The 57,322-nt window shown below is 59.3% G+C and carries 53 protein-coding genes and 1 riboswitch (2 of these 54 cut by a window edge); of the genes, 43 read left to right on the forward strand and 10 right to left on the reverse strand.

All coding sequences use genetic code 11. The features are described from left to right. The 9 genes from EKM85_RS03640 to EKM85_RS03680 form a co-directional block, all read left to right on the forward strand. Positions 1-897, forward strand: the 3' portion of a protein-coding gene (locus tag EKM85_RS03640; protein ID WP_125584909.1) for a glycosyltransferase. The gene continues 822 nt to the left of window position 1, outside the view; 897 of the gene's 1,719 nt are visible here — the last part of the coding sequence; its start codon lies off the left edge, out of view; it ends in the stop codon at positions 895-897. Between the two features lie 206 nt (positions 898-1,103). Next, positions 1,104-2,627, forward strand: a complete 1,524-nt coding sequence (locus tag EKM85_RS03645) for a glycosyltransferase (RefSeq protein ID WP_125584910.1) — start codon at positions 1,104-1,106, stop codon at positions 2,625-2,627. 59 nt (positions 2,628-2,686) lie between these two features. Next, entirely contained in the window at positions 2,687-4,210 is a 1,524-nt protein-coding gene (locus tag EKM85_RS03650) for a glycosyltransferase (protein ID WP_125584911.1), read from the forward strand. Positions 4,211-4,221: 11 nt separating this feature from the next. Next, positions 4,222-5,103, forward strand: coding sequence for an accessory Sec system glycosyltransferase Asp1 (gene asp1 / locus EKM85_RS03655; protein ID WP_164510646.1), 882 nt, complete (start codon positions 4,222-4,224; stop codon positions 5,101-5,103). A 49-nt stretch (positions 5,104-5,152) separates the two neighbouring features. Next, a complete protein-coding gene (locus EKM85_RS03660) occupies positions 5,153-5,698 on the forward strand; it encodes a methylated-DNA--[protein]-cysteine S-methyltransferase (protein WP_125584913.1) in 546 nt (181 codons plus the stop codon). 73 nt (positions 5,699-5,771) lie between these two features. Then, complete coding sequence (locus EKM85_RS03665; RefSeq protein ID WP_125584914.1) at positions 5,772-6,437, forward strand: histidine phosphatase family protein; 666 nt, start codon at positions 5,772-5,774, stop codon at positions 6,435-6,437. Between the two features lie 9 nt (positions 6,438-6,446). Beyond that, positions 6,447-7,112 carry a tetratricopeptide repeat protein gene (locus tag EKM85_RS03670; protein WP_125584915.1) on the forward strand — a complete coding sequence of 222 codons (666 nt, stop codon included), beginning with the start codon at positions 6,447-6,449 and terminating at the stop codon, positions 7,110-7,112. Beyond that, on the forward strand, positions 7,105-9,564 hold the full coding sequence (gene recD2, locus EKM85_RS03675; protein WP_125584916.1) for an SF1B family DNA helicase RecD2: 2,460 nt from the start codon (positions 7,105-7,107) through the stop codon (positions 9,562-9,564). Before EKM85_RS03670 ends, recD2 begins: the two co-directional genes overlap by 8 nt. 17 nt (positions 9,565-9,581) lie before the next feature. Beyond that, the gene (locus tag EKM85_RS03680; protein ID WP_125584917.1) at positions 9,582-10,799 is read left to right on the forward strand and encodes a GNAT family N-acetyltransferase; all 1,218 of its coding nucleotides are present in this window, start codon (positions 9,582-9,584) and stop codon (positions 10,797-10,799) included. 161 nt (positions 10,800-10,960) lie between these two features. Here EKM85_RS03680 and EKM85_RS03685 read toward each other — a convergent pair whose 3' ends face one another. After that, on the reverse strand, positions 10,961-11,917 hold the full coding sequence (locus tag EKM85_RS03685; RefSeq protein ID WP_125584918.1) for a diacylglycerol/lipid kinase family protein: 957 nt from the start codon (positions 11,915-11,917) through the stop codon (positions 10,961-10,963). A gap of 89 nt (positions 11,918-12,006) precedes the next feature. Here EKM85_RS03685 and EKM85_RS03690 point away from each other — a divergent pair, with 89 nt between their 5' ends. Then, positions 12,007-12,144 (forward strand): VanZ family protein, encoded by a 138-nt coding sequence (locus EKM85_RS03690; RefSeq protein WP_125584919.1) that lies wholly within the window; start codon positions 12,007-12,009, stop codon positions 12,142-12,144. A gap of 20 nt (positions 12,145-12,164) precedes the next feature. On the opposite strand, the gene rnjA is transcribed toward EKM85_RS03690, so the two are convergent. Then, positions 12,165-13,847 (reverse strand): ribonuclease J1, encoded by a 1,683-nt coding sequence (rnjA, locus tag EKM85_RS03695; RefSeq protein WP_125584920.1) that lies wholly within the window; start codon positions 13,845-13,847, stop codon positions 12,165-12,167. Position 13,848: 1 nt separating this feature from the next. Beyond that, a complete protein-coding gene (locus EKM85_RS03700; RefSeq protein ID WP_125584921.1) occupies positions 13,849-14,061 on the reverse strand; it encodes an RNA polymerase epsilon subunit in 213 nt (70 codons plus the stop codon). 183 nt (positions 14,062-14,244) lie between these two features. Here EKM85_RS03700 and EKM85_RS03705 point away from each other — a divergent pair, with 183 nt between their 5' ends. Together EKM85_RS03705 and EKM85_RS03710 are read left to right on the forward strand one after the other, a co-directional pair. Next, positions 14,245-14,691: a hypothetical protein gene (locus EKM85_RS03705; protein ID WP_125584922.1), complete on the forward strand. Its 447-nt coding sequence runs from the start codon at positions 14,245-14,247 to the stop codon at positions 14,689-14,691. Positions 14,692-15,178: 487 nt separating this feature from the next. Beyond that, the gene (locus EKM85_RS03710; protein WP_125584923.1) at positions 15,179-15,364 is read left to right on the forward strand and encodes a hypothetical protein; all 186 of its coding nucleotides are present in this window, start codon (positions 15,179-15,181) and stop codon (positions 15,362-15,364) included. 248 nt (positions 15,365-15,612) lie between these two features. Here EKM85_RS03710 and def read toward each other — a convergent pair whose 3' ends face one another. Next, positions 15,613-16,167 (reverse strand): peptide deformylase, encoded by a 555-nt coding sequence (gene def / locus EKM85_RS03715; RefSeq protein WP_125584924.1) that lies wholly within the window; start codon positions 16,165-16,167, stop codon positions 15,613-15,615. Positions 16,168-16,379: 212 nt separating this feature from the next. Next, positions 16,380-16,542: riboswitch (M-box (ykoK) riboswitch) on the forward strand. A 238-nt stretch (positions 16,543-16,780) separates the two neighbouring features. Here def and EKM85_RS03720 point away from each other — a divergent pair. From EKM85_RS03720 to EKM85_RS11425, 12 genes are all read left to right on the forward strand, one after another. Continuing rightward, a complete protein-coding gene (locus tag EKM85_RS03720; RefSeq protein WP_125584925.1) occupies positions 16,781-17,596 on the forward strand; it encodes a hypothetical protein in 816 nt (271 codons plus the stop codon). Between the two features lie 423 nt (positions 17,597-18,019). Next, complete coding sequence (locus EKM85_RS03725) at positions 18,020-18,907, forward strand: Rossmann-fold NAD(P)-binding domain-containing protein (RefSeq protein WP_125584926.1); 888 nt, start codon at positions 18,020-18,022, stop codon at positions 18,905-18,907. A 3-nt stretch (positions 18,908-18,910) separates the two neighbouring features. Then, positions 18,911-19,228, forward strand: coding sequence for a UPF0223 family protein (locus EKM85_RS03730; RefSeq protein ID WP_125584927.1), 318 nt, complete (start codon positions 18,911-18,913; stop codon positions 19,226-19,228). After that, positions 19,197-19,970 carry an inositol monophosphatase family protein gene (locus EKM85_RS03735; protein ID WP_225418927.1) on the forward strand — a complete coding sequence of 258 codons (774 nt, stop codon included), beginning with the start codon at positions 19,197-19,199 and terminating at the stop codon, positions 19,968-19,970. Before EKM85_RS03730 ends, EKM85_RS03735 begins: the two co-directional genes overlap by 32 nt. Before the next feature lie 177 nt (positions 19,971-20,147). Then, positions 20,148-21,998, forward strand: a complete 1,851-nt coding sequence (gene typA / locus EKM85_RS03740) for a translational GTPase TypA (protein ID WP_125584928.1) — start codon at positions 20,148-20,150, stop codon at positions 21,996-21,998. A gap of 190 nt (positions 21,999-22,188) precedes the next feature. Then, entirely contained in the window at positions 22,189-23,562 is a 1,374-nt protein-coding gene (locus EKM85_RS03745; RefSeq protein WP_125584929.1) for an Nramp family divalent metal transporter, read from the forward strand. 424 nt (positions 23,563-23,986) lie between these two features. After that, positions 23,987-24,355 carry a GntR family transcriptional regulator gene (locus tag EKM85_RS03750; protein ID WP_125584930.1) on the forward strand — a complete coding sequence of 123 codons (369 nt, stop codon included), beginning with the start codon at positions 23,987-23,989 and terminating at the stop codon, positions 24,353-24,355. Continuing rightward, positions 24,352-25,224 (forward strand): ATP-binding cassette domain-containing protein, encoded by an 873-nt coding sequence (locus tag EKM85_RS03755; RefSeq protein WP_125584931.1) that lies wholly within the window; start codon positions 24,352-24,354, stop codon positions 25,222-25,224. Before EKM85_RS03750 ends, EKM85_RS03755 begins: the two co-directional genes overlap by 4 nt. Then, on the forward strand, positions 25,214-25,945 hold the full coding sequence (locus tag EKM85_RS03760; protein ID WP_125584932.1) for a hypothetical protein: 732 nt from the start codon (positions 25,214-25,216) through the stop codon (positions 25,943-25,945). The genes EKM85_RS03755 and EKM85_RS03760 overlap by 11 nt, the downstream gene beginning before the upstream one ends. Positions 25,946-25,957: 12 nt before the next feature. Next, complete coding sequence (locus EKM85_RS03765; protein WP_125584933.1) at positions 25,958-26,707, forward strand: hypothetical protein; 750 nt, start codon at positions 25,958-25,960, stop codon at positions 26,705-26,707. 65 nt (positions 26,708-26,772) lie between these two features. Then, positions 26,773-27,120 (forward strand): hypothetical protein, encoded by a 348-nt coding sequence (locus EKM85_RS03770; protein WP_125584934.1) that lies wholly within the window; start codon positions 26,773-26,775, stop codon positions 27,118-27,120. A gap of 107 nt (positions 27,121-27,227) precedes the next feature. Next, on the forward strand, positions 27,228-27,404 hold the full coding sequence (locus EKM85_RS11425) for a ribbon-helix-helix domain-containing protein (protein WP_164510647.1): 177 nt from the start codon (positions 27,228-27,230) through the stop codon (positions 27,402-27,404). A 125-nt stretch (positions 27,405-27,529) separates the two neighbouring features. Here EKM85_RS11425 and EKM85_RS03775 read toward each other — a convergent pair whose 3' ends face one another. After that, positions 27,530-28,858 (reverse strand): C1 family peptidase, encoded by a 1,329-nt coding sequence (locus EKM85_RS03775; protein ID WP_164510648.1) that lies wholly within the window; start codon positions 28,856-28,858, stop codon positions 27,530-27,532. A 219-nt stretch (positions 28,859-29,077) separates the two neighbouring features. Between EKM85_RS03775 and EKM85_RS03780 the strand changes: the two genes are divergently transcribed. From EKM85_RS03780 to EKM85_RS03830, 11 genes are all read left to right on the forward strand, one after another. Beyond that, complete coding sequence (locus tag EKM85_RS03780; RefSeq protein WP_125584971.1) at positions 29,078-30,256, forward strand: FtsW/RodA/SpoVE family cell cycle protein; 1,179 nt, start codon at positions 29,078-29,080, stop codon at positions 30,254-30,256. A 14-nt stretch (positions 30,257-30,270) separates the two neighbouring features. After that, positions 30,271-33,705 (forward strand): pyruvate carboxylase, encoded by a 3,435-nt coding sequence (locus EKM85_RS03785; RefSeq protein WP_125584935.1) that lies wholly within the window; start codon positions 30,271-30,273, stop codon positions 33,703-33,705. 33 nt (positions 33,706-33,738) lie between these two features. After that, entirely contained in the window at positions 33,739-34,047 is a 309-nt protein-coding gene (locus EKM85_RS03790; RefSeq protein WP_125584936.1) for a YlbG family protein, read from the forward strand. Then, positions 34,034-34,594 carry a 16S rRNA (guanine(966)-N(2))-methyltransferase RsmD gene (rsmD, locus tag EKM85_RS03795; protein ID WP_125584937.1) on the forward strand — a complete coding sequence of 187 codons (561 nt, stop codon included), beginning with the start codon at positions 34,034-34,036 and terminating at the stop codon, positions 34,592-34,594. The genes EKM85_RS03790 and rsmD overlap by 14 nt, the downstream gene beginning before the upstream one ends. After that, on the forward strand, positions 34,595-35,104 hold the full coding sequence (coaD, locus tag EKM85_RS03800) for a pantetheine-phosphate adenylyltransferase (protein ID WP_125584938.1): 510 nt from the start codon (positions 34,595-34,597) through the stop codon (positions 35,102-35,104). Then, a complete protein-coding gene (locus EKM85_RS03805) occupies positions 35,079-36,143 on the forward strand; it encodes a SepM family pheromone-processing serine protease (RefSeq protein WP_125584939.1) in 1,065 nt (354 codons plus the stop codon). The genes coaD and EKM85_RS03805 overlap by 26 nt, the downstream gene beginning before the upstream one ends. Positions 36,144-36,259: 116 nt before the next feature. After that, entirely contained in the window at positions 36,260-38,170 is a 1,911-nt protein-coding gene (locus EKM85_RS03810) for a M13-type metalloendopeptidase (protein ID WP_125584940.1), read from the forward strand. Between the two features lie 173 nt (positions 38,171-38,343). After that, on the forward strand, positions 38,344-38,994 hold the full coding sequence (locus EKM85_RS03815; RefSeq protein WP_125584941.1) for a helix-hairpin-helix domain-containing protein: 651 nt from the start codon (positions 38,344-38,346) through the stop codon (positions 38,992-38,994). Further along, a complete protein-coding gene (locus tag EKM85_RS03820) occupies positions 38,991-41,165 on the forward strand; it encodes a DNA internalization-related competence protein ComEC/Rec2 (protein WP_125584942.1) in 2,175 nt (724 codons plus the stop codon). The genes EKM85_RS03815 and EKM85_RS03820 overlap by 4 nt, the downstream gene beginning before the upstream one ends. Next, positions 41,162-42,202: a DNA polymerase III subunit delta gene (gene holA, locus EKM85_RS03825; RefSeq protein WP_125584943.1), complete on the forward strand. Its 1,041-nt coding sequence runs from the start codon at positions 41,162-41,164 to the stop codon at positions 42,200-42,202. Before EKM85_RS03820 ends, holA begins: the two co-directional genes overlap by 4 nt. A gap of 105 nt (positions 42,203-42,307) precedes the next feature. Further along, positions 42,308-42,793 (forward strand): hypothetical protein, encoded by a 486-nt coding sequence (locus EKM85_RS03830; protein ID WP_125584944.1) that lies wholly within the window; start codon positions 42,308-42,310, stop codon positions 42,791-42,793. A 307-nt stretch (positions 42,794-43,100) separates the two neighbouring features. On the opposite strand, the gene rpsT is transcribed toward EKM85_RS03830, so the two are convergent. After that, complete coding sequence (gene rpsT, locus EKM85_RS03835) at positions 43,101-43,355, reverse strand: 30S ribosomal protein S20 (RefSeq protein ID WP_125584945.1); 255 nt, start codon at positions 43,353-43,355, stop codon at positions 43,101-43,103. A gap of 519 nt (positions 43,356-43,874) precedes the next feature. Between rpsT and rpsO the strand changes: the two genes are divergently transcribed. The 7 genes from rpsO to EKM85_RS03870 all read left to right on the forward strand — a co-directional run bounded on the left by rpsO (position 43,875) and on the right by EKM85_RS03870 (position 51,222). Continuing rightward, positions 43,875-44,144: a 30S ribosomal protein S15 gene (gene rpsO / locus EKM85_RS03840; protein WP_125584946.1), complete on the forward strand. Its 270-nt coding sequence runs from the start codon at positions 43,875-43,877 to the stop codon at positions 44,142-44,144. A 304-nt stretch (positions 44,145-44,448) separates the two neighbouring features. Next, complete coding sequence (locus EKM85_RS03845; protein ID WP_125584947.1) at positions 44,449-45,048, forward strand: sugar O-acetyltransferase; 600 nt, start codon at positions 44,449-44,451, stop codon at positions 45,046-45,048. Next, positions 45,045-45,677, forward strand: coding sequence for an HAD family hydrolase (locus tag EKM85_RS03850; protein WP_125584948.1), 633 nt, complete (start codon positions 45,045-45,047; stop codon positions 45,675-45,677). Before EKM85_RS03845 ends, EKM85_RS03850 begins: the two co-directional genes overlap by 4 nt. Positions 45,678-45,829: 152 nt before the next feature. Next, a complete protein-coding gene (locus EKM85_RS03855; RefSeq protein WP_125584949.1) occupies positions 45,830-47,509 on the forward strand; it encodes a ribonuclease J in 1,680 nt (559 codons plus the stop codon). A gap of 97 nt (positions 47,510-47,606) precedes the next feature. Then, positions 47,607-48,524, forward strand: coding sequence for a tetratricopeptide repeat protein (locus EKM85_RS03860; RefSeq protein ID WP_125584950.1), 918 nt, complete (start codon positions 47,607-47,609; stop codon positions 48,522-48,524). Between the two features lie 208 nt (positions 48,525-48,732). Beyond that, positions 48,733-49,923, forward strand: coding sequence for an elongation factor Tu (gene tuf, locus EKM85_RS03865; protein WP_125584951.1), 1,191 nt, complete (start codon positions 48,733-48,735; stop codon positions 49,921-49,923). A gap of 102 nt (positions 49,924-50,025) precedes the next feature. Continuing rightward, positions 50,026-51,222 carry an MFS transporter gene (locus EKM85_RS03870; RefSeq protein WP_164510649.1) on the forward strand — a complete coding sequence of 399 codons (1,197 nt, stop codon included), beginning with the start codon at positions 50,026-50,028 and terminating at the stop codon, positions 51,220-51,222. Between the two features lie 128 nt (positions 51,223-51,350). Here EKM85_RS03870 and EKM85_RS03875 read toward each other — a convergent pair whose 3' ends face one another. The 3 genes from EKM85_RS03875 to EKM85_RS03885 all read right to left on the reverse strand — a co-directional run bounded on the left by EKM85_RS03875 (position 51,351) and on the right by EKM85_RS03885 (position 54,729). Beyond that, the gene (locus EKM85_RS03875; protein WP_125584953.1) at positions 51,351-52,739 is read right to left on the reverse strand and encodes an MFS transporter; all 1,389 of its coding nucleotides are present in this window, start codon (positions 52,737-52,739) and stop codon (positions 51,351-51,353) included. Further along, positions 52,732-53,154 (reverse strand): MarR family winged helix-turn-helix transcriptional regulator, encoded by a 423-nt coding sequence (locus tag EKM85_RS03880; RefSeq protein ID WP_125584954.1) that lies wholly within the window; start codon positions 53,152-53,154, stop codon positions 52,732-52,734. The genes EKM85_RS03875 and EKM85_RS03880 overlap by 8 nt, the downstream gene beginning before the upstream one ends. 123 nt (positions 53,155-53,277) lie before the next feature. Further along, positions 53,278-54,729 carry an amino acid permease gene (locus EKM85_RS03885; RefSeq protein ID WP_125584955.1) on the reverse strand — a complete coding sequence of 484 codons (1,452 nt, stop codon included), beginning with the start codon at positions 54,727-54,729 and terminating at the stop codon, positions 53,278-53,280. A 252-nt stretch (positions 54,730-54,981) separates the two neighbouring features. Here EKM85_RS03885 and EKM85_RS03890 point away from each other — a divergent pair, with 252 nt between their 5' ends. Further along, a complete protein-coding gene (locus EKM85_RS03890; RefSeq protein ID WP_125584956.1) occupies positions 54,982-56,172 on the forward strand; it encodes an aminotransferase-like domain-containing protein in 1,191 nt (396 codons plus the stop codon). 72 nt (positions 56,173-56,244) lie between these two features. Here the strand turns inward: EKM85_RS03890 and EKM85_RS03895 are convergent, their stop codons facing one another. Continuing rightward, a protein-coding gene (locus tag EKM85_RS03895; RefSeq protein ID WP_125584957.1) for a 6-phospho-beta-glucosidase crosses the window boundary here: on the reverse strand, positions 56,245-57,322 show its 3' portion. 323 nt of this gene lie beyond the right edge of the window; the window shows 1,078 of its 1,401 coding nt (coding positions 324-1,401); its start codon lies off the right edge, out of view — the gene reads right to left on this strand; its stop codon occupies positions 56,245-56,247.

Raw genomic sequence — 57,322 nt, forward strand, 5'->3', positions numbered from 1 at the left:
GGCTATTTTTTGGATGAATTGGTCCGCCGCGACCCGGCTGCCGTGTTTATCGTGGACCGTGCGGCCGACGTTCAGCCGGCAATTCAACACATGACCCTAACCGCCCCATGTTTCGCCTTCATTCATGCAGTTGTGGCGAGCAAGGATCAGCAAGTGAGCGGCTACTATCGCCCCGTTGCTGACCATTTCGCGCTGTGGCGCGGCGTGATCACCAGCACGGCAGAGCAGGCCGAAGCGCTCCAGCGCCGCTGGCCGCAGGTTCAGGTCCTTCACGCCAACGTCAGCGTGCTGTCTGACGCGCAGCTAAAGGCGCGGGTGCCAGCCGTCGCGGCTCGCTCCAGGCACCAAATCGTGATGCTGGCACGGGTGGATCCGGCGAAAAATATCGAAGCCGCGATTGAGATCCTGCAGTTGGTGCAAGAAAATGTGCCTAATGCCACCCTGGAAATTTGGGGGCGTGGTCACATCGCGGCCTTTGGCGACTATCAAACTCAGCTAGAACGGCTGATTCGTTCTAAAGGGCTCACCGCAAGCGTCCACTTTAACGGGTATACGGATGATCCTGCGGCAGTGTTGGACCAAAGTCGGGTGCTGCTGATGACGAGCAAGGGGGAGGGGACCGGCCTGGTGATCAACGAAGCCTTGGCCCGCGGAGTGCCCGTGGTCAGTTACGCCTTCAAGTACGGCCCAAGTGAATTTATCAGAGATGGTGAAAACGGCTACCTAGTCGCGGCAGATGACCCGCAGCGGGCCGCGCGCTGCGTCGTTGAACTGCTGTTGAATGATCCAGTGTGGGTCAAGCGCAGTCGCGCTGCGCGGGTCCGCGCCCGCCGCTTTGACGCCGCGCACAGCTGGCAGCAATGGGCACGGGTGCTGACAAGGATCAAGAATGGATAGCAGGGCCTGGTTAAAGGTGGTCGTCGCATCTAATCCCCTGACTGGAGCAGCTGGCCCAACAGCGGCGCCAGCCGGTCTGCGTTTAGGCAGCGGCAGAGCGCTTCACCCGGCTGGCGTCGGCACGTCGGCGAACGGCCTGAGTAGTTAGCGGCGACGGCATTTGAAGACTGAGGGATCAGCGGACGAATCGATAGTGGAGGGTTAATGTGTTTTATTTTGTTGGTAACGTCTTTAGCAGTGAGATCACAGGCATCGAAAGCGCCCAGTTAAAGCGATTGAAGTTGTTTCAACTGTTTCATGAGCCGGCCAAAGTAGTGAGCACTGGCAGCGCCATGGCGCGTACGGTCAATGCGCGCAAGTATGGGTTGACTAAGGAGACGTACATCAATGAGTACGATTTTTTGTGTGAGGTGCCCTTTGACTTCCGTCAGCAGGTGACGCTGGCTTCCCTGGGACTGGCCGGGCATCACCGCGTCAGCCATCACGACCCCCACTTCACCCGCTACGCTGACGGGGATCAGCTGGTTGCCCAGGTGGCCACCACCGCTGACGGCCAGGTGACGAGCGTCCGCTACTTTGATGCCCACAATCGCAGCCGGGTCGAGGACCAATACGATCCGCGCGGTTTCTTGGCGGTGCGCTATTACTACGATGAAAGCCTCAATGTTGTCAGCAAGGTATTTTTTAATCCTCAAGGAAAAGCGCGGCTCCGCTTTCTCTACACGGATCAGCCAACGCCGCGCGTCGGCGCGATCCAGGTCCTGCGTCCGGACGGCCGGGTAATCATCCTTTCGAACATCGATGCCTTGCAGTCATACTTTTTCGACCGGCTGAATGAGTCAACGCCGCACAACGTCTTTATTGTCGACCGCACCCAGCGCAATGCCTGGGCGATCGAAAATATGAAAACCAAGGCTTTCCGTCTGTTTCACCTGCATAACGTGCACGCGTCTGGTCTGGCAGCCAATGCTGCCTCGCGGGACTTGAATTACAATTATCGCCAGCCCTTAAACAACCTGGACCGCTGGGAAGGCGCCATTGTGCTGACGGATCAGCAAATGGCCGACATCAGATTGACCTTTCCAGCAGCTAAGTTCATCAAGGTACCAGCGGTCGTGATCCCGCCGGCGCGTCTGGCTGCGCCGCGCGTCCCGGTTGCCGCGCGCACGCCGGGTAAGATCATCGCGGTGGCGCGCATCGATCGGCAAAAGCAGCTCAAGGAGCTTGTCCAAGTGGTCAAGCTGATCCATGACCAACAGGCCGACACCACCTTGGATATCTGGGGCCTCACGCAGGAGCAAAAGTACAAGGACGAGATCCTGGCGCTCATTGCGCAACTTCACCTCGAAGAAGTCGTCAAGCTCAAGGGTTTCAGCAAGGAGCTGAATGGGATTTATGACCACGCGCGGCTGATGATTCTGACCAGTCGAATTGAGGGTACCATTTTAGCGCTGGCAGAAGCCCAGTCTCACGGGGTGCCGGTAGTCTCGTACGATTTCAAATACGGCCCGCGGGAGTTTATCCTCCCCGGGCGAAACGGTGAAATCGTCCCCGTCGGCGCCCGGCAGGCGGCAGCCGCCCAGGCGCTGAAACTATTGGGTGATGATGAGACGTGGCAGCGCTATTCGACGGGGTGTTATGACGCGTCTGCGCGCTACAGTGCGGATCACGTCTTCGCGTCTTGGCGGGCAGTGAAAGCCCGGGCCGAAGCCTTTTACTGTCAGCAATGAAACTGCTCCCGTAAGCGCTAACGGCTTGTCCTTAACGGTCTGAGCATTGGAGGGGTTTAATGTTTTACTTTATCGGGAATGTCTTTAGAAGCGAGATCACCGGCATCGAAAGTGCCCAGCTCAAGCGCATGCACCTGTTCAACGAATTTAACGAGCCAGCCAAGATCGTCAGCACCGGCAGGACGGACGACCAAACCGCGAGTGCCCGCAAATTTGGCTTGAACGAGGAGAATTACATCAACGAGTTCGATTTTCTCTGTGAGGTGCCATTCGCCTACGCCAAGCGGGTGACCCTGGATTCGCTGGGGTTTGCGGCGCGTCACCGCATTAGTTATCACGACGACCACATCACGCGTTACGCTGATGGTCAGCAGCTCTTTGCGCAAGTGGCGGTTGACGATCGCGGCCAGGTCGAAAAGGTGCGCTACTACGACGATCACAATCGCTGCCGCATTGAAGAAGAGTACGATCCCCGCGGCTTCTTGGCCGTGCGCGCTTATCGCGATGCCGGCTTGAAGCTCACCAGCCAGGTCTACTTGACGCCCCAAGGCAAGGAGCGGCTGCGCTTTCTTTACACGCAGCAGCCCACTTTGCGCTTGGCCAGCGTTCAGGTGACCCGGCGCGATGGGCGAGCCATTGCCCTGCAAGGCATATATGACCTGCATCGCTACTTCTTCGATGAATTGAACAAAACCACGCCCCACAACGTCTTCATCGTTGACCGGACCCGGAGGAACGAGTGGGGCATCGAGAACATGAAAACGCGCGCGTTTCGCCTTTTCCACATGCACAGCGTGCATGCGGTCAACCTGGTGGCAGACCCGGCGTCTCGTGATTTGAACTTCAATTACCGCCAGCCCTTGAACAATCTGGACCAGTGGAATGGTGCCATCGTGCTGACGGATCAGCAAATGGCAGACGTTAAGCTGAATTTTCCGGCAGCCAAGCTGATCAAGGTCCCGGCCGTGGTGATCCCGCCAGAGCGGCTGAGTGCGCCGCGGGTGCCACTGGCAGCGCGGATCCCTGGCAAGATCATCGTCGTGGCGCGCATCGATCGGTTGAAGCGGCTGAAAGAACTGGTCCAGATCGTGAAGTTGATCCATGATCGGCAGTCCAACGTGACCCTGGACATTTGGGGCTTGACCCGGGACAAGCAATATCGTGAAGAGCTGTTGGCGCTTATCGCGCAGCTCCACCTGGAGGAAGTGGTCAAATTGCCCGGCTTTACCCGTGATCTAAGCGCAGCGTACGACCATGCCCAGTTATCGATCTTGACCAGCCGAATGGAAGGAACCATTTTGGCGCTGGCAGAGGCCCAGTCTCACGGGGTCCCGGTGGTCTCGTATGACTTCAAATACGGGCCGCGGGAATTCATCATTCCTGGGCAAAACGGGGAGATCGTGCCAATTGATGACCGGCGAGCAGCCGCCGCTCAGGCCTTGCGGATGCTCGGCAGCAAGCAGGTGTGGGAGCACTATTCAACCGGTTGCTACGCCGAGTCGCCACGCTACAGCGCCGATCAAGTCTTCACTTACTGGCAGACCGTAAAAGACAAAGCCGCGGCGTTTTACCAAGGCAAATGATGGGAGTCATTATGGATTATTTTATTGAGGGTACGCTTAACATCAACAATACGGTGATTGAAAAGGCTGCGATCAAGCGCCTCGAGGTATTTCAGAAGATCGGCCGGCCTGCCCGGCTGGTCCTGCTCGAATATTCACCGCAATGGGCACTGACGGTCAATCAAGACCAGCAAGATTCAGTTGTCGGTTTGTTTGATCATATTCAAAAGGCCGAGGGTTTCACTGGCCAGAAATTGACGTTGAATGGGTTGGATGCACGGCTTGGCTACTATGATCGCACTCCGCTGAGCAAAGCGCGGACTGTTGATTACACGGACGGGGACCGCCTGGTTGCCCGGGTGCACGTCATCCCGGGCGGCGCGGTCGACACCGTGACTTATGTCGGCGCCGCCGAGCAGACCCTTGAGACCGACCGCTACGATGCTCGTGGTTTTCTTTCCCGCCGGCAGTTTTGGTACGGCGGGCGGCGGACGCATGAAGAATATCTGTCGCCGGCGGGCACATTACAGATGGAGGTGTCCTTTAATGACGACGGCAAGGAAATCGGCCTGATCCGCTTGATTGAACCGGACCAGCACTTCTTCTCCATGCGCGCCTTGATCGAGGCCTACGTTCAGCAGGAACTCGGGGAGGCGAGCGCACTGGTTTGCGATCGCCGAAATTACGATTGGCTGCTGGCCAGCTGGCCGGCCCAGCAAAGGTTTCAGCGGCTTTATAATTCAGCGCCGACAGCGGCGGTGCCGGAAGCGGTCCCCCTGGCGCGCAAATCGATGCCGACACTGCCAGCCGCAGTCGTGATCGACGAATATCGCGGCGAGGCGCAGCGGGTAGTCGATGGCTGGCGACAGGTGCTAGTCAGTGAGGGCGAACGCGGGGATGGCCGCAACCGCTAGAGACAAACAAGCGTTCGTATGATAGACTAGAAGGAAATGGAGGGGTCAAATGTTAGCGCAGAGTACCTACGAGTCGCCACTTGGTGAGATGACGTTATTGGCTGATGATGACCATTTGCTGGGGGTCTGGTTTCAAGACCAGCAGTATTTTGGCGGGACGGTCGACCTGAGGCTGGTGCCGCGGCAGGAGACTCGGGTGCTAATCACGGCTGGCCGCTGGCTGGAGGCCTTTTTTGCCGGCGCGCAGCCCGAGCCGCGGCTGGTGCCGGTGCAGCTAAGCGGCACTGCCTACCGCCAGGCGGTCCTGTGCGCCTTGCTTGAGGTCCCGTACGGGGCGGTCACCACGTATGGCGAACTTGCTGCCGTTGTCAGTCGGCGCCTTGGCCGCCGCGCAGCACCGCGCGCGATCGGGGGCGCGGTCGCCCACAACCCGCTCAGCGTCATCGTGCCGTGTCACCGGGTGATCGGCCAGGCCGGTGCGCTGGTTGGCTACGCCGGGGGAATTGACCGGAAAATGATGCTTCTCGGAATGGAAGGACACACCGTCGACGTTGACCGTCAGTGCTTGGTCGCAGACCAGCCGGCCGCGGGATAATGGCGGCCCCCTTGAATTACAGCGCGTAAATCGCGATAATCAGTAGTTATAGAAGAATACTGGGGGAGTTTTAGTGACGCGGTTATATTTTGTAAGGCACGGGAAGACGGAATGGAACTTGGAAGGGCGCTACCAGGGCGCCAATGGCGATTCGCCACTACTCAAGGAGAGCTATGAGGAGATCGCCCAGCTTGCTAAGTATCTGACAGCCCACGGGGTGCAGTTTGCGCACGCCTACGTGAGTCCGCTGCCGCGCGCGCAGAAAACCGCGCAGTACCTGCTCAAGCAGCTCGGTCAAGCCATCCCGACGACGACCACCGTGGGGATGCGCGAGTTCGACCTCGGCCGGATGGAGGGGATGCGTTTTTCTGACGTGGAGAAGAAGTATCCGGCTGAGCTTCACGCTTTTCGTCATGCCCCAGGGGAGTACGATCCCACAAAGATCCAGGGCGAATCGTTTCCGGCGCTGATCGAGCGGATGCAGCCGGTGGTGCTGGACGCAGTGAAGAAGGCGCAACCAGCCGATAATCTGCTGTTTGTCAGCCACGGCGCCGCGCTGGTGGCCTTGATCCAAAGCCTGCTGGGCACGCCGATCAAGGACATGCGCAAGGACGGCGGTCTGACCAACTGCAGCGTCACGATCTTGGCCGCGCACGGCTCCCAGCTGCCCTTTGAGCTGGTCCGCTGGAATGACACGGATTACATCACCAAGCCGCTCGACCCCACTGACACGATTTAGGAGGCACTCATGGCGTCATTGATCGATCAATTCAATAAAGGCGACCACGACGCGGCAATTCAAGCGGCCGTTAAACAAATCGACGAAAAGCCGACGGATCCGAAGCGGTACGCGGTCCTGGCCACGATGCTGATTGGCATCCACGCGTTTGACGAGGCCAGTCAGCTGATCGTGAAGGCGCTTGGGCTGTTTCCGGGCGACGCCGAGTTGACGTACGATGCGGGACTGCTCGCGTTTAGTCAGGGCAACACCACGCTTGCAACCAAGTATTTTCAGCAGCTGGCAACCGCGAAGAAGGGCAGCCTGAAGCAGGACGCCCAGTACATGCTGGCGCTCAGCTACCAGCAGGGCGGCCAGGTGCAAAAGGCGCTGGCCTTTGCGCTGACGGCGCACGAGGCGGCCCCAGAGAAAGTAGACGCCGCGCTGCTTGCCGCCGAGCTGCTGTTGGGGCTGGGGGCGTTCAAAAACGCGGCTGATCTCCTCAAGCCATTTTTACAGATCAACAACGCCCAGGTCCTGTTTACTTACGGCATGGCGCTGGCCGGGCAGGGGCAAGACGGCAGTGGGTACCTGGCCGCGGCCAAGCGGCTGGACCCCCACGGCTATGCCCAACAGGCGGGGAAGGTGCGCGACATTGCCGGCTTCTTGAAAGTGCAGGGTGAGGGCGATGAATGAGGACGCCCAGCAAAGCGTAAGCGGGCGCGTCAAAAGCATCATTTTTCAAAGCCCAACGACGTTTTTCAAGATCATTGCGGTGACGATCACCAAAACCAATATTCAATGGCCCGATGACGAAATTACCGTCACCGGGAATTTTGGTGACATCAAGGAAGACGAGACTTACAGTTTCGTGGGCAAAGTGGTTAACCACCCGCGCTACGGCCTGCAGTTTGCTGCAGACAATTACCAGATCGATAAGCCCACCTCAAAGCAAGGCCTGGTCAACTACTTGGCCTCCGACCGCTTTCCCGGGATCGGGACGATCACCGCGCAGAAGATCGTCGACGCGTTAGGCGTAAAAGCTATCGACAAGATCCTTAAGGACGAGAACGTGCTCAAGCCGCTCGGGCTAAATGCAGAGAAGCGGGCGACTTTGGTTGATAACCTGCAGCTCAACTTGGGCATGGAGCAGGTCATCATTGGGCTCAATGACTTTGGCTTCAGCGCGAACATGGCCGCCAAGATCTACCAGAAGTATAAAACGGATGCGCTGGACGTCATCGAGGAGAATCCGTACCAGCTGATCGCCGACATCGATGGCATTGGCTTTAAGCGGGCCGACGCCATTGCCGCCAAGCTTAACATTAAGCCCGACGCGCAGATCCGGCTGGGGGGAGCGGTGCTTGCGGAGCTGCAGCGGCTGACCGACGGTGAAGGCGACACGTACGTGATGCTGCCGGCGCTGGTCAACGCGGCCGTCGGCATCCTCGAAGGGGCGCGCAACGTCGAGGTGGACCCCAACCAGGTGGGCAAGGCGATTCTGGCACTGACCGAAAAGGGCGAGCTCTACGCTGACGGCCAGCGAATTTTCCCGCGGCGTCTTTACGATGCCGAAGGGGAGATCGCGACCCGCCTGGCGACGCTGCAGGAGCCGCTGGCTGATCCGCCAAGCGATCAGGCGGTGGCGAAGCTGATCAAAAACGTTGAAAAAAGTGCGGGCATCCGCTACGACGACACCCAAAAGGCGGCGATCCAAAGCGCCCTGCAGCACGAGATTTTCCTGCTGACTGGCGGCCCCGGGACGGGGAAAACCACCGTGGTGAACGGCATTGTCCGGGCTTACGCCGCACTCAATGGCCTGAGCCTCGATCTCAACGATTACAAAGACGAGCCCTTTCCGCTGATGCTGGCGGCCCCGACCGGGCGCGCCGCCAAGCGGATCATGGAAACCACGGGCTTGCCGGCCTCCACGATCCACCGCCTGCTTGGCCTGGCCGTTGACGCCCAGGAATACGAGCCCAAGGACTTGCCCGACGGCCTCCTGGTGGTCGATGAGATGTCCATGGTGGACACCTACCTCTTTCGGACGCTGCTGGCGGCGCTTCACCCGGGGATCAAGATCATCTTGGTCGGGGATAAGGACCAACTGCCTTCCGTGGGCCCCGGGCAGGTCTTTGCGGACCTGCTCCGCAGCCGGACGCTGCCGGCAATGGAACTGAAGATCATCCATCGGCAAGACGAGGAATCCTCGATCATCCCGCTGGCGCATGCCATCAACGCCGGGAAGCTGCCACCGGACTGGCGCCAGAGCCGCAAGGACCGCTCCTTTATCCTCTGCCCGCCGGAGCAGCTTGCGCGCGTCGTTGGGCAGGTCGTGGCCAAGGCTGCGACCCAATTCGACCAGGCCGACGTGCAGGTCTTGGCACCCATGTACCGGGGGCCAGCGGGGATCGACCAGCTCAATCCGCTGATCCAGGACATTTTAAATCCGCGCAAAACTGCGCGGACCAAGGAGGTCGAGTTCGGCCCGGTCAAGTACCGCATCGGCGATAAGGTCCTCCAGCTCGTGAACAACCCCGACGCCAATGTGTTTAACGGTGAGCTGGGCGTCATCACGGGGATCACGGCGGCGAAAGAGGCAGAGAGTAAAACAGACGAGCTGACGATCGACTTTGACGGCAACGAGCTGCAGTACCAACGCAGCGACTGGAGTAAGATCACCCTGGCCTACGCGACCTCGATCCACAAGGCCCAAGGCTCAGAGTTTCCGGTGGTCGTTTTGCCGCTGACCCTGGGGGCGCGGCGGATGCTGCGGCGCAATCTGCTTTACACCGCGGTCACCCGGGCGCGGGATTTTCTGATCCTGATGGGCGACCCGCGCGCCTTTGAGACCGCGGTCGAGGCAGTGGCGGACAACCGGCAAACGGCGCTGATCGAACGGTTGACCAAGGTCATGCCGGCGGATCAGCCCGACATTTTTGCCCGGCCGGACGCCAAGCAGCGGGCGGCCGCGGCGCCGGTTGACACGGCCGCAGTCGATTCGGATAATGAAAATAAGAATGTAATTGATCAAACCAAAGAATACCGCTTGACCAAGGCAAACATCTTGGCGCAGACCATCGACCCGCGGATCGGGTTGAACGGGTTGACGCCGGCAAAGCTCTTGGCCCTGCAGCAGGCTGAATAAGCCACTAAGGAGTGTTTATGGCAGACGACATCCGCGATTCGCTTGAGATCCGGCCGGTCACCCCGGCCAACCTTGAGCAGTTCAACGATTTATTAGCCTATGTGTTTCAGGTCACCGCGAAGGAAATGGAAGAGTCCGGCTACGAGGATGGCGAACTAGAGCGGGCCAAGCGCCCGGTGCTGGAAAAATCCGACGTCATCGGCTGGTGGCAAGGCGCCGAGCTGATTTCCCAGCTGGCGATCTATCCGTGCCGCGTTAATATTCACGGTCGCCTTTATGACATGGCCGGACTGACGGGGGTCGGCACGTACCCTGAGTACGCTGGCCACGGGCTCATGCATGACCTGGTCAAGATCGGGCTGTCCCACATGCGCGCGCACAAGCAGTGGATCTCGTACCTTTTCCCTTACAGCATTCCCTTCTACCGGAAAAAGGGCTGGGAGATCATGTCCGACCACCTGACCTTTGACGTGAAGGACACGCAGCTGCCGAAAGTCGACAACTCGCTGCCGGGGCACGTCGAGCGGCTCGAGATCGACGACCCCGACGTGATCGAGATCTACAACCGCTTTGCGCTGCACAACCACGGTGCCATGATCCGCAACCAGCTCAACTGGGACGAGTACTGGCGCTGGGAGGACGAGGATGAGCGGATCGCCGGTGTTTACTACGACGATGACGACATTCCGCAGGGCTACGTGCTGTATTGGATCGCCGACGAGGTCTTCCACATTAAGGAAATGGTTTATAACACCCAGGAGGCTCGCATCGGGCTGTGGAACTTCATTGCGGCCCACTTCTCGATGGTCGAGCACGTGAAGGGCGACATCTACAAGAACGAACCCCTGCACTTCCTGCTCGATGACGGTGACATTGCCCAGACGATCCATCCGTACTTCATGGCGCGCATCGTGGACGTGGCCGAGTTCCTGAAGGCCTATCCGTTCGAGCAGCCCGACCAGCCGGTTCATTTTGTGGTGACTGATCCGCTAGCGGACTGGAATAACGGTGTGTTTGGCCTTTGGTGGGACGAAAAGGGGCGGCTGCATGTGACAGACCGGCCGGTGGGCGATGCGGTCACACTGGACATCCAGACGCTGACGACGATGCTGATGAGTTACCGGCGGCCGTCGTATCTGGCTAAAATTGAGCGGCTCAGAGCCACGCCAGCCGCGGTCAAGCTACTTGAGCGGATCATTCCCAATGATGAGCCGTACTTCTCAGATTACTTCTGACCCGGACTCAGCATGAGGCTTCATCCTCTTCATCACGTAAAAACCGAAGCGGCCTGCTGGCTGCTTCGGTTTTTTACTGGCTCATTGGCATTAAGTGTGGGGCTCGGTTTGGCTCTGAAAACGACCGCCTGGTTTACTAATTGTCTCACGCCGCTAGCGGATTAATTGCTTGGTAAGTTGAACCAAAAGTTTTGCTGGGCGACCGTGAACTCGAGCTCGAACGGCCGCGTGCCCATTTCTTCGCCGTCCATCTGCCCGGGTTCCAGCTCGCTGGTCTCAAGCCGGAGGTGCTTGCCCTTGAAGTAATGAACGTTGGGGTACTGGTGGGCCCTCCCGCGGATCATCTGGACCAGGTAGAACAGGAAGACCACCCAGTTCGGATGCTCCACCACGACCAAGTCGAGCTCCCCATCGGTTGGCACCGCCCCGGGCAGGAAGCGGATGCCGCCGCCAAAGTAGGGGTGATTGGTCGCGTCCACCAAGAAGGCGCGCGGAATGATCTCCAGCTTACCGCTTTGGTCGTACACCATGACGGTGAAAGGCTTTTTAGAGAAAAAGACGGCTACGCCCGTCACCAGGTAGGAAAGCTTGCCCAGGTGGACCCGGTTAAGTAGCTCCTTGGTCCGACTGTGAGAGTTGCGGGCGACCACCTCGGCATCAAAGCCGACGCCAATGTTGTTCACGAAGTAGCCCGTTTCTTGGTGGGTGTGCTCTGAGTACTCGCCGATGTCGAGCACCAGCGGCGCTTCGGCGCTGAGGACGCAATCGAGCGCGGCCAGCGGGTCTTCCGGTAGGCCGATGCCGCGGGCAAAATCATTGCCCGAGCCCGCAGGAATGTAGCCCACCGGCATGTCCGCCTGCCGGGTCATGCGCAGGCCGCAGATGGTCTGGTTCAAGGTGCCATCGCCGCCGATGACCAGGGCAACGGCGCCCTCATGGTCGTTGAAGCTGCCGATCTGCTTGGCCAGTTGCACCGTGTGGCCGGAATAGCGGCTGACCCGAACCTCATATTCGATCCCGCGTTCGTTCATGACCTGGCGAACGGCCTTAAGCGTGGCCACCGCGTTACCAGAGCCTGCCGCGGGATTGAATATGATGTAGTAAAATGCAGCCGCCATGCCTGCGCCTCCTTCAAAAATCACTAATACCGATTATACCGGCCAGCAATGATTAACACAATAAGTTCGGTGGTACACGATGAATATTTATGCGCTTCAATCAAGCCGGCCGGTGGCGCCGCGTCTTTGACGTCAATGATTTGGTGCTCAACGTGCTTGGTGGCGGGTTGGGCGTGGCCCTCGTGCCGGTCATGGTTCGCCATCAAAAAAATGATCCTCAGCGGTGAGCCGAGGATCATTTTTGCTGTTACAGGGTGATCAGCATTGGCAGGATCACCGGATGCCGTTCCGTCTTGTCGAACAGGAATTCCTGCAGGTTGGACGTGATGGCATCCTTGAGCATGCCTTCGGTCACCTTTTCGTTCTGCTTGAAGGTGTTCTTAATGGTGCGGTAAACCCGGTGCTGCGCTTGGTTGATCAGCTCGCCGGATTCGCGCATGTAGATGAACCCGCGCGAGAGCAGGTCAGGACCGGCAAAAACGGCCTGCTTTTGCATGTTGATGGTGGCCACGACCACGACCAAGCCTTCTTCGGAAAGCATTCGGCGATCGCGGATCACGGCGTTGCCGATGTCGCCCACGCCATTGCCGTCAACGTAGACGTCGCCGGCCGGGAAGTGGCCTGACAGGTGGCAGGTGTCCGCGGTCAGTGCAAGCACGTCACCGTTGTCCATGATGAAGCAATGGTCGGCCGGAACGTGGCATTCTTGCGCCAGCTCGGTGTGGATCTTCAGCATCCGGTATTCACCATGGATCGGCATGAAGAACTTCGGTTTCATCAGCCGGAGCATGAGCTTTTGCTCTTCTTGGCCGCCGTGGCCGGACGTGTGGACGTTGTTGACCTTGCCGTGAATGACGGTGGCGCCGGCCTCTTCCAGCTCGTTGATCACGTGGTTCACGGAAACCGTGTTGCCAGGGATCGGGTTGGAGGAGAAGACCACGGTGTCGCCCGGCTGGATCGAGATCTGCCGGTGAGTGCCGTTGGCAATGCGCGAAAGGGCAGCCATCGGTTCACCTTGCGAGCCGGTGCAGAGAATCATGACCTTGTCGGCCGGCATCTTGTTCAGCTCGTGCGGGTCGATCAGTTCCTCATCCTTGACGTCAAGGTAGCCGAGTTCGCGGCCGTTGACCATGGCGGTTTCCATCGAGCGGCCAAACACGGCGATCTTGCGGCCGTGTTCGCGCGCCGCCGAAATCGCCTGGGCCATCCGCGAGATGTTGGACGCGAAGGTGGCGAAGATGATGCGGCCCTGAATGCCGTCGAAAATGTGGCGGATCGAGCGGCCAACGAAGCGTTCGGACTTGGTGAAGTTCGGGATCTCGGCGTTGGTCGAGTCGCTCATCAGGAGCAGGACCCCATCTGCGCCAAGCTTGGCCATGCGCTGCAGGTTAGGTGCCGGCTGGTCGCCAACGGGGGTCAAGTCAAACTTGTAGTCCCCGGTTTCAACAATGGCCCCATAAGGCGTGTGAACAGCGACCCCGAGGGTGTCTGGAATACTGTGGGTGGTCCGGAAGAAGTCGACCCACAGGTTCTTGAACTTCAGGACGTCTTCTTCTTTAAGCTCGTGCAGCTCGGTGGTCCGCAGCAGGCCGTGTTCCTCGAGCTTGCCGCGAATCAGAGCCGCAGCAAGCGGTGGGGCATATACCGGGACGTTCGGCACTTCGCGCAGGAAGTAGGGAATGCCGCCGATGTGATCTTCGTGGCCGTGGGTGATGACCAGGGCCTTGATCATGTCCTGATGCTCCACGAGGTAGGAGTAATCAGAAATCACGTAGTCAATTCCCAGCAGATCGTCTTCGGGGAACTTGATGCCGGCGTCGATGACGATAATCTCGTCTTTGTACTGCACGCCGTACATGTTCTTCCCGATTTCACCGAGCCCGCCAATGGCAAAGACTGCGACTTCTTCGTCTTTAATATTCAGTTTCATATTAGAACTCCGTCAGCTTGTAGTTCGGCGACTTCTGTTCGTACTCCAGGAAGTTGCCAGTGAGCTCCTGCACAAGCTCAATGTTGTAGTCCGTGTGCTGCTCGACTGCGGCGCGGGCAGCGGCCGCAGATTCTGCCTCTGTGTATAGCGTTTGGGTGGTTTCCCGCCGCGGGTTACGCACCTTGTCCGCTTGGTACAATACTTTATAAATCATTGAAAAAACTCCTTTGCACGCGAAAAATACCTCGCATCGAGGATCTTCGCAAATTTTGCCGGTCAAATGTTGAAAACTCAACAGTTATAGATAGTTTAGCATAACTGGCCAGCTAGCGCCACCAGCCGCCAGCAGCGGCGAGCGGCCGAATAGGCTATAATAGAGCTAAAAGGGGGCGGGCTTATGTACTGGTTGCTGATCGTGTTGGCGCTTGGCGTTGCTGCTGCCACGGTGCTCTGGTGGCGGATCGCCCGCCGGCGCCAAGCGCTGCGGCTGTTGATGCGCCACAGCCAGCAGGTGTGCGAGCAGGTCGTGGAAGAGGCGCTGACCGTGTTGCACTGGCCGTACGATAAGCCGCTCAATAGTACGCCGGTCGCGGACGTTTGGGGCCATGGCATCATGGGCTTTGAGTACGAAACGGCGACGCCTAAGATCAAGATCACGCAAGAGCAGCTGCAAAATCAGTTGCGGGATACGGCGGAGCAGCAGCATCTCAAAAGCATTGATCCGCGGTATCCGGCGTTTATGATCACCGACTTTTGGGAGCGCGGTGGCCGGACCCACTTCGACGTGGCTTACGTCGCCAATGCGCCGACGATCGCGTACTTGCAGGATGTGCAGCGCGTATAGGCAGTAGTTAGCTGTTTTAGCGTTGTTGGAGTTGATATTAATCAAGCTCGTCAATCGAATTTTTCGTTGACGAGCTTTTTTTACTGGCCAGTCCAAGCATGCTTTAGCTGTTCGTTGCCGCGTCACCCTCTCGATCGCGCAGCAAAGAGTTGATTTGCCTGGCAGGCCGGGGCCAAGGGGAGCCTCTTTGACCTGCTGACACTGCGCCGATACTAACGTTGATCCGTAGTGTGGCTTGGCCTTAAGCACGTAAGCATGATTGTAATATAAAATGTTGACCCCATAAACGTATACGCATACAATTTCAATGGGCTGAGATTGCATTCGCACGTGATCACACAGCGTCCTTACGTATGGAGGTGGCGTTCTTGTTATCAGTCACTAGACCGGAACACCAGACAACATTGTTTTTAAAACCGATTGTGCTGATGGTTTCAATGCTTATGCCCGGCGCCATTGCGCTTGTCAGTTGCATAGGTAGTTAAAGATGTTAGAAGCGTTGCGCAGGTTGCTCGCAATTGCCTTGTTGGGATACGTTGTTTATCTTGCCTACGATTCTCGGGTCTACCAGCCGGGGGAAAAGATTGATTTAAAAAAAGATGGCTTGGTTGCGCTGCTGGGACTAGTTCTGCTCCTGGCAGCTTGGTATATCGGAACATTGAAATATAAGTAGCCCAAGTACACCCTCAAGTTGGCGCATAGCGTTTGACCAGAAGCGTTGAAAATAGCACTTCCGCTATTGGTCCTCGAGGCTTAGGAATCCAGCCGTCGGGGCAGGCCTGATGCATGAACACAGACCCTCTTCTGGGACTTGGCGTTCGGCGACTAAGCGTTCTGATCCGAAGTCATGCACGTTTACCCTGATACGCAAAAACCCCGGCGCGCCGGGGTTTTGTTGTCAGGTTAACTTGCAAACTTGAGTTAGTCGATCAAAATGCCTTCAGGGTCCATCTTGAACGGAGTCTTCTTATTGATGTGATCGTAGAACAGGATCCCGTTGAGGTGGTCGATCTCGTGCTGGCAAACGATCGCCGGGTAGTTCTTCAGGCGAATCTTCTTCGTCTCGCCCGCCAAGTTCTGATAGCGCACGGTAATGCGATCGTGGCGCACCACGTAGCCCTCGACGTCCTGGTCAACGGACAGGCAGCCTTCGCCCTCAGAGAGCGCCGCGTCCTGAACGGAGTTAGAGATGACCACCGGGTTGATCAGGACCTCCTTCAGCAGGATGCTGTCATCGGGGCCGGGGACCAGGACGGCGGCCATGCATTCGGACACGCCGACTTGCGGCGCGGCCAGGCCAACGCCGGGGCGCAGGTGGTACTTTTTGTTTTCTTCCTCGTCTTGGCTAACGACTAGGTATTCCATCAGGTCGTGAGCGAGCTGCTTGTCCGCTTCGGACAGCGGGAATTGGACTTTCTTAGCGCGCGCCCGCAGTACCGGGTCGCCGTCGCGCGTGATGTCTTTCATAAGATACAAGAGTAAACCCTCCAGTTCAAATCATTTCCTACTTACTTTAGCACAAGTGGCGGTCAAGCAAAACCGCGTCATTATGGTGATCGCCTGGATTTGCTGAAAAGTAAGTGGACAGCCGCGAGATACTGCGGTGGGGCTTTTACCCGGCGGCTGCTAAGCCCGCCAACGTTGACAGGACGGCCTCGACCCGGTAAAATGACCTTGTAACCAAATATGGTGCTTTCCGTTAGGTGAGGCTCCTATACGAACAATGCTGCTGCTCAGAAACATCCAGAGATGCCAATGAGTCAACTGCGCCTGTCTACAAAGGCCCGCGCTAACGTAGCTGAAGATTTTTTCTAGGCGTATAGTGCTAAAACTGAACGATTGGGATGCAAATCGCGCAGACCCGATCGGTGTGCGTTTTTTTCTGGTCAAGAGAAAAATGCGGGTGGAAACCGTAAGCACAATGGAAAGACAACTGAAAGGTGGTGAGCGCAATGAAACAAACAGCGATTGATGGTGGCGGTAGTCCGGACAGTGCGGATCCCGGAAGGTTTGTCATTGTGCCACCACTTAACTTAATTTAAGTCATTCGGCGCATCGCAAGCCCTCTCTGGGAAGAGAGGAGAACACGATGTTGATGCAAGAATATTCCGGCCTGAGCACGACTCAGGTCAACAAGATGCACTTCAACCTTCGCGCCTCAGCAGCTCCGCTCCGTTCGGTCTTTCCCGTGCGGCCGATCGTGCTGCTCAGCACTAGCCTTGGCTTGCTGAGCGATGCATTATTCGACCGGGCATGGATCGGTCTGATGGTGGCGGCGCTGCTGATCATTGGCGCGTATGCGTTGCACGCCGGCTTTTGCCGCTGGCTTGCGGCCTTTAATCACGATCGGACCGTGTTGGTCGTTCGCGATGGGCTGATCCGGGGCACCACGCTTGCGGGCCTCGTGGCCGGCGACCTGGTCAAGGTCCCGGCGGGCACGCTGCTGGCAGCGGATGTTGAAACTGATGCCGCGGCGGTCCCAAGCACCTGGCTCAAGGTCATCTTAAAGCTGACCGGCAAGCAGATGCCAGCGGGGATTGCCTTGGCGGGGAGCCGTCTGCAGGCTGACACGCAGGCGCGGGTGATCGCGGTTGGCAACGACCGCTTCATCGCTCACATGGCGGCCGACCTGTTCGCAGTGAAAAGCGAGCTGCCACTGCGGGCGCTGATCGTGCTGCTGACGACCGGGCTGATCAGCCTGATCGGGCGCGTCAAGCACGCAATGGGCAGCGCGAAGCTCGCTGGCCAGGTTTCCATGAAGGTCAAGCACCTGCGTCCGGCCGCTTTGCGGCTGCCGCGGACGCTTAAGATCGGGGCCGGCGTCCTTAGCGACGCTGGTGCGGACAAAGAAACAGCGTTCCGGTATAACCAGGACCCTGTCACGTCGCCCCGACCCTCAATATAATTTCAGCTGCTTTCAACTATTAGTCGTGATGCCTATCGCATCGCGGCTTTTTTTATCCAAGGTGCGCAGAGTCCGCGCACTTAGCGGGACAGCTAACCTAGCTGTGAGCATTGCCGCCGTACTTTGGCGGCGAGGCTTGCAGCGTAGTTAGATGCGCCCGCGTTGCGGACTCGTAGCCCAGTTAGGGTGCGCAAGGCTGGCGAACTTAGGCCGATGCCCAGCATGGGCCGGCGCTTTGCCTGCATCGCAGGTGGAGTGCCGGGCGTAGCAGGGCGCTCGGCCGTTGCCAGACTGGAGCCCAACTTGCTGTTTCGGGCCGCTTGGCGGTGTCCACGTGCGGCTGTCCACGCTTTGTCACCAAACTGTATCGTTATCCCGCGCCGCAATTGTTTAATATGACATTAAGAGAGTGGGGAGAAACATATGCAAAAAGTTGTGGTTTGTGGGGAGAGCACGGCGACGCAGGTGGTGGTCGCAAAATTACTGCAGAGTCGGCTGGCGCTGACGATCCTGGTGGACGCCCCGACCCCGGAGAAGGTCGGACTGGCAGCGCTGAGTGCGCTGGCTGCGGTCAGCGAGAACTCATTTCAAAAGGCGACACCCAAGCAGTTGGCCGATGCCGACATTCTGGTGCTGACCGATTTTGCCGAGGGGTCCTTGGCGGACATTCGGCAGGCTAACTTGGCCGGGATGCGGCGCTTGTTTAAGGCGGCCATGGCGGCCGGCTTTGCCGGCAAGCTGCTGGTGGCCACGCACGAAAGCGAGTTGTGTACCTATTTTGCCCAGCGCTTCTCGGGCCTTAAGCCAGAAATGGTCCTGGGGGTGGGGACGATGGGCCTGACGAAGTGCTTCGAACATGCCCTGGCGCGGGCCTTTGACGTGCCGACCGGGGCAGTGACGGCGTACGTGATTGGCACGCAAACGGACTACACATTGCTCTGGAGCCGCGCTTACATCGGGGCAACCGCGGTCATGAGCCTGCTTCAGGACGTGCCGGATGCGGCGGGCATCATGCATCAGGTGCAGGAGGCCTGCGCCGCGTTTGCGCAGGCGGCGGACGCGGAAAGCTTCAGCGGCTTGGTGGAGCGCCTGGTCGCGGCGGTGGCCGGAAGCGCCTTGATTGCGCCCGTGGCGGTGCGCTACGATAATGGGGAGCGGCCGGTAGTTTACTCACGGCCGGTTCAAATCGATCGACGCGGCGCGAGCGCGATCGCCAACGTCAGCGGCTCAGAGGCGGAGCGCCAGAGTTTGACCGCGGCGCTTTCGGCGCTTGGCGAACAGATCACCGCGATCGAGGCAGGAGAGAATTAAGCAATGGCAAAACCAAACTACGAATACCCACTGGATCTAGACTGGTCGCAAGATGAGATGGTCAAAGTCACCACGCTGTATAGCTTAGTGGAAGACGCCTACGAAAAGGGCGTGGACCGCGCTAATCTGCAGGCGGCATACGCGGCCTTTAAGGCGATCGTTCCGGATAAGGGCACTGAGCGCCAGTTGGATCGCGCGTTTGAGCAGGCGTCAGGCTATTCCATTTACCGCGTGATGAAAACAGCGCAGGGCGCATCAACAACGCGCGTGCGCATGAAGGAGGAGCCCCGTGGACCTAAAGACACTCGCAGCAAACGTTGATGGCTGGCTAGCGGCCAGTCGCACGCAGATCCTCGCCGCCATGACGGCCCCGGTCTCGGTTCACACCAAGACCGGCCGCAATGACCTGGTGACCAACGTCGATGCGGCCAACCAGCAATTTCTGGTCGCCGCGATCCGGGCCGCATACCCCGAGGCCAAAATCGAAGGGGAGGAAGGCACCGCAGCCCGCGTCGATGACTTGTCCGGGTTGGTCTTTTTTGTCGACCCCATCGATGGCACGATGAACTTTGTTAAGCAGCGCGCACACTTTGCCGTTATGCTCGGGGTCTACGAAGATGGTCAGCCGGTATATGGCGCCATTTTGGATGTGATGCGCAATGAGTTGGTCACGGGCGGACCCACGCTCTCGGCCCGGCTGAACGGCCAGCCGCTGCCTGCGCCGGCCGACCCGCCGCTCAAGGACGGTCTGCTCGGGGCAAGCGGCCCCATGACGATCCACAATTATCTGCACCTTGGCGACGCCGCCTTGGCCAGTTCTGGGGCCAGGATCTCGGGCTCAGCCGGCATGGAGTTCAAGGCAATCGTCCAGGGCCAGCTGGTGGGGTACGTCTCCTACCTGCAGCCGTGGGACATCGCCGCGGGGATGGCGATCGGCGCCGGCTTTGGCCTTGTGTGCACCCGGCCGGACGGCGGTCCCATCGACCTGCTGGCGCCAGGGGTGGTGGTAGCCGCGATGCCGCAAGCACACGCCGAACTGCTCACCCGGATGCAGGCCAAATGATTTTCAGACGTCATCCTGATGACTTTTCAGAAAAGCTATCCGGAGGGCGTCGTTTGTGCTATACTTCTATTTCGAAGACTGTCTCAGAAGAGGCATGTTTTTTTATGCCAGAACCAGCGCCGAGTTGGTTGGCATTTTGCAGCCACACAAGGCCATTCTGAAAGGAAGTTAATTAATTTGAAGACTCGCGACGATATTCGCAACATTGCGATCATTGCCCACGTCGACCACGGTAAGACCACCCTGGTCAACGAAATGTTGAAACAATCCGATACGCTGCCAGAACACATGCAGATCGGGGACCGCGCGCTTGATTCCAACGCGATCGAAAAGGAACGCGGGATCACGATCCTGTCGAAGAACACTGCCGTTAAGTACGGGGATACCACCATCAACATCGTGGACACCCCAGGGCATGCGGACTTCGGTGGTGAAGTGGAACGCATCATGAAGATGGTCGACGGCGTCCTGCTTGTCGTTGACGCGTTCGAAGGCACCATGCCCCAGACCCGTTTCGTGTTGAAAAAGGCGCTTGAACAGCACCTGACCCCAATCGTGGTCATCAACAAGATCGATCGTCCAGGCGCCCGGCCGGCGGAAGTCGTCGACGAAGTCCTTGAATTGTTCATCGAACTGGGTGCCGACGAAGACCAGCTGGAATTCCCAATCGTTTATGCTTCTGCCTTGAACGGGACGTCCAGCTACTCTGACGACCCGGCCGACCAGGCGCACACGATGAAGCCGCTGTTCGACACGATCCTCAAGACCATCCCGGCGCCGGAAGATACTTCCGACGAGCCGCTGCAGTTCCAGGTTTCCATGCTGGACTATAACGACTACGTGGGCCGCATCGGGATCGGCCGCGTGTTCCGCGGCTCGATCGCGGTTGGCGACAACGTCACGGTCATGAAGCTTGACGGCTCCAATAAGAACTTCCGCGTTACCAAGATGTTTGGGTTCTTCGGTCTTAAGCGCGTAGAGATCCAGTCCGCTAAGTCCGGTGACCTGATCGCCGTTTCCGGGATGGATGACATCTACGTCGGCGAAACCGTTGCCGCCGCGGACCACCCAGAAGCCCTGCCGATCCTGCGCATCGATCCGCCTACCTTGCAGATGATGTTCATGCAAAATGACTCACCATTTGCTGGGCGCGAAGGCGATAAGGTCACCGCGCGCAAGCTGGAAGACCGACTGAAGGCGCAGCTTCAGACCGACGTTTCCCTGCGTGTCGATGACACCGACAAGGCCGGCGCTTGGATGGTTTCCGGGCGTGGTGAGCTGCATCTGTCCATCTTGGTCGAGGAAATGCGGCGCGACGGGTTTGAGCTTCAACTCGGCCGGCCGGAAGTGATCTACCGCGAAATTGACGGCCAGACCATGGAACCGTTTGAAGAAGTCCAGATCGACATCCCAAGCAAGTACACCGGCACCGTGATCGATGCGATGTCTCAGCGCAAGGGTGAGATGCAGGACATGTCAGACGAAGGCAACGGCCAGACCCGGTTGGTCTTCCTGACCCCGTCTCGTGGCCTGATCGGCTACTCCACTGAATTCCTGTCTTCTACCGGTGGTTACGGCATCATGAACCACACCTTCGAGAAGTACATGCCGGTCGTTCGCAACTGGACGCCAGGCCGGGTCAACGGTGCGTTGGTCTCCATCAACGCCGGCACCGCTACGACTTATTCCCTGCAGAGCATTGAGGAACGTGGTCAGCTGTTCATTGACGCCGGGACCGAAGTTTACGAAGGCATGATCGTCGGCATGAACAACCGCGAAACCGACATCGCCGTGAACGCGACGAAGGGTAAGAACCTGACGAACACCCGTGCGGCCGGGAAAGACCACGCCGCGGCCATCAAGACGCCGAAGGACCTGAGCCTTGAAGAGTCGATCGAATTCCTGAACGACGACGAGCTCTGCGAAGTAACGCCGCAAAGCGTCCGTCTGCGCAAAAAGATCTTGAACACTGGCGAACGCCAAAAGGCCGCTAAGCGCAAGAAGATCGCCTCAACCGACAAAAAGTAATTTGATTAGTTACACTGAGAGCCGCCGCCACATCATTGTGGTGGCGGTTCTTTTTGCGTCGGTCCTGGAAAATGTCTTTTCAGCCCGAATTAGGGGCTTTCGGGTTGGCTAAAATATCGCTATACTAACATATGAAGATTTACCATATACTCAGAGATATTTTCGCGAATCATGAAAGGGAGGTGGCGTGATGCCTAAGTCATCGCGTAAGGAGCGCCAAGTGATGTTCGCCGAGGAAGAGGCTGGTTCCAAGAGCCTGGACGAGATCAACGGCAGCATCGAAGTCCCCCAGAACGCGGGTTTTTGGAAAACATTGCTGACCTACACCGGGCCGGGCATTCTCATCGCGGTCGGGTACATGGATCCTGGTAACTGGATCACCTCGATCGCCGGGGGCGCGCAGTTCAAGTACACGCTGCTGACGGTGGTGCTGATCTCCAGTCTGACGGCGATGCTGCTGCAAGCCATGGCCGCGCGGCTAGGCATTGTCACCGGCAAGGACCTGGCGCAGTTGACCCGTGAGCGCACCGGCAAGAAAACCGGCTTCGTGCTGTGGGTGATCACCGAGCTGGCCATCATGGCGACCGACGTGGCCGAGATCATTGGGTCGGCGATCGCGCTGGAACTGCTCTTCAAGATCCCACTGATCGTCGGCATCGTGATCACCTCCGCCGACGTCTTGATCCTGTTGCTGCTCATGCGGCTCGGGTTCCGTAAAATTGAGGCCATCGTGGCCGTGCTGGTTGCAGTCATCTTACTGGTCTTTACTTACGAAGTCCTGCTGTCGGAGCCGAACGTCGGGCAGATGCTGCAGGGGTACCTGCCGTCACCAACGATCCTGACCAACCGCTCGGAGCTGTACCTGGCGCTGGGGATCGTCGGGGCGACGGTCATGCCCCATGACCTTTACCTTGGGTCCTCGATCTCCCAGACCCGGGCGGTCGACCGCAGTGATCGCAAGGCGGTCAAAAAGGCCATCCGGTTCACCACGATCGACTCCAACATTCAACTGACCTTGGCGTTCGTCGTGAACTCTTTGCTGTTAATCTTAGGGGCGGCGCTGTTCTTCGGCACCAATTCCGACCTGGGCCGCTTCGTTGATCTGTTCAACGCGCTGCAGGATAGCAAGGTCGTGGGGGCCATCGCCAGTCCCGTGCTTTCCATGCTCTTTGCGGTCGCGCTGCTGTCTTCCGGGCAGAGTTCGACCATCACCGGCACGCTGGCCGGGCAGATCATCATGGAAGGGTTCATCCGGCTGAAGATGCCGCTGTGGGCGCAGCGCCTGCTGACGCGGCTGCTGTCCGTGACGCCGGTGCTGATTTTTGCCATTATCTACAAGGGAAACGAGGCCAAGATCGAAGGCCTGCTGACGTTCTCGCAGGTGTTCCTGTCGGTGGCGCTGCCGTTCGCGGTGATCCCGCTGGTCATGTATACGTCGAACGAGGAGCTCATGGGCGAGTTCAAGAACCGCGCCTGGGTCAAATACGCGGCCTGGTTTGTCACCGTGGTGCTGATCATCCTGAACGTCTGGCTAATTCTCCAGACCTTCGGCATTAAACTTTAACCGAGCAGTCGTCCAGGTAATGGGCGACTTTTTTTGATGGTGCACAGGGTCGACGCACCTAGCCCGACGATTAGCCTAGCTTCGGGCATTGCCGCCGTACTTTGGCGGCGAGGACCGGAGCGTAGCTAAGCGCTCGGGCGTTGTCGACCCGCAGCCCGAATAGATGGTGCGAAGGGTCGCCGCACTTAGCCCGACAGTCAGCATAGCCCTTGGCATTGCCGCCGTACTTTGGCGGCGAGGCCAAGGGCGTAGCTGAATGCTCGGGCGTTGGCGACCCGGCGCCCGAATAGATGGTGCGAAGGGTCGCCGCCTGAGGCTGACGAAGATAAATAAATTCTCTTGACTTCGGTGGTTTGGGGGGGTATCTTGACGTCGTAGGTTAGTTACTCAATTAATTAACCAAACAACCGAAAGGAGGCGGCCCATGAAATTCGATGCAAGCAGCATTGTGCCGCTGTATCAGCAGATCGCCGATCAGTTTACCGCCGGGATCCTCAGTGGCGCTTTTCCCGAAGACACCCAGATCCCGTCGACGACTGAGGTGGCAAGGACGTACGCAATTAATCCGGCAACGGTGCTGAAGGGGATGAACGTGTTGGTGGAGGCAGGACTGATCGAAAAGCGGCGCGGCATCGGCATGTTTGTCACTGCTGGCGCTCAGGAAACGCTCAGGAAGAAGCGCAAGCACGATTTCTACGCGGACCGGATCACGGCGCTGGTGGCAGCTGCCAAGGCGTTAGATATCAGCAAGGCGGAGCTGGTCGCCGCCATTGAAGAGGGGTATGAGCAATGAGCAAGCTGGAATTTAAGCAAGTGACGCGCACTTTTGGCAACAAGAAGGTGCTGCGAGGGGTCAACATGACCTGGGAGCCCGGCCAGCTGTACGGCTTGCTTGGCCGCAACGGCGCAGGCAAGAGCACGCTGATGAACATCGTCAATAACCGCCTGTTCCCGACCGCCGGCAAGGTCCTGCTGGACGGGAAAAGCGTCACCGAAAACGCAGACGCGCAAAATCGTATTTTCCTGATGAGCGCCGCGATGCTCTACCCAGGCGATAGCCGGATCGAGCAGCTGTTCACGCTGACCAAGCAAATGTACGGCGCCTTTGACGACCCGCTGGCCGCTCACCTGGCCAAGGCGTTTGGGCTGGATCCCCACCAGCGGTTCCGCAAGCTGTCGACCGGGTATCGCACCATCGCCAAGCTGATCATCGCGCTGTGCGTGCCGTGTGAGTTCGTGATGCTGGACGAGCCGGTCCTGGGTCTGGACGCCAATAACCGGGAGATTTTCTACCAGGAGCTGGCCAACACCTTCGCCAACAAGCCGCGGACATTCATCATCGCGTCCCACCTGATCGAGGAGATCGAAAATCTGGTCACGCATGTGTTCGTGCTCGATGGCGGGACGATCACCTTGGATGAAGATGTCGCCGAGCTGACCGCCAAGGGCCGCGTTGTCACGGGACCGACCGCCCTGGTCCACGAATGGCTGGGTGGCACCTGTGTCCTGCGTGAGGTGCCGCTGGGCGGGATGCTGACGGCTTACACACTGGATGCACCGCTGGAAAAGCCGGTGCCGGCCGGCGTCACCGTGGGCGGCATGGACCTGCAGCAGATGTACCTGGAGCTGACCCGCAATGGGGGTGGCGTAGATGACGACTAAATTTCGGGCGATGTTGAGAGTGCAGCTGCAGATGATGGCCATCGTGATGGTTGGCGGCTTGTTCGGCGGGCTGATCTTTGTTGTGATGAGCTTGGTCGGTGGCACCGCCGAGGTCAATGGGTGGTCCAGTGAGTTTATCGGCCTGTACATGGCCGCAATTTTGGGTTATTTTGCCACCCCCTGGGCGCTCGGGTCCGCGTTTCAAAACGGCGTCAGTCGCAAGCTGTTTCTGCAAACCGCTGCGGTGGGGTTGATCGTCTGTTCGGCGCTCATGGCCGGGTTCGTCACTGCGGTTAGTGCGGTGCCGGTGCTTGCCGGCACCGGCAGCTTTCTGGCTTCGGTCTACCACCTGACCGGCGCAGCGGGAACCCTGTGGTGCGTCGCGCTGCGGTTCATGGCGTACTTGGCATTTGCAGCGATTGGCGCGGCCCTTGGCTTTTTGAGCCTGCCATTCAGTGGCAAAGTCAGATTTGCACTGGTGTTTGGTATTTACGGGCTGATGGTGCTGCCGGGGTTGGCTCTGGTGTTAGTGATGATGGCACTACCTCACTTGGTGACCGACTCTGGGATGCTGCAGTTCCTGCTGGCGCTGGTCGGGTTGCCGCTGCACCGGGCGCCCCAACCGCAGATATTGCTCTTGATCTTCACGGTGTTGACGCTCGGTTTTGGCTTTCTGGCGGTGCGTTTCGGCCGCCGCGCCGAGCTCAACGATCGGGTTTAGGAGGGGAAAGTCATGAAAAAACGTGTCATGTTCAAAATGCAGCTCCTTGACCTGGTGAAGCCGTTTCTTATTTTTGCCGTGGTCATGCTTGGGCTGAGCTTTGTGTTTGTGCTAGGGATCAACGAATTCGTTGGCGCAAAGATGGACTGGGATCAGCCCTTCGGCAACACGATGATCGTGCCGACCAGCGTGTTCACCCTTGCAGCGAGCATGCTCTTGACGCCCAAATGGTTGCGGATGGCCACTCAGTTCGGCATTCCGCGCTGGCAGCAATTTTGGACTCAGCTGACCGGGTGGCTGTGCTATGGCCTGGTCGGGTTTGCCTTTGACTGGCTGATCATGACCATCTTCGGAGTACCGATGCTGTTCATCAAGGAGCTCGGATACTCCGGGACATACACGCCGGTTGCGTGGGTCGCCAACGCGCTGTTCATCGTGCTGGTGTTCGCCTCGCTTGGCGGCATCGGCATGTTCTTCAACGTGCTGATGCAGCGGGTCAACCGGGTGGCCGCAGCCTTGACGCTCTGCGGAGTGATCGTCGCCATTGTGTTGGCTTGGTTCCCGGTCGGTCGGCTGATCGCCCCTTCCGACAGTGATGCGGCGGCGCTGACCCGGCACTTGGCCAGTGGCGCCCTCACCCAGACGCTGCCGGCAGCTCAGGCCAATCCGTTTTTGATCGTGACCGCCGCGCTCCTAGTCTTTGCCGTGATCTTTGGGGTGACCGCGCTGGGGATGCGCCACATGGTGGTGGCCGAGCAGTAGGCGAGTGCAATTGCTTGCCAGTTGGCCGTTGCGCCTGTAAAGTGAGCGCGAAAGGGGCGGTTTACATGTTAGACGTGAAGAATAGTATCGACAACCTGGAATGGACCACCACGCACCACCTGGCCCACATTCAAAATCAGCATCCGTTCATGCGCCGCTGGGCGGTTCAGTTCGAGCTGGCTTACACCGACTTTCGGGTGATCCAACTGGCATTGCAGCTGGATGGCCAGTACCCTGAGCTGCTGGCCGACTTCAGTAAGACATATGAGGATATTCACAACTTTGAGTTTGCGTTCGCCGGGGATGGGCTGGACGGATTCAACCAGCAGTTTGGCGATCAGATCAATGTTTACGCCAGCCAAGTCGACCACTTCGAGGACCTCATCGATCAGCTGCGCGACCTTGAATCCTGATCCGGCGCGGCGGTGTGACGACGCTTGCAAAACGTGGTAGACTGAGCGGGTCAGTCTGATTCAGGCTGGCGGCTGTTTGTAATCACGTCTTCAATTGGAGGGTCATCATGGCGACAAAGGATCTAACGGTGACGCTGCCCGACGAGTTGGCAGCGCAGGTGGTCGATGAGGCCAAGACAGTTGACGGTGATGTTTCTGCCGTCGTGCGTTACGCACTGGAACAGTACCTGGAAGAACAGAAGAAGGCGCGTGCGTTTGCGTTGGAAGATGACTGCAACGATTAACTGAAAATGGATAGCCTGCGGAGCGACCTGCAGGCTTTTTTGCACTTCATTTGTAAATTTAAGAAACGAAAAAATGGTCGCCTCCCCAGCGGAAGCGACCATTTTGGTAACAACAATGGTGCATTCTAGTGCAGTTCGTCCCATGGGTCCAGCGGGATCGGCTCGGTCTGCGTGGCGGCCAGGATCTCTGGTGTCAGCAGGTCCTTGCGAATCGCAACTTCGTAGGCGTATTGCTCAAACCAGCTTTGGTCAGCGACGTAATACCCGTCGTTGCCGCGGTCCTTGCCCCAGGAGTTTTCGACCTTCCAGCGAATCGGCTGGCCGTTGTCGTCCAGGTCAACGCCGGTAAGGGTCATCGCGTGGGTGACCTCGGCCTGCCGAGTGGCGAAGCGCTCGGCCACCCCCAGCTTCATGTCAAAGCCGAACAGGGTGGAGTAGTCGTACAGGCCGCCAGTCAGGGTGCCGGTATCGCGGTCGACGTCTTGGCCGACATCGTTGCCGAACCAGACCGCCTCGCCGGCTTGCAACTGCTTGATTGCCAGTTTTGCCAGCTGATCAGCCGGGACATTCACGAAGGTGATCGGCCGCCCGCCAACGACGGTGTTTTGGCTTGGCAGGCTGTAGGCTTGGAAGTACTGCTTGGTCTGGCGCGGGTCGGCGACGAGGTTGACATACTGGCCCAGGTCCCAGCCAACATACTTGGCGTAGAATTCCTTTGGGGTCAGGCCGCGGTCGGCGTGGAAGTTCTTTTTGTCGTCGCGGTACTCGAAGTCAAAGGTCGCTGGCGGGTTGCCGTACGCGTAAGCCACAATGCGGTAAATGGCGCTCAGGTTGTCATCCTTGATGGCCTCGAGCGCGTCCTGATCCTTGCCGGCCTTGGCCGCCTGCTGGATCTCGCTGGCCGCCTTGCGCAGCTTCAGGTTCAGGACCGCATTGAGTTGACCAGTGGCAGAGCTGTTGAAGGTTTCGGGCATGACGGACTTTGGTACGATGCCGTACTTTTCGATCAGCGCCGGGGCGTTGTCGAATTGGCCACCGTCGCCGTTGGGCTGCTGCAGCAAAGTCGCCAGCTTGCGGTCTTCAGTCGGGGACGCGGTCGGGTTGGCGATGACCTGTTCGAGAAACAGGTTGGACTTTTCGATGCGGTCGTAGAAGGCCAGGTAGGCCTGCGAGAGCTCAAGGTCCTTGATGCCGAACTTCTCACCGGCGAAGTGCCGCATGGTGTTGAGCTCGGAGAACATCCAGCAGCGCCCGGACTGCTTCTGGTTGGTGACCTTGCCGGTGGCCAGCTCAACGGAAAACGCCGGCTTGATCTCCTTATTGTTCAGTTGGCCGCGGCTGGCTGCCTGCGGGCCGACGTTCTGCACGATTTTTGCCAGTGCTTTCGCTCCGGGCTGCTTGGCCAGTGCGTCCTGATATCGATCGATCTGTTCAAATGAAATCGCCTTTGCCAAATATCTCACTCCTTCGGAAACGTATGAAATCAGTCTACCGCTTTTATGAGACCGGTGGAACAGCTTAATGAGAGAAAAATGAAAGAAATTCGCCAAGTTCTCAGTGTTGACTCGATTTAGCCAAGCAGCGAGGCCGCGTTCGCGCGGGTGGACCGGTCCCGCCCGCCTTGGCCTATGCTATAATAATGACAACTTTGCCGCGAAAGGGCGATCCCGTTGCTGAAGAAGCTGCATTACCTCGACTATAAAATTTTAGTGCCATACCTCGTCCTTTGCGCGATCGGCGTCGTGATGGTTTTTTCGGCCAGTGCCTACTGGGTGCAGACGCAGTACCACTGGGCGGATAACGCTGTGATGATCAAGCAGCTCCTGTTCGTCTTAGCGGGACTGTTGCTTGCCCTGTTTTTCTTCTACTTTAAGCTCAGCGTGTTCCGCCATCCCCGGGTGCAGCTGCTGCTGTGGGCAGCCTTGTTTATCGAGCTGCTCTACCTGCTGTTTGTCGGCCGGTCGGTCAATGGGGCCGCCGCCTGGATCCCGGTCGGCCCGATCAACATCCAACCGACCGAGTTTGCCAAGCTGATCATTATCTTCTACCTGGCGTACATGTTCAGCCAGCGGCAAGATAAGATGCGCAGACCCGATTTTTCCATTAAAGAGCTGGTCAAGCCGTTAATTCTGGTTGGCCTTGGCATCTTCTTCGTGCTGGTGGAGCCGGATACGGGCGGCGCGATCATTATTACGGGCATCACCCTGATGATGCTGTGTGCAAGTGGGATCTCCCTGCGGTGGGGGACGGGCTTCTTCGCCGCACTGGCCCTGCTCGTCGGCAGCCTGTACTACGTTTTTGCTAACGTCGCGCTGCCGCACTGGCTGACCAAGCACTACCAGATCCAGCGGCTGACGGCGGCCATCCATCCGTTTCAGGAAAGCAAAACGGTCGGCAATCAGGTGGTCAATTCGCTGCTTGCCATTAACCACGGCGGCGTGTTCGGGGTCGGGTTAGGCAACGGCACGCAAAAGCTGGGTTACTTGCCTGAGCCGTACACGGATTTTATTCTGGCGGTAATCGCTGAGGAACTGGGGCTGGTCGGTGCGGTGGTCGTGATCGGCCTGATCTATTACCTGATCGCGCACATTTATCGGGTCGGCATTCGGTCGAAAAGCGCGTACCGGTCGCTGATCAGCTACGGTATTGCCACCATGATGCTGATTCAAACCACCTTCAACGTTGGTGCGGTCACCGGCATGCTGCCGGTGACCGGGGTCACGTTGCCGTTCGTCTCGTACGGCGGGTCCTCAATGCTGGTCCTCAGCATTGCCATGGGGGTCATGCTCAATATTTCGGCGATGGATAAGCAGGCGGCGGCCCGTAAAATGGCTGGCAACCAGGGCAAGTGAAAGGAAGCGTGCACATGCGTAAAGTCTTAGTGGCAAACCGCGGCGAGATCGCGGTGCGGATCTTTCGGGCCAGCGAGGAGCTGGGGCTTAAAACCGTTGGCATTTACGCCAAGGAGGACGAGCTGACCATCCACCGGTTCAAGGCGCAGGAAAGCTACCAGGTCGGCGCCGGCGAGGACCCGATCGCGGCCTATTTGGATATGGACGACATCATCCGCATCGCGAAGGTCTCAGGCGCCGATGCGATCCACCCGGGCTACGGGTTGCTGTCGGAAAATGCCGAATTTGCGCGGCGCGTTGAGGCCGCCGGGCTGACGTTTGTGGGGCCCCGGCCAGCACTGCTCGACATGTTTGGCGATAAGGTCGCAGCCAAGCGGGCCGCGGCTGCGGCAGGCCTGCAGACGATCCCGGGGATGACCGAGCCGACGCGCGATTACAATGAGATCGTGGCCTTCACTGAAAAGCACGGCTTTCCGGTGATGCTTAAGTCCGCATCGGGCGGCGGCGGCAAGGGCATGCGGATCGTGCACTCGGCTTCAGAGCTTAAAGACGTTTACCAAAACGCCGTGGCCGAGGCGAAGGGCAGTTTTGGCGACGACCGGATGTACGTGGAACGCTACCTGAAGGACGCCAAGCACATCGAGGTCCAGATCCTGGGCGACGAGAACGGCAATCTGATCCACTTGTTCGAACGGGACTGCTCCGTGCAGCGGCGCAACCAGAAAGTGATCGAGATCGCCCCTGCCGTGGGGCTGCCCGTGGCGCTGCGCCAGCAGATCTGCGATGCTGCGGTCGCGCTCATGAAAAGCGTGCATTATGACAACGCGGCGACCGTTGAGTTTTTGGTCGAGGGGGATCAGTTCTACTTCATCGAGGTCAATCCGCGCGTGCAGGTGGAGCACACCATCACCGAGCTGATCACGGACGTTGACATTGTGCAGGCCCAGCTGCGCATTGCGGCCGGCGAGGACCTCTTCAAGGACATTGGGCTGCCGCACCAAAGCGCCCTGACGGCCCGCGGGGCGGCAATCCAGTGCCGCATTACGACCGAGGATCCAGCCAATCACTTCATGCCCGACACCGGGACCATCACGACTTACCGCAGTCCTGGTGGTAACGGGGTCCGCCTTGACGTGGGCAACGCGTACGCCGGCGCGGTGGTCAGCCCGTACTACGATTCGCTGCTGGTCAAGACCTCCGTTCACTCAGGCAGCTTTTTAGGCGCCGTGGCGAAGATGCAACGCGCGCTGAAGGAATTTCGCATCAGCGGCGTGAAGACCAACCTGGCCTTCCTGCTTAACGTGCTCGAATCTCCGACCTTCCGCTCCGGCCGCGCGACGACGACGTTCATCGACGACACCCCGGCGCTCTTCAAGCTGCGGCCGGTGGAAAGTCGCACGACCCAGCTCATGACCTACATCGGCCAAACGACGATCAACGGGTTCCCCGGCGTGCACCAGCACTCGCAGAAGCTGCTGCCGGACTTCGACTACCAGCCGCGGCTAAAGCCGGCACTGCCGCAGACGGACCTGGTCTTGCTGCTCCACGAGCAGGGCCCAGATGCGACCGCGGCCTGGGTCAGCGCCCAAAAGCGGGTCCTGCTCACCGACACGACCCTGCGCGACGGGCACCAGAGTCTGTTTGCCACCCGCATGCGCACGCGGGACATGGTGCGCGTGGCCAAGGACTTCGGTAATGCCCTGCCAAACCTGTTTTCCGCCGAAATGTGGGGCGGGGCGACGTTCGACGTGGCTTACCGCTTCTTGAACGAGTCGCCGTGGCGCCGGCTGGACCAGTTGCGGGCCGCACTGCCGCACACACTTTTGCAGATGCTGTTTCGCGGCAGCAACGCCGTCGGCTACCAGAACTATCCGGATAATGTCATTAAAAAATTTATTCAGACGGCGGCCGCCCACGGCATTGATGTGTTCCGGATCTTTGATTCGCTCAACTGGGTGCCGCAGTTGACCCATTCGATCGACGCGGTGCGCGAGACCGGCAAGCTGGCCGAAGGGACGATGTGCTACACCGGCGACATCTTGGCGGCCAGTCACCCCAAGTACGCGCTGCCGTACTACGTGGACCTCGCCAAGCAACTGGTCGATGCCGGCGCCAATATTTTGGCGATCAAGGACATGGCGGGGCTGCTGAAGCCCGAGGCCGCCTACGAACTGGTGGCCGCGCTGAAGGATGCCGTTGATGTGCCGATCCACCTGCACACGCACGACACCACCGGCAATGGCGTCGCGACTTACGTGCAGGCGGTCAACGCCGGCGTGGACATCGTTGACGTGGCGCAGTCGGCATTTTCCGGCACCACCAGCCAGCCGAGTATGGAAAGCCTCTACTACGCGCTGGCCAATAATGACCGGCAGCCCGATTTGAACGTGCAGGCCGCCGAGGTCCTCAACCAGTACTTTGAAAAGATCCGGCCGTATTATCAAGATTTTGCCAATGGAGTTACCAGTCCCTTGACCGATATTTACACCGTCCAGATGCCAGGCGGGCAGTACAGCAACCTGAAGCAGCAGGCCGAGTCCATGGATATTACCGATTTTGAGGCCGTGAAGCAAATGTACGCGCAGGTCAACGCGCTGTTCGGGGATATTGTGAAGGTGACGCCGTCGTCCAAAGTGGTGGGCGATATGGCGTTGTTCATGCTGCAAAATCACCTCACGCCGCAAGATGTGCTGGCGCGCGGTGAGACCATCGACTTTCCGGCCAGTGTCGTTGCCTTCTTCAAGGGGGACCTCGGCCAGCCGGTCGGCGGGTTCCCCCAGCAGTTGCAGGCAAAGATCCTGAAGGGCGCTGCGCCTTTGACCGAGCGGCCCGGCGCGCTGGCCAAACCGGTGGATTTTGCGGCGGTGCGCCAGCAGCTGATCGAAGCAGGACTCCCACATCCCGATGATGCCCAGATGCTGTCGGCGATTTTATACCCTGACGTGTACCGGACGTACCTGAAGAACCGGCTGGCGTTCGGGCCCATCACCGCGCTGGACAGTCAGACCTACTTCCAGGGTATGCGCATCGGCGAGCGAATCTCCGTGGACGTGCGGCCGGGGCTGCAGGTCCTGCTCCAGCTGGATGCGATCTCGCAGGCGGACGCGGCGGGCAAGCGGACGCTGTACTTTACCGTCAACGGGCAAAAGCGCGAGGTGCAGGTCCAAGACGAAGCGGCCCAGCACACTGCACTGGCTAAACGGCTGGCGGAGCCGACCGATAGGAACCAGATCGGCGCGCCGATGGGTGGCCGGCTGGTGGCTGTCAAAGTGCAGGAAGGGCAAGTGGTGGCCAAGGGCGACGCGCTCTTTGTCACCTCCGCCATGAAGATGGAAACGACGGTCCACGCGCCGTTTGCCGGCACCATCACCCACCTCTACGCAAAGGCCGGCGACCTAGTCGAAACCGGCGAGCTGCTGGCGAAGATGAAGCAGGCGGCCCAAAACTGAACCCGACGAGTTACTCATTAGAGGAGGAATTACATGCTTGAGGTCACGAAACGCCAAGGCCTGGTGGTCTGGGTGTACTCGCTCAAACAACTGAAAGCACTGCGCCATTACGGGACAGTGATCTATGCGTCGCGGCGCATGAAGTACGTCTACTTGTACCTAGACATGGACCAGATCGACGAGACCATTGCGAAGCTGAAAAAACTGCGCTTCGTCAAGGCCGTCGAGAAATCGGAGCGGCCGTTCATCGCGACGGAATACTCAGGTGACACCAGTTTGTCGGCGCTCGAGGATGATCAAGACGACGATGATCCGCGGAGGACTCATTATGCGCGTCATTAGTGGTGAATTTCGCGGCCGCCGCCTGGCCGCAGTGCCGGGCAACAGCACTCGCCCGACTGCCGACAAGGTCAAGGAATCCATGTTCAACATGCTTGGCCCGTACTTTGACGGCGGGACCGCGCTGGACCTATACGCCGGCACCGGCGCTTTGGGCATTGAGGCCGTGTCGCGGGGCATGGCCGCGGCCACGCTGGTCGACAAGGCGTACCCGGCGATCAAGGTGATCAAGGAGAACGTGGCGCAGCTGCCGCATCCCGAGCGGTTCACCGTCCTGAAAAGTCCGGTGGACCGGGCGCTGAAGACCTTCGGCGAGGCGGGGCGGCAGTTTGACCTGATCATGGCCGATCCGCCCTACGCCAAGCAGGAGGTGCTCGACCAGCTGGTGACGATCCGGGCGCTAGGCTTGCTGGCACCCGGGGGGACCGTGATGTTTGAAACGGGGATGGACGTTGACTATCCCGCAGTGATCGAAGGTTTCGAGCAGGTGCGGCGCCAGACCTATGGCGTGGCGCAGGTGCTGATCTTGACGCAAAGCGAGGCAGAGTAGATGGTTAAAGCAATTTTTCCCGGGAGTTTCGACCCCTTCACCAATGGTCACCTCGACACTGTGGCCCGGGCCGCCAAAATGTTCGATACGGTGGTAGTCGCCGTGATGACTAACACCGCCAAGCGGCCGCTGTTCACCGCCGCGGAAAAGCTCGCGCTGATCAAGGGGGCGACTGCCGGCCTGGCAAACGTTGACGTCGTGGCGGCGCCGGCGATGCTGACGGTGAAATTCGCCCAGCAGATCGGCGCCACGGTGCTGGTGCGCGGCGTGCGCTCGGGCAAGGACCTCGACTACGAGCAGGACATCGCGGAGATGAACCAAGTGCTGTCGCCGCAGCTGGAAACGGTGCTGCTGCTGGCCGATAAGCGTTACCGGTTCTTATCATCGAGTCTGATCAAGGAAGTGGCAACGTTCGGCGGCGATGTCAGTTCGCTTTTGCCGGCGAACGTCAACGCGGCGATCGGGGCAAAGTTAGGTGATGTGCATGAGCAAGCGAAAACAAACCAGTAACAAACGGCGTTGGGGGATCATTGGGGGACTGGTGGCCGCATTTGTGCTGGCCGCCGGTCTCTTGTTCTACCCCACTAATTACTACGCCGAGGTGCCCGGCTCGGCCGAGTCACTGAAGCCGTATGTGACCGTTGCGGGTAAGCAGGACACGGAGAAAGGGGCCTACATGCTGACGACGGTCGGCGTGGTGGGGCCGGCGTCCCCGGCGGCGCTCCTCTGGGCCAAGATGCAGCCGTACTCTGAGATCATGTCCAAGCAGGAGCTGATGGGCGACGATGATTCCAAGTCGTACGCCTTCCTTCAAGAACAGTACATCAAAAGCGCGGCGAACAACGCCGTCCAAGCTGCGTTCAAAGCGGCAGGCAAGCCAGCCAAAATGCGGCACCTGGGGATTTACGTGATGTCGCTGGTCAAGGGTTCGCCGTTTAAGGGCAAGCTGGAAGTCGGCGACACCATTACGGCACTGGACGGCAAGCGCTACACCACTGCCAACCAGTACATCAAGGAAATCCAGTCGCGCAAGATTGGCTCCAGCCTGACGTTGACCTTCACGCGCAAGGGCAAGGTGCACACGGCGACGGCCAAACTGATGAAGCTGCCTGGGACCAATAAGGCAGGCATTGGCATTGAGTTGACCGAGCACACGACCATCAGCACGACGCCGAAGGTCAAAATCGACGCCGGCCAGATCGGCGGCCCGAGTGCGGGCTTGATGTTTGCGGTCCAGGTCTACACTGAGCTGACCAACCAGCACTTCCGCCGCGGTCAGAAGATCGCCGGCACCGGCACCATTGACGGCGCTGGCAACGTCGGCCAGATCGGTGGCATCGATAAGAAGGTCTACATGGCCGACAAGGAAGGCGCGAAGGTCTTCTTTGCCCCGGACCAGCCGGCCACTAAGCAGATCCGCAAGCTCGACCCCGGCTACGAGAACAATTACGCCGTGGCCAAGCGCACCGCCAAGCAGATCAAGACCCCGATGAAGATCGTCCCGGTCAAGACGCTGAAGGATGCGCTGCAGTACTTGAAGACGCGTTAACCGAATCGGACCAAAGCCGCTGCCGGTTGCAGCGGCCTTTTTGCGGTTGTTTCCCAGCCCTCTGTCAGCTATGATGAGAACAATACGAGAAAATGATGAAACCATGAGGAGGAAACATGACAGATAAACCACGGATCCAAGATGATCTTTACATGGCCGTCAACGGCGACTGGCAGGAAAAAACGGTGATCCCGCCCGACAAGGCGATGGTCAGTGCCGACTCTGACCTGACCGATAACATTCGCGCCAAGCTAGTCAAGGATTTGACCGCCCTGGCCAACGGTGAGCAGCAGACCGATGACCCGGCGCTTCAGTACGCCGCCAAGCTTTACGTCAAGGCGAGCGACAAAGCGGCCCGCGCCGCACTGGGCATTGCGCCGATTTTGCCGCGGCTAAAGCACTTGGAAAGTCTCAAGACGCTGGCCGATTACAAGGCCGCGCTGCCTGAGCTGGTCCAAGACGACTACCCGGTGCCGTACGACTGGATGGTCATGGCCGACATGCATGACGCGACCACCAACCAGCTGCACCTGGCCGGCTTCAGCACCATTTTGCCGGATGCGGCCCAGTACGCCGAGGATACCCCGGCCAACCAGGAGAAGTTTGACGCCTGGCGCAAAATGGTTGAAGGGCTGCTCCAGGCAGCGGGCTATGATGAGGACACGGCGGCGGCATACGTCACCGATGCGCTGGCCTTTGACCAGCGGGTCGGCAAGCTGACCCCGACCAACGAGTTCCTGGTGGTCGACACCAATTGGGACCACCCGACCAGCTGGGCCGACCTGGCCGACGAGACCAGTAATATCGGTCTGACCGATGCTTTGGCCAGTGTGCTGCCGAAGACCCCGGATCAGGTGAATGTCCTGATGCCGGATGTGTTTGCGCAGATGAACACCCTGATTTCAGAAGCCAACTACCAGGAGTGGCAGCACCGCGCCATCATCAACGAACTGCTCAATGACGCGGACCTGCTCAGCGATGACCTGCGCACCCAGGCCGGCGCCTACCAGCGCTTCTTGACCGGCCAGGAGGCGGCGACGGAATGGGTCAAGGCCGCGTTCCAGCTGACCAACGCGTTCTTTGCCGATTCGGTGGGGCTGTACTACGGCCGCAAGTACTTTGGTGAAAAGGCCAAGGCCAACATCACGGCGATGGTCGAAGAGCTGATCGCCCAGTACCAGGTCCAGCTCACCCACAACACCTGGCTCAGCGCCGAGACGCGTGATAAGGCCATCCGCAAGCTCAAGACCATGAAAATCAAAATGGGTTATCCGAACGATGAGCCTAAGCTGGCGCTGCAGCTGCATTTTGACGACAGCGATAACCTGGTTGAGGCTGTGGCCAAGCTGACCAGCCAGGTCCAAGCCTTCCGCTTCGGCCAGGTCGGGCAACCCGTGGACCGCAGTGAATGGGCGATACCGGGCTACCTGGTCAACGCCTGCTACGATCCGTCTAAAAACGACATTACCTTCCCGGCGGGCATTTTGCAGCCGCCGTTTTACAGCCTTGACTGGTCGCGGGCCGCAAACCTTGGGGGTACCGGGGCCACCATTGGCCACGAGATCTCGCATTCCTTTGACAACAACGGCGCCGAGTATGATGAGAATGGTTCGATGAACAACTGGTGGCAGCCGGCGGACAAGGCGGCCTTCGGTAAGATCGTCGATGCCGTCGCGGCCCAGTTTGATGGCCGTGATTCATACGGCGCCAAGATCAACGGCCGCCTGACCGTCTCGGAGAACATTGCCGATAACGCGGGCATGGCCGTCGCGTTGGCGGTGCTGAGCAAGGACGCCTCGCAGGAAGACCTGCAGACCTTCTTCAAGGCCTACACCAAGTCCTGGGCCACCAAGATGCGGCCGGCGATGGCGCAAACCCGCGCCACGACTGACGTGCATGCACCGGCCCAGCTGCGCGTCAACGTGCCCGTGCTGAACTTCGACGCCTGGTACCGCGCCTTTGACGTGAAGCCGACCGACAAGATGTACCTAGCGCCAGAAAAGCGCATCTCGATTTGGAATAAATGAAGCTGAAGTCACCTGCGTAATTGGTGAAGCGGCGTTCATGGCGGCGAGTTGTTGCCCTGCGCGGACGAAAGCGTCTGGACAAGGCGGCAGCCGCCGTTTTTTGCGTTCATCGCCTGTCAGCACAAGGTGGATAGTTTTGATCGCTTGCGTAATTTATTGACGAGGTGATCGAAATGGCTTCAATCAAAGAGTGGGTGCGCGAGTACTGGTACCTGGGCCTGGTCGCGGCGGCGGCCGGCCTGTTTTTCCTGTGGCAGGGGCGTCAGCCGGCTCCGGCGATTGAGGAGCTGCCGCTCAGCAGTGTGAGCACCAGCTTCAGCAGTGCCGGGGCGGCGAGCACGGCCCAGGCCAGCAGCAGTACGCCGAAAAACGGCTACGTCCACATCAAGGGCGCGGTGGCCAAGCCGGGAGTGTACCCGGTGAAGGCGGCCACCCGCTGGGTCGACGTGGTGGCCCTGGCCGGGGGCCTGACGCCTGGTGCCGACGTCAGCCAGGTCAACTTGGCGCAGGTCGCAGTTGACCAGGAAAGTTTGTACATCCCCAAGGCCGGCGAGACGCCGCCAGTCAGTGCCCCGCCCCAAGGACCGGCTGGATCTACGACAGGAGCGGCTGCGGCTGGCAGCGGGCCGCTCGTCAACCTGAACACGGCGACGGCAAGCGACCTGCAGACGCTGTCAGGCATTGGCCCAAAGAAGGCAGCAGACATCATCGCCTACCGCGAGCAAAACGGCGGGTTCAAAAGCGTGGAAGACCTGAAAAACGTGAGCGGGATCGGCGACAAGACGTTTGAAAAGCTTGCCCCACTCGTCACGATCGGGCCATGAACCGCCGGGGGGTCTACCTGCTGGCGGCCGGCCTCGGTGGGATGCTGCTATTCATGCAGCCGTGGTGGCTCGGGCTGCTGCTGATCGGGTGGGCAGCGGTGAAGGCGGGCCGCCTTGCCAAAGTGGCGGTGCCGCTGGCGCTTCTGCTCGGGTTGGGCTGGGGCTACCGCGCCGCGCAGCTGACGGCGAGCCCCCCGCTGCCGCGCGGCCCCGCGATCGTCATGCCGACCGCCTGGCAAGTGACCGGTGAGTTGGTGCGCTACACCGGCAAGGCGGCCAACGGCGTGATGATCAGCGGCAGCGCGAAAGTCACGCCGGCTCAGGCCGCGGCGCTCAGCCAGATGACCGCGATCGCGACAGTTCACTGGCAGGGCGAACTGACGCGCCTGAGCGGTGCGCGCAACCCGTACGAGTTTGACTACGCGCTTTACGCCTGGCGGCAAAACCAGCTGGCCTGGCAAAGCGAGCAGCAACCCTTGACGATGACGGTGCGTCCACCCCGCGGCATCATTGAACGCCTGCACGTGCTGCGGGCCCAAGTGCTGCTGCACTTGAAGCAGCTGTTGCCCCGCACGCAGGCCTACGCGAAGGGGCTTTTGCTGGGCCAGGTGGACAGCGATTTTGCCGACCAGTGCGACGCGTTTGTGACCCTCGGGATCTTTCACTTATTTTCGGTGTCGGGACTGCACCTGTTTGCCCTGATTGGGGCGCTGTACTGGCTGACCGACCGCCTGCGCCTGCCGAAAGAGGCCGTCGACTGGAGCCTGCTCGGCCTGCTGCCAACGCTGCTTGTGCTGATCCCGCCGGCTGCGGGGATCATGCGCGCGGTGTGGCTGCGGGTGATTACCATGCTCAGCGACCGGCTGGGGTTGCAGTGGAGCCCATTGGATTGCTTTGCCGCGGCGGTGGCGCTCAACCTTACCCTTCAGCCGTACGTGCTGCACACCATGGGCGGGCAGCTGACGTATCTGCTGTGCTTCATCCTCATGGTGGTGCCGGCAAGCCGGTGGGGGCTTAGCTGGCGGCTGGCGGTGGTGAGCACCCCGGTCGTGCTTGCCCACACTTTTCGCGTGCACCTGTTGGCCTCGGTCTTCAGCTGGCTGTTAATGCCGCTCTTTGAGCTGGGGCTGATGCCCGCCTTAGTGATCGTCAGCATCTGGCTGCACGCGCCCGGCGCGGCGCTGCTGGAGTCCTTGCTGAGCAGCGCGGAGCAAGGACTGACTCAGCTGGCCACGCTGCCTGGTGAAATCGTCTTTGGGGCGGTGCCGGTCGGCCTCGCCGCAGTTGGCGTGGTGGCGGTGATGGTCGGGTTGGCCTACCGGCGCTGGCAGTGGCTGGCGGGGTGGGTCGCCTGCAGCTGGCTGATCGTCAATGTGCACCCCCAGTCGCGGGTGACCGTGTTTGACGTCGGCCAGGGGGATGCCATCTTGATCGAGGCGCCGTTCAAACAGGGCACCGTCCTGATCGACACCGGCGGCCGGGGCTTTGGCAGCTCGACCAATCCCCCGGCCAAGCGGGTGATCGTCAACTACCTGCGGGCGCGCGGCATCAGCCATCTGGACGCCTTGGTGCTGACCCACGCCGACGCCGATCACGTGGGCGACGCGGCGGTGCTGACTAAGCTCATGCCGGTCACCACGTTGGTCACAACGCCCTTGGCGGCCAGCCATCCGTACATCTTGGCGGCCAAGGCCGGCAAGGTGGCGCGGCACGTGCAGGTACTGGCCGGACAAACCCTGCACGTCGGGTCTTTGACGCTGAAGGTGGTCGCCCCCAGTGGCACGACGGCCGCGGAGAAAAACGCGGACTCGATTGTCCTCTATGGTAAGATAGGGGACAGTAAATGGCTGTTTACCGGCGACGCAGATCAAGGCGTGGAGACCCGTGAGTTGATGCCGCAAAACCTGGACGTGGATTTTCTTAAAGTCGGCCACCACGGCTCCAAGACGTCCTCTGCGCCGGCGTTCATCGCCCAAGTGACGCCGCAGTGGGCGCTCATTTCCGCCGGGGTGGCCAATCGCTACGGCCATCCGCATCAGGAAACGCTGGCGACGCTGCAAGCGGCCGGCGTGCCGTGGCTGAACACGGCCGATGGGGGCGCGATTTGGGTCGATGCTTCCGCGGCCGCCCACAGCATCCATCAATTTTTGCAGAAAGAAGGCGGCCCATGACCGTTCAAGAGTTGCTTCGGCAGTTGAAAAAAGGGGAGCTGCCCGAGCTGGTCTTGCTGCTGGGCACCGAGCAGGCGCTGGTCGACCAGGCCCTTGCGGCGCTGAAGGCGGTGATCCCGGCCGACCAGCAGACCATGAATTTTGCCACCTATGATATGCGCCAAACGGCAGTGGGGGTGGCGCTGGACGACGCCGCCTCACCGCCGTTCTTCGGCGACGTGCGCGAAGTGGTGATCACCGATCCGTACTTCTTGACCGGTGAGAAGCCGAAATCCGGTCCCGAGCACGACCTTGAAGGGCTGACCGCCTACTTTAAGCAGCCGGCGCCGTCCACGCTGATGGTGGTGGCCGCACCGTACGAGAAGCTCGACGCCCGCAAGAACGTGGTCAAGGCGCTCAACAAGTCGGCGAAGATCGTAAACGTGGCGCCGCTGGATCAGCGCGCGGCCGAGGCCGCCGTCCAGCGTGAACTCAAGGCCCAGAACATGCAGATCACGCCGGCTGCCCTCGCTGCCTTGGTGCAGCGCACGGCGGGGGAATACACCGCGATGGTACACGAGCTGCCCAAGCTTAAGCTCTACGCCGCGGAAGGGGCCACCATCGACGCGCAGGCCATCGATGAGCTGGTGCCCAAGGCGTTGTCGGATCGCGTGTTTGACCTGGTCGATGCGGTGGTGCGCAAGGACCCGGCGCAGGCCCTGAGCCTGTATCGCGACTTGTTGCTGCAAAAAGAGGAGCCCATTCATCTGAATGCGCTCCTGGTCATGCAGTTTCGCCTGCTTTTGCAGGTGCAGATCCTGGCCGCCAAGGGCTATGGGCAAGGCGACATCCAGCAGACCCTCAAGGTGCATCCGTTTCGGATCAAGAAGGCGATGCAGGAACTTCGCCGTATCGACGCAAAGACGCTGCGCCGCGCGTTTGCGGGCCTCGTTGACACCGAAACCGCGATGAAGACCGGCCGCGTCGATAAAAATCTGGCGTTTGAGCTGTTCGTCCTTCAGTACACCAGCGGCCAGAAAATTGCTTTGACCGAATGAGCACAGCGCCGCAGCCTGAGTTGCGGCGCTTTTTTGGTCGAGTCAAAATCGTTGAGGGCGGCGTTCTCCCGCGGTACGATCGGGCCAAAAGCGGAGGTGAGCGCGGTGGACGAAACGTGGCTCGACAAGCTGATCATCTGGGTCTGGCGGATCCACGTGCCATACGATGCCTGGACGCGGCGGCAAGTCATGCGGACCTTAGCGGGCTTTGCGGTGCTGTTTTTGCCGCTAGAGCTGGCGGTCTTGATCGGTCTAGCCAGCGGACTCGGCCGGTGGCTGATCGCGGCCAATTTTGTTGGCCTCGAGCTGGCCTACCTGGCGATCGGCTTCCGGTTTGACCTGGATGGCTTGACGCCGCGGCCTGCGCGCACGGGCACGCGGGCCGTTCAGGTTCTGCGTGGGCTGCTGGCGATCGCGGGTGAGCTGATCTTGATCTTGGTCGTCATGCTGGTGAACGGGCAGGTCATGGGTTTCGTTACCCTAACCCGGCCAAGCGCGGACTTCTGGTCGGCCTATTCTGCGGTGGCCCTTGGTGACAGTGCTGCCGAATTGGTCAATTTGTGGCAGGCGGTCAAGGGCTCGGCACGGTGAATGGGCTGCCTGAGCACGTAAAAACGCCGCAAGCAAGGCTTGCGGCGTTGACGGGGGATGCGTGGTCACGACGCCCGCTAAGTGCGTCGACCCTTTGCACCTTCCTAATCGGGCGACGGGTCGACAACGCGGGAGTGGCTTGATCAGCTTGTAGCGCATAGCGCGTACAAGCTGACATGCGGCAGCAGCTATGCTCAGCGCCTCGAAGCCAAAGAACGGCTTCAAGTCGCCGAGCTACGCTACCCATCCCGCTAAGTGCGTCGACCCTTTGCACCATAAAAAAAGCCTGCACACGGCAGGCGATTGATTACTTGGTGAGCAGGGCGTGAAGACGGCTCTTGTCGCGGCCAGCCTTGTTCTTGTGGATCAGGTGCTTGGTGGCAGCCATATCAAGGGCACGTGCTGCGTCCTTGTACAGGTCCTGCGCGTTGTCAGCGCCGGCAGCTGCAGCTTCGCGGAACTTCTTAACGGTCGTCCGCATATCGTTCTTTTGACCGATATTCAGTTGGCGAGAAGCTTCCTGGGTCTTGACCCGCTTGATTGCTTGTTTGATTTGTGGCATGAATTTCACCTCCGGGCTGAGTTTTGTAGTGCGTAACTTTTGTTTCAACAGATAGCATTATACCGAAGGCCCAGCCTCATTGCAATAAAAAGTTGTAAAGGGAAAATGCTTGATAGCTGTGTTCGAGAAGGGGTGTTAGTTTATGAATCAACGTCGCTTGCCTTGCCAGCCGCAGAAGACCAGTTGCCGCGGTCCTTCCTCACCAATACGCTGTGGTTTGTTGGGGCCGGGAGCTCTTTCATCGTGGCGACGTTCGCGTTTGGTCGCCGCGCCTCGTGCGTATACGGCCTGGCTTATCTGCTGATCTTTGGAATCGGTCTATATAATGGATAATGGTTATTCAGGGCTTTGGAACTTGATCCACACCTTGATCCGCAACTAGGGCGCGGTAAGCCGCAGTTGCAATCTGCCGGCCACTAGCGTAAAGTAATACCCGTTCCAAGAACCTGACACTTAGCCCGGCGGCTCACCGCGCCTCGCTCAGTCTCAGGCAATTTATATGAAGGGTGGAAATATTCCATGGCTGTAACGAAAGAGCAAAAAGAAGAGATCATCAAGAAGTACGCGCGCAAAGAGGGCGACACTGGTTCTGCTGAAGTCCAGATCGCACTTTTGACCGCCGACATCAACAACTTGACGGAGCACATGTCCAACCACAAGAAGGACTATCACTCATACGTTGGTGAAATGAAGAAGATCGGCCAACGCCGTAACTTGCTTCGCTACCTGCGTAACAAGGACCTTTCCCGTTACCGCGACTTGATCCAAAGCCTCGGCCTGCGTCGTTAATATTGAACTTTCCAAGCCACTCTGCTTCGGCAGGGTGGTTTTTTTATTAAGGTGCGCAGAGGTCGCGTACTAAGGGGGACAGCCAGCCGCTCCGCATGTCATCCTGTACGCCATAAATGGCGACAGGATGATCATAGCTCCAGGCATTGTCGGCGTACTTTGCCGACGAGGCCTGGAGCGTAGCAGGATGTTCCCCCGTTGCGCCCTCGGCGCCCAGCTGCAGCAAGGTAAGGTCACGAAATGTGCTTGTGGCCTTGCTGGGACTGCGAAATAATAGGGCCGGAGTGATTACAGGGAGGCTGTTATGAAAACAAATTATGAAAAGTTGCAGAGCGGCGCGCTATTTGACGCCCATGATCCTGAATTAAAGGGCTTCAAAAAAACGGCTAGTCAGTTTCTGGAGCAGTATAACAATTTGACCTATGATCAGGCGGACCAGCGCAAGGATCTATTGAACCGGTATCTGGGCAGCGTCGGTGATTACACCACGGTGGGGACCCCCTTTCTGTGCGATTACGCCCGGAATATTCATCTGGGTAATAAGGTCTCGATCAACATGGGGTGTTCACTAATGGATTCGGCCAGCATTAGGATCGACGACGAGACCATGATCGCCCCGAACGTCCAGATTTACACTGGCACGCACCCAGTTGCCCTTGCTGAGCGGCTGAATCCAGAATGGGCCGATGACCACACGCAACATTTTGTGCTCACTCGTGCACTGCCGGTGCACATTAAGCGTGGGTGCTGGTTGGGCGGCGGCGTGATTGTGCTCCCTGGGGTCACCATCGGCGAAGGCTGTGTGATCGGCGCGGGCAGCATTGTCACCAAAGATGTCCCTGACCACAGCGTGGCAGTGGGCAATCCTTGCCATGTGATCCGGACGCTGGAGGTGGACAAATGATCCGCATGATCGGCTTTGACTTAGACGGGACACTCGCTGACACATTTCCGGTCATCTTGCCGGCTTTTTGCCAGACGGTCCAGCACTTTACCGGCCGCCAGATCGATGATCAGGAGATTCTCGCGACGTTTGGTAAAAACGAGCAGGGGATGCTGGCGGACCTGCTGCCGGACGTCCCGCTAGCTGCTTCATCTGCGGTGTTCTATCAGGCCTATCAAGAAGCGCATGCCCGCTTGCGCACGCCTTTTCCTGGCATCTTGAAGCTCTTGGCGGCCCTAGAAGCGCATGGGATCGCAGTCGCGTTGATCACTGGTAAGGGCCAGCGTTCATGCGAGATTTCACTGACGCAACTTGGCCTGAACGGCGTTTTCGCCCCGATTCTGGTCGGGTCGCCAGACCACGACGTCAAAACGGCCAACCTAAAAAAGCTGCTGACGATGTCGCACCTCGCCCCCTCGGAGCTGGCGTACGTGGGGGATGCCGTCAGCGATCTCCAGGCGGCCGCGGCCGCAGGCGTCCACTGCTATTCTGCGGCCTGGGCCCCGAGCGCACAGCCGGCGCAGCTGGTGGCCGCGCAGGCTGACCTCTATTACTCTGTGGCTGCGCTGCAAGCAGTGCTGGTGGACTAGCCTGATGCCGAGCGCCGTGGCGGCTGCTGGGTCGACACTCGGCCAGGGCCCGAATAGGTTTTCCTCGCCCCCTGTGGTACACTGGAAAAAGGAATAATTCGTTGTCACCTTAGGGTGGCGGAAAAACCTAATACAATCTACGAGGTGTACCTATGAGTAAAATCAAAGTGGTCGCCCTCGGTGGTGTGCGTGAGAACGGTAAAAACATGTACGCGATCGAAGTGGACGATCAAATTTTCGTTGTCGATTTTGGCCTGAAGTATCCGGACAACGAGCTGTTGGGCATTGATGTTGTCATTCCTGACCTGACCTATCTGGAAGAAAATGCAGACAAGATTGCCGGCATTTTCCTCACCCACGGCCACGCCGATGCGATTGGCGCGCTGCCTTACTTCGTTGCCGATCACCCAGTGCCGGTCTTTGGCTCCGCGTTGACCATTGCGCTGGCCAAGCTGACGCTGACGTCGCCAAAAGCTAAGAAGTTCAAGGACTTCCACGTGATCACCGAAAAGTCGGTCATCGACTTCGGCAAGGTCAAGGTGTCCTTCTTCCCAACGACCCACAGCATTCCGGGCAGTCTCGGCATCGTCGTCGAGACCCCGAATGGTTCAATCGTCTACACCGGCGACTTCAAGTTCGACCAGGGCGCGCCGAAGATGTACCGGACCGACTTGTCGCGCCTGGCCAAGATCGGCGACCGCAAAGTGCTGGCCCTAATGTCCGATTCCAACAATGCGGAGTCGCCGTACCAGCACGCCAGTGAGAACGAAATTTACGACCACATCGAAGAGACCTTCCACTATCAGGACGGGCGGGTGATCGTGGCCGGCGTCGCCAATAACATCCAGCGCATCCAGCAGGTCCTGAACGCCGCGGCACAAACGCACCGCCGCGTCGTCTTGACCGGCCGTGAGGTGGAACGCGTGGTCAAGACCGCGATCCGCATGAAGGCGCTGGTCCTGCCGGATGAGAACATCTTGGCCGCGACCAAGGAGCTCAAGGACCTGAAGCCCGAGGAAACCGTGGTTTTGGAAACCGGGCGGATGGGCGAGCCGTTGAAGTCCCTGCAGCGGATGGCCAACAACAAGCACCGCCTAGTTCACATTCACGAAGGCGACTTGGTCTACATCACGACCACCATCAGCCATTCGATGGAGACCATGGCCGCCAAGACGCGCGACATGATCTATCGGGCCGGCGGTGAGGTCAAGGCCATTTCCGACGACCTGCACGCGTCTGGCCATGCCAACAAGGATGACCTGCAGCTGATGATCAACCTGCTGCGGCCGAAGTTCGTGATCCCGGTCGAAGGGGAGTACCGGCAGCTGGAAGCACACCAGGAAATCGCTGCGGATGCCGGGATCCCGGCCGAGAACATCTTGATGCCGAACGTCGGGGACATCATCTCCTACGAGAAGGGCAAGATGCACATCTCGGGTCACGTTGACGCCGGCAACACCATGATCGACGGCATCGGGGTCGGTGACATCGGCAACATTGTGTTGCGCGACCGCAAGATGCTCGCCGAGGACGGCATTTTCATCGCCGTGGTCACCATCGACCGCAAGAAGAAGAAGATCGTCGCCAAGCCCAAGATCCAAAGCAAAGGCTTCGTTTACGTGAAGACCTCGCGTGATTTGCTTAATGAGTCGAGCGAGATCGTCGAGAAGTCCGTCCAGAAGGAATTGGACAACAAGTCCTTTGACTGGAGCACGCTCAAGCAGTCCGTTCGCGACGACCTTTCTCGCTTCCTGTTTGACCACACGAAGCGGCGGCCGGTCATCTTACCGGTCATCATGGAAGTTAACCAGAACAGCGCCAAGCGTCAGTAATTAGGCGCTGCAAGTCGAGCCCGCGGGTTCGGCTTTTTGTTTGCGCCAGGGGCTGCGACTGGTATCATTAAAGAGGACTAAAAAGGAGAGAGCATTCATGGCAAAAGTTGTCCCGCTGCCGAATAACGGCAGTCGTCATCTGACTTTAGGGGTCTCGGCCCTGCAAAATAAGAACTATGCCAGTGCGGTGGCGCACCTGGAGAAGGCCTACAAGCAGACGCCGGTCTTTGACGTGGCGCGGCCCCTGGTCAAAGCCTACGTCGGCCTGAAGCAGGCTAAGCTGGCGGTGCCTTACATCAGTCAGTACATGGAGGACTTTCTGGCTGGCGAGCGGACGACGACCGTCCTGTTCGACGTGCTGTTGGCCCTGCCGGACTACCGGTTCGCCTGGGCGGTCCTGCACCACGTGGAAGGGCCGCTGCACCAAACGCTGATGGCGCGGGTCGAGGCGGCGGAGGCGCAGGACGATGCGGCGAACGCCCAGGAGCTTGATGACCTGGCGAAGAAGCTGCGCCACCTGGGCGGCTATGATGCGCACACTCAGGAGCAGATGATCGCCGACCTGGGGCGGCTGCCGAAAGCGCGCATGATCGCGGCCGCCGTGCCCAACCTCACGGACCCGGATGTGCATCCGGCGATCCGCGTCAGCCTGCTGGACGCCCTGACCGCGGTGGGGGCGGACAAGCCGGTGTCGGTGAGCGGCTACCAGACTGCGGGCCAAGTTGTGCCGAGTAAGCTGCCCGGGGTGATGAACGACCCCACGCTGCTGGCGGTCCTGAACCAGATTCAGCTGCAGATCGGCCTCACCGATCCGGAGCTGATGCGCGCAACGGTGGAGACGCTGCGCTTTGAGCTCGGTTACCTTTACCCGTTCATTGATCAGGCCGTGGCTGATCCTAAGCACTTCGCGGCCAGCTACCTGGATAAGGAGGGCGCAAGCGTGACCCCAGGCGAGCGAGCGTTATTCAACTGGCTGGGTGAGCAGACGGCCAAGCTGAGTGAAATGGCGAATTAGCCGTTTGGCGGATTTCACGTGTAAAGGATGAAAACTTGACGCTACCTGTTTACAAAAGCAGGTGGTCTGGTATAATCATCTACGGAATTCATTTCCAGTCAAAATATTGTTTTGGTATTTTGGCGTGAATGTAGTACTATAGAACGTAAAGGATTACGGGCTTTTGTGCCTGTGTCTTTACGAAAAAATACAGGAGGTTCGTTTTTTCATGGCTGAAAAAGAACACTATGAACGCACAAAGCCCCACGTAAACATTGGTACGATTGGGCACGTTGACCACGGTAAGACAACTCTGACCGCGGCGATCACCAAGGTCTTGGCTGCTAAGGGCTTGGCTAAGGAACAGGACTACGCATCAATCGATGCTGCGCCTGAGGAAAAGGAACGTGGCATCACGATCAACACCGCCCACGTTGAATACGAAACCGAAAAGCGTCACTACGCACATATCGATGCGCCAGGGCACGCTGACTACGTTAAGAACATGATCACCGGTGCTGCGCAGATGGACGGTGCGATCTTGGTTGTTGCCGCTACTGACGGCCCAATGCCACAGACTCGCGAACACATTCTGCTGGCTCGTCAGGTCGGTGTTGACTACATCGTTGTCTTCCTGAACAAGACAGACCTTGTTGACGATGACGAACTGATCGACTTGGTCGAGATGGAAGTTCGTGAACTTCTGTCCGAATACGATTTCCCTGGTGACGATATTCCTGTCATCCGTGGCTCAGCGCTTAAGGCTCTGCAGGGCGATCCAGAACAAGAAAAGGTTATCCAGGAACTCATGGACACGGTTGACGAATACATCCCAACCCCAGTTCGTGACACCGACAAGCCTTTCTTGATGCCTGTTGAAGACGTCTTCACCATTACTGGTCGTGGTACCGTTGCTTCTGGTCGTATCGACCGTGGGACGGTTAAGATCGGTGACGAAGTCGCAATCGTTGGTCTGAAGGATGAAGTCCTGAAGTCCGTCGTTACCGGCCTCGAAATGTTCCGCAAGACCCTTGATCTTGGGGAAGCCGGCGATAACGTTGGTGTTCTGCTTCGTGGGATCAACCGTGATCAGGTTGAGCGTGGCCAAGTTTTGGCTAAGCCAGGTTCGATCCAGACCCACAAGAAGTTCAAGGCTGAAGTCTACATCCTGACCAAAGAAGAAGGTGGCCGTCACACGCCATTCTTCTCCAACTACCGTCCTCAGTTCTACTTCCACACCACTGATGTTACCGGTGTGATCGAACTGCCTGATGGCGTTGAAATGGTTATGCCTGGCGACAACGTTACCTTCGAAGTCGACATGATCGCGCCTGTTGCCCTTGAAAAGGGTACCAAGTTCACCGTTCGTGAAGGTGGCCGTACTGTTGGTGCCGGGGTCGTTTCTGAGATCCTCGACTAATCATCAGTATTATGAAACAGCATTCCGCGGTTGCGGAGTGCTGTTTTTGTATACGCTGAAGGCGCGATGCGCTTCTGTTCGAGCTGCGATATAATAATGATTATGCAAAAACATCGCTTTAGTATCCAATTAGTTCTAAGTCCCTTCATCTCCCAACTGGGCAGCGCCATCTATCTGCTCGGGCTCAATTGGCTGGTCGTCAAGCAAACGGGTGACACCAAGCTGATCGGGCTGATTACGGGCGTCGGCGGCACCATGTTCTTCCTCGGTGATTTCCTGGCGGCGGTCATCGTTGACCATCACGATCGCAAGCGGGTCATGATCGTTTGCAACACGATCGCGGCTGCCATTTGTGTGCTTGGCGCCTGGCTGATCACGCCGAGCGCGCCGCAGACCTGGCTGTTGATCCTGATTACCAGTGTGCTGGACCTCATGACCACCATCAACTTTCCGGCGGCCAAAGCGATCACCCCGGACATCATTGCCGCGTCGGCGCTGCAGCGGTTCAATGCGATTGCCAACGCTGTGTTCAACATGGCCAGCATCCTGTCACCACTGCTTGGGGGCCTGCTGCTCAGCAGTGGCCGGATCGGCTTTAAGGGCTTCTTGTTGATCAACGCCGGGTCGTATGTGATCGCCGGGCTGCTGATCTGGACAATGAGCAGTCCCCTGTTCAAGCCTGGGCAAGACGCCAGTGACCCCATCAAGGACACGCTCTACGGGCTGAAGTACGTCGTCGGCAATCACCAGCTGGCGCTCATGATGCTCGCGCTGGGGGCATTCAACTTCTGTGCCGCGGGCTTTTTGCTGGCGGCGCCCTACATGGCGGATCATCTGTATGCCGGCCGGCCGAGCGCCTACAGCACGTTTCTGCTGATCAATGCGTGTGGTGGCCTGCTGGGTGGGACGCTGCTTTCGCTGCAGCGGCGGCGCGTATCGGTGATGCAGGTGTACACCGAGCAGTTGGTCATTGGGGTGCTCATGATCGGGCTTGGCATTCACCTGACGCATTTCCTGTGGCTGGCGCTCGCGCTGATCAATGGCTTCGTCAACTCACAGATGTTCAGCAGTGTGGCTACGCTCATGCAGGGCATGACGCCGCGCGAGTTGCTGGGCCGGGTGTTTGGGCTGATTTTCCTGGTGTACGACGGGGTCCAGCCGCTGGGTAATTTCTTTTTCGGCCAGTTCATCAAGACCTGGGGCGCACACACGTACACGGTGCTTGGCAGCGTGCTAGTGTTGAGCTTTGCGCTCTTGATCTGGGCGACGCGGCGGACGCAGGCCCAAGCAGTGGCGTGATTCGGGGTGCGACCTGAGAAACAGGCCGCGCCTTCGCCTTTCTCTCGGCCGGCGTTAATGGATGCAGCGTAATCAAAAAGCTTGTCACGACCAGGGACAATCCCCGGTGCGGCAAGCTTTTTGTGTCATCAGTCAGTTGCGTGTTTGCGGGTGACGCGAACGATCAGTCCAAGCCCCAGTGCGCACAGAACTGCCAGCAGGATCAGCGTGTGCAAGGCGCCGGCCATGGTGCCTTGCGCGCTGGTGGCGGCGGTCTTCTGGCTGGCGGCAATCAGCGCGGCCGTGACGCTAGTGCCGACCGCGGCGGCAAACTGCTGCGTCGTGTTGAAAATGGCGTTGCCGTCGGTTTGCTCGGCTTTTCCGACTTGGCGCAGGCCGTTAGTCATCAGGTTGCCCATGCTCATGCCGATGCCGATCATGAAGACTAGGTACAGCCCCAAAATCAGTGGGTCGGTGAGGCGCGGCATGGCCGCCATCAGAATAATGCCCAGCAGTGTGATCCCGCTGCCCAGGCGCAGCGGCAGCTTGGGCCCGACGTTGTCGTACAGTCGGCCACTCAGCGGGGCGAGCAGCGCGCCCACCGCCGCACCGGGCAGGACAATGAGGCCGGCGGTCAGCGGGGTGCCGCCATCGACCAGCTGAATGTAATTTGGCAGCAGGAAGGACAGCCCGAGCGCGTTGATCTGAAGCATCGCGAACGCCAGGATGTGGCTGGTGAACGTGGAATTATTGAAGAGCTTCAGATTGATGATCGGCCGCTCCAGGTGACCCGACCGCCAGCCGAACAGGGCCAACGCGATGAGTCCCAGCAGCATCGCCCCACCGACTTTAGGGGTCAGAAACGGCGTGCTGCCAAAATTGCTGATGCCGAAGATCAGGCCGCAGAAGGTGACGATGATGAGCGCCACACTGGGCAGATCGGTGCTCGCTTTTTCCGTCGGCACTTTTTGCTCGATGCAAAACAGGCCGAGAAGCAAAGCGAGAAGCAGCAGGGGCAGGAGAAAGACGAAAATGTAGCGCCAGCTGAGCGCCGAGACCACCAGCCCGCCGAACGTGGGCCCGATGGCCGGGGCGACGCCGGTGATCATGGTGCCGATGCCCATCATGCTGCCGATTTTGGCTTTCGGCACCTGCTCAATGATGATGTTGAACATTAATGGCAGCGCGATGCCGGTGCCCAGGCCCTGAATGCCGCGGCCGAGCAGCAGCACCCAAAAGTGCGGCGCCACCGCGTCCAGGGCAACACCGGCGATGAAGAGCGTGATGGCAACCAGAAACAGCGGTTTGTTTTTGAAGCGGCGCTTGAGGGTGGCCGACAGCGGCACCATTGAGGCGACGACCAGCAGGTAAAGCGTGGTCATCCACTGGACCGTGTTGGTAGCGACGTGAAACTCGCGCATCAGCGTGGGGAAGGTGACATTCATGGCGGTTTCGACGATCACGCCGCAAAACGACATGATGCCCGTCGCTAAGACCGCGCCGATCACGCGCGGGCGAATGCGTTGCGGATCAGTCATGGGCGCCTCCGTTCAACTGGATGAAGGTGGTGATCATCCGGTCGAAAACGGCCTGTTCAGCCGGCGTAAACGCGGTGGTCATCGCGTCCTGCTGGCCCTGAATGTAGGCCGTGATCTTCTGTTTCAGCTTGGCAGCCTTGGGCGTCAGGCTGACCGCCTTTTGCCGGGCGTCGGCGGGGGCGGCAACGCGCTTGATCAGGCCGCTTTTCTCCATGCGTTGCAGCGTCAGCGTGGCAGTGGAGCGCTGGATGGCGAACTCGGCCTCAATGTCGCGTTGCAGCACTTGACCGTGGTTACCCACGAAATCAATGATCGACATCTGTGTGCCCGTCAGGCCGAACTGTTTGGCGTAGGTGTCCATGTGTTTGTTCATCTGGTTGGTGGCTTGTTTAATGACCATCCCAAAGTTTGACATGTGAATCGTCCTTTCGTTAGTGAGCTAACGAAAGCTACCCTACACCAATTGCTGGCTGAGTGCAAAGGCCAATTGGCGAACGGACGAAAAAAGGCCATCAGCCCCCGGCTGATGGTCCCTGAGTTAATCTTTGAGCTTGATCTCGTCCAGCGGGATCAGGTGGGTGTGATGCCTGAGCTTGTACCAAGTGAAGAGGACGATGAATAGGGGGATCGACATGTACGAAATGATCAGCTTATCCCAGGCGAAGGCCTTCAGCGACGGGATGTCCTGACCGATGATCACGACGATGCCGAGGACCAGCGCTAGGAGCGGGCCGAACGGGAACATTTTGGCGTGGTAGACGAGCTCGTCGACACTGTGGCCCTGCTTGATCAGCGCGCGGCGGAAGCGCAGGTGGGAGACGGCGATGCCGATCCACGCGATGAAGCCGGTCAGCCCGCTGGCCGCGACCAGCAGCTGGTAGACGTTGGTGCCGAGAATGCTGGTGAGGAAGGTCAGTGCGCCGACCAGCGTGGTGAGCAGCAGCGCCGGCAGCGGCACCCCGCGCCGGTTGGTTTTACCATAGATGCGCGGCGCCATGCCATTGGCCCCCATGGCCCACAGCATGCGGGTGGAGGCGTACATGCCCGAGTTGGCCGATGACAGGACCGAGGTGAGAATGACCGCGTTCATCAGGCTGGCCGCCCCGGCGAGACCGATCCGTTGGAAGACCAGCGTGAACGGGGACATCGCGACGTGGGTCTCGCTGGCCCCGAGCAAATTCGGGTCCATGTAGGGGATCAGGGCGGCGATCACCGCAATGGCAAGGATGTAGAAGATCAGGATCCGCCAGAAGACCTCTTTGATTGCCTTGGGGATGCTGGTTTCCGGGGTCGCGGATTCAACGGCCGTGATGCCGATCAGCTCCGTGCCCTGAAAAGAAAACCCCGCCACCACAAACACCGACAGGCCCGCCGGCCAGCCGCCGTGAAACGGCGCGTCCCCCACGGTGAAGTTGCGCAGGCCGATCGCCTGGCCGCCGCCCAGCACCCCGATGATCGTCAGCAGGCCCACCGCCAGGAAGACGAGGACCGTGATCACTTTGATCATCGCCAGCCAGTACTCGGTCTCGCCGAACGCTTTGACCGAAATGACGTTGAGGATGAAGATCAGGGCCAGAAACCCCACCGAGAAGAGCCAGCCGGGGACGTGCGGCAGCCAGAAGTGCATGAGGATCGCCGTGGTGGAAATGTCCACGGCCAAGGTGATCGCCCAGTTGAACCAGTAGTTCCACCCGAGCGCGAAGCCGGCGGCCGGATCGACGAAGCGCGTCGCGTACTCGGCGAACGAGCCGGAGACGGGCATGTAGGTCGCCATTTCCCCGAGGCTGGTCATGAGAAAGTACACCATGATCCCGATCGCCATGTAGGCGAGCAGCGCGCCGCCCGGCCCGGCGGTGGCAATGGTGGAGCCGCTGGTGACAAACAGGCCAGTGCCGATACTGCCGCCGAGCGCGATCATCGACAGGTGGCGCGTCTGTAGGGACCGCTTCACGCTGCCTGCCTCGCCGCTGGCATTTGATTTGGTACTCATCGAATAAACCCTCCGTAAACCGTAATAAACATAACGACGAGCTTAACATAGGGGGATTAAGCCCTGATGATAGCGGCTCTCATGAATCTATTAAGTGTGGGCATGGGCGCACACCATCAGAATCCGCCCGGCGGCGAGGCCAATCGTCGTTAAAGTGAATTTCATTCATTCTAGCCGGAAAAAGATGAGTTTTACTTCACCCGGCCAAGCGACTACGATGAAGTTAATCTTAACCGGAAAGGTCGCATCCCCATGAAATTAGCTAACCGTGTCGCCGCTACGCAAAATGTCGGGCTCAATGACCTCTACACCGCGCCGGACCCCCAGCAGATCTCGTTTGCCGGCGGCTATCCGGACCCGGCCATGTTTCCGCAGGCTGAACTGACCAATGGGCTCAAGCAGGCCGCCGCTGACCGGGCCGCCTTCCAGTACGCTGACGCGTGGGGTGATCGCGCGCTGCGCGACCAGCTGGCTGCGCTAATGATGGCGGACGGGATCAAGGCGACCGGGACGGACATTCTGATCACCCAGGGCGCGCAGCAGGGCATTGATCTGACCGCGCGCTTGATGCTGGATCCTGGTGACGGCCTGGTGGTCGAGGCGCCGACCTACCTCGGTGCACTGGCCGCGTTCAACCAGTACGCCCCAACGTATTACGAGGTGCCGATGCAGGAGGACGGGATGGACCTGGAGGCCTTGCAGAAGATCCAGCTGACGCACCCGGTCAAGATGATCTACACGGTGCCGGACTTTCAGAACCCGACCGGGGCCGTGATGAGCCTGGAAAAGCGCCAGGCCCTCGTGCGGCTGGCCAACCGCTTCGACGTCCTGATCCTGGAAGACGGGCCGTACCGCTTCCTGCGCTACGAAGGGGCGAGCTTGCCGCCGATCAAAGCGTTCGACACCGAAGGCCGCGTGATCTTCCTCGGCAGTATGTCCAAGATCCTTTCGCCTAGCCTGCGCCTGGGTTGGCTGGTGGCCAGCCCACAGCTGCTTGACGGCCTGGAAACGCTCAAAGGGGCCGCGGACGTGGAGTCCAGTGCCCTCATCCAGCGCGGGGTGAGTCGCTACCTTGACGCTGCCGACTTTCCGGCGCACTTGGCGCAGCTGCGCCAGACGTACCGGGACAAGCGGGACGTGATGCTGGCGGCGCTGCACCGGGAGCTGCCCAGCGGGTTTGCGGTCACGCAGCCGCACGGCGGGTTCTTCCTGTGGCTCCAGGGGCCCGCGGGGCTCGACATGACGCGCCTGCAGAAGGGGACGCTGCTGCCGGCGCACGTCAGCCTGGTGCCGGGGCGCAACCTGTCGCCGCACCACACGATGGCCAGCGGCGCCCGCCTGACTTTTGCGGCTCCGGCCCGCGAAGACATCGAACCGGGCGTCAAGCGCCTAACCAAAGCGCTCCGGCAGCGCGTTAGGCAGGCCACCGGTTCCGCTGACTGATCGGGCTGGCACCAACGTAAAAGCGTCTTCGCTGCGAAAAGGCAGTGAAGACGCTTTTTAGTGGCGCGCTGGTTAAATTTGCCCGATGTGTTCGTCGATGTGCGCCGCCACCTCATCGTGGACGGTGACGCCGGCCGCCTTGAGGGCCTTGATCTTGCCAGCAAATTGCGGCAGGTCTTTCTCGTTGGCGACGAGCATCTCGTCCAACATGTCCTTGGCGCGCTGACCCGACGTGATCATTGGGTTCATGGTGAACGCCTGCAGGGCCAGGCCGTAGTCGCCGGTGGCGGCGGCTTCGTCGATGACTAGCTCCATGTTCTTCATCAGCTGAAGCCAGCCGCGTTCGGCCGGCTGGAAGCGGCCAAAGGCGATCGGCAAGGCGCCGCTGGCACTGATCACGGCAGAGACCTCGACGACGTGGTCTTCGGGCAGGTCCGGGATCGCGCCTTGGTTCAGCGTGGAGACGACCATGTGCGTGTGCTTGTCGCCATAAATTGAGGCGATCGCTTCGCAGGCCGCATCCGAGTAATGGGCGCCGCCGCGCTGGGCGAGCTGAGCGGGCTTGTGATCCAGGTTGGGATCCTGGTAAAGCTGGAAGAGTTCGTGCTCGATTTGCATGACCTGCTGGGCGCGGGTGCCAACACCTTGCCATTCATCCAAGCTGTGCTTAAGCATTTCCTCTTCCCGGTAGTAGTAGCGGTGGTAGGCGCAGGGAATCATTTTCATCTGGTCGACCTGTTCGCGGAAGAATTGCACGTCGAAAATGTTCTTCGGCAGCCCGCCGTCCCGGCCCGCGTACATCGCCTTCAGGATGTCCATCGTCACCTCGCGGCCGGTGTTATCCCAGACGCGGTGCCAGTGGAAGTGGTCGATGCCGGCAAACTTGTACGTCAGCTCCTCGCGCGTCTTGCCGATGGTGGCGGGCTCGCTGAGCATCGCGTTGACCGGCACGTTGCACAGGCCGATCACCTTGTCCCAGTGGCCGTAGGTGCGGATCGCCTCGGTGATCATGCCGCTTGGGTTAGTGAAGTTGATCAGCCAGGCGTTCGGGCAGAGTTCCTTCATGTCTTTGACGATGTCCAGGATCACCGGCACGGTGCGGAAGGCCTTGAAGATGCCGCCCGCGCCGTTGGTTTCCTGGCCCAGCATC

The sequence above is a fragment of the Lacticaseibacillus jixianensis genome (assembly GCF_003946485.1).
Lineage (GTDB): Bacteria > Bacillota > Bacilli > Lactobacillales > Lactobacillaceae > Lacticaseibacillus > Lacticaseibacillus jixianensis.

What these genes read in the sequence shown, in the direction of transcription:
- EKM85_RS03650 (WP_125584911.1), top strand. Translation starts at nt 2,687, where the DNA reads ATGTTTTACTTTATCGGGAATGTCTTTAGAAGCGAGATCACCGGCATC.
- asp1 (WP_164510646.1), top strand. Translation starts at nt 4,222, where the DNA reads ATGGATTATTTTATTGAGGGTACGCTTAACATCAACAATACGGTGATT.
- EKM85_RS03660 (WP_125584913.1), top strand. Translation starts at nt 5,153, where the DNA reads ATGTTAGCGCAGAGTACCTACGAGTCGCCACTTGGTGAGATGACGTTA.
- EKM85_RS03670 (WP_125584915.1), top strand. Translation starts at nt 6,447, where the DNA reads ATGGCGTCATTGATCGATCAATTCAATAAAGGCGACCACGACGCGGCA.
- recD2 (WP_125584916.1), top strand. Translation starts at nt 7,105, where the DNA reads ATGAATGAGGACGCCCAGCAAAGCGTAAGCGGGCGCGTCAAAAGCATC.
- EKM85_RS03680 (WP_125584917.1), top strand. Translation starts at nt 9,582, where the DNA reads ATGGCAGACGACATCCGCGATTCGCTTGAGATCCGGCCGGTCACCCCG.
- EKM85_RS03685 (WP_125584918.1), bottom strand. Translation starts at nt 11,917, where the DNA reads ATGGCGGCTGCATTTTACTACATCATATTCAATCCCGCGGCAGGCTCT.
- EKM85_RS03690 (WP_125584919.1), top strand. Translation starts at nt 12,007, where the DNA reads ATGCGCTTCAATCAAGCCGGCCGGTGGCGCCGCGTCTTTGACGTCAAT.
- rnjA (WP_125584920.1), bottom strand. Translation starts at nt 13,847, where the DNA reads ATGAAACTGAATATTAAAGACGAAGAAGTCGCAGTCTTTGCCATTGGC.
- EKM85_RS03700 (WP_125584921.1), bottom strand. Translation starts at nt 14,061, where the DNA reads ATGATTTATAAAGTATTGTACCAAGCGGACAAGGTGCGTAACCCGCGG.
- EKM85_RS03705 (WP_125584922.1), top strand. Translation starts at nt 14,245, where the DNA reads ATGTACTGGTTGCTGATCGTGTTGGCGCTTGGCGTTGCTGCTGCCACG.
- EKM85_RS03710 (WP_125584923.1), top strand. Translation starts at nt 15,179, where the DNA reads ATGTTAGAAGCGTTGCGCAGGTTGCTCGCAATTGCCTTGTTGGGATAC.
- EKM85_RS03720 (WP_125584925.1), top strand. Translation starts at nt 16,781, where the DNA reads ATGTTGATGCAAGAATATTCCGGCCTGAGCACGACTCAGGTCAACAAG.
- EKM85_RS03725 (WP_125584926.1), top strand. Translation starts at nt 18,020, where the DNA reads ATGCAAAAAGTTGTGGTTTGTGGGGAGAGCACGGCGACGCAGGTGGTG.
- EKM85_RS03730 (WP_125584927.1), top strand. Translation starts at nt 18,911, where the DNA reads ATGGCAAAACCAAACTACGAATACCCACTGGATCTAGACTGGTCGCAA.
- EKM85_RS03745 (WP_125584929.1), top strand. Translation starts at nt 22,189, where the DNA reads ATGCCTAAGTCATCGCGTAAGGAGCGCCAAGTGATGTTCGCCGAGGAA.
- EKM85_RS03750 (WP_125584930.1), top strand. Translation starts at nt 23,987, where the DNA reads ATGAAATTCGATGCAAGCAGCATTGTGCCGCTGTATCAGCAGATCGCC.
- EKM85_RS03755 (WP_125584931.1), top strand. Translation starts at nt 24,352, where the DNA reads ATGAGCAAGCTGGAATTTAAGCAAGTGACGCGCACTTTTGGCAACAAG.
- EKM85_RS03760 (WP_125584932.1), top strand. Translation starts at nt 25,214, where the DNA reads ATGACGACTAAATTTCGGGCGATGTTGAGAGTGCAGCTGCAGATGATG.
- EKM85_RS03765 (WP_125584933.1), top strand. Translation starts at nt 25,958, where the DNA reads ATGAAAAAACGTGTCATGTTCAAAATGCAGCTCCTTGACCTGGTGAAG.
- EKM85_RS03770 (WP_125584934.1), top strand. Translation starts at nt 26,773, where the DNA reads ATGTTAGACGTGAAGAATAGTATCGACAACCTGGAATGGACCACCACG.
- EKM85_RS11425 (WP_164510647.1), top strand. Translation starts at nt 27,228, where the DNA reads ATGGCGACAAAGGATCTAACGGTGACGCTGCCCGACGAGTTGGCAGCG.
- EKM85_RS03785 (WP_125584935.1), top strand. Translation starts at nt 30,271, where the DNA reads ATGCGTAAAGTCTTAGTGGCAAACCGCGGCGAGATCGCGGTGCGGATC.
- EKM85_RS03790 (WP_125584936.1), top strand. Translation starts at nt 33,739, where the DNA reads ATGCTTGAGGTCACGAAACGCCAAGGCCTGGTGGTCTGGGTGTACTCG.
- rsmD (WP_125584937.1), top strand. Translation starts at nt 34,034, where the DNA reads ATGCGCGTCATTAGTGGTGAATTTCGCGGCCGCCGCCTGGCCGCAGTG.
- coaD (WP_125584938.1), top strand. Translation starts at nt 34,595, where the DNA reads ATGGTTAAAGCAATTTTTCCCGGGAGTTTCGACCCCTTCACCAATGGT.
- EKM85_RS03805 (WP_125584939.1), top strand. Translation starts at nt 35,079, where the DNA reads ATGAGCAAGCGAAAACAAACCAGTAACAAACGGCGTTGGGGGATCATT.
- EKM85_RS03810 (WP_125584940.1), top strand. Translation starts at nt 36,260, where the DNA reads ATGACAGATAAACCACGGATCCAAGATGATCTTTACATGGCCGTCAAC.
- EKM85_RS03815 (WP_125584941.1), top strand. Translation starts at nt 38,344, where the DNA reads ATGGCTTCAATCAAAGAGTGGGTGCGCGAGTACTGGTACCTGGGCCTG.
- EKM85_RS03820 (WP_125584942.1), top strand. Translation starts at nt 38,991, where the DNA reads ATGAACCGCCGGGGGGTCTACCTGCTGGCGGCCGGCCTCGGTGGGATG.
- holA (WP_125584943.1), top strand. Translation starts at nt 41,162, where the DNA reads ATGACCGTTCAAGAGTTGCTTCGGCAGTTGAAAAAAGGGGAGCTGCCC.
- rpsT (WP_125584945.1), bottom strand. Translation starts at nt 43,355, where the DNA reads ATGCCACAAATCAAACAAGCAATCAAGCGGGTCAAGACCCAGGAAGCT.
- rpsO (WP_125584946.1), top strand. Translation starts at nt 43,875, where the DNA reads ATGGCTGTAACGAAAGAGCAAAAAGAAGAGATCATCAAGAAGTACGCG.
- EKM85_RS03845 (WP_125584947.1), top strand. Translation starts at nt 44,449, where the DNA reads ATGAAAACAAATTATGAAAAGTTGCAGAGCGGCGCGCTATTTGACGCC.
- EKM85_RS03850 (WP_125584948.1), top strand. Translation starts at nt 45,045, where the DNA reads ATGATCCGCATGATCGGCTTTGACTTAGACGGGACACTCGCTGACACA.
- EKM85_RS03855 (WP_125584949.1), top strand. Translation starts at nt 45,830, where the DNA reads ATGAGTAAAATCAAAGTGGTCGCCCTCGGTGGTGTGCGTGAGAACGGT.
- EKM85_RS03860 (WP_125584950.1), top strand. Translation starts at nt 47,607, where the DNA reads ATGGCAAAAGTTGTCCCGCTGCCGAATAACGGCAGTCGTCATCTGACT.
- tuf (WP_125584951.1), top strand. Translation starts at nt 48,733, where the DNA reads ATGGCTGAAAAAGAACACTATGAACGCACAAAGCCCCACGTAAACATT.
- EKM85_RS03870 (WP_164510649.1), top strand. Translation starts at nt 50,026, where the DNA reads ATGCAAAAACATCGCTTTAGTATCCAATTAGTTCTAAGTCCCTTCATC.
- EKM85_RS03875 (WP_125584953.1), bottom strand. Translation starts at nt 52,739, where the DNA reads ATGACTGATCCGCAACGCATTCGCCCGCGCGTGATCGGCGCGGTCTTA.
- EKM85_RS03880 (WP_125584954.1), bottom strand. Translation starts at nt 53,154, where the DNA reads ATGTCAAACTTTGGGATGGTCATTAAACAAGCCACCAACCAGATGAAC.
- EKM85_RS03885 (WP_125584955.1), bottom strand. Translation starts at nt 54,729, where the DNA reads ATGAGTACCAAATCAAATGCCAGCGGCGAGGCAGGCAGCGTGAAGCGG.
- EKM85_RS03890 (WP_125584956.1), top strand. Translation starts at nt 54,982, where the DNA reads ATGAAATTAGCTAACCGTGTCGCCGCTACGCAAAATGTCGGGCTCAAT.